General features: G+C 44.1%; 56 protein-coding genes, 5 tRNA genes and 1 riboswitch (1 of these 62 cut by a window edge). Of the genes, 12 read left to right on the top strand and 49 right to left on the bottom strand.

Features of this window, described 5'->3' with window-relative positions:
- Positions 1-295: 295 nt before the first annotated feature.
- The 4 genes from AAV90_RS06820 to msrA form a co-directional block, all read right to left on the bottom strand.
- Positions 296-1,012, bottom strand: coding sequence for an ABC transporter ATP-binding protein (locus AAV90_RS06820; protein ID WP_046496946.1), 717 nt, complete (start codon positions 1,010-1,012; stop codon positions 296-298).
- A 4-nt stretch (positions 1,013-1,016) separates the two neighbouring features.
- On the bottom strand, positions 1,017-1,769 hold the full coding sequence (locus AAV90_RS06815) for an ABC transporter permease (RefSeq protein WP_046496942.1): 753 nt from the start codon (positions 1,767-1,769) through the stop codon (positions 1,017-1,019).
- Positions 1,750-2,751: an ABC transporter substrate-binding protein gene (locus tag AAV90_RS06810; protein ID WP_046496940.1), complete on the bottom strand. Its 1,002-nt coding sequence runs from the start codon at positions 2,749-2,751 to the stop codon at positions 1,750-1,752. Before AAV90_RS06810 ends, AAV90_RS06815 begins: the two co-directional genes overlap by 20 nt.
- Positions 2,752-2,829: 78 nt before the next feature.
- Entirely contained in the window at positions 2,830-3,801 is a 972-nt protein-coding gene (gene msrA, locus AAV90_RS06805; protein WP_046496937.1) for a peptide-methionine (S)-S-oxide reductase MsrA, read from the bottom strand.
- A 241-nt stretch (positions 3,802-4,042) separates the two neighbouring features.
- Between msrA and AAV90_RS06800 the strand changes: the two genes are divergently transcribed.
- A complete protein-coding gene (locus AAV90_RS06800; protein ID WP_046496935.1) occupies positions 4,043-4,717 on the top strand; it encodes a flagellar brake protein in 675 nt (224 codons plus the stop codon).
- Positions 4,718-4,798: 81 nt separating this feature from the next.
- On the opposite strand, the gene AAV90_RS06795 is transcribed toward AAV90_RS06800, so the two are convergent.
- Positions 4,799-5,641 (bottom strand): SPFH domain-containing protein, encoded by an 843-nt coding sequence (locus AAV90_RS06795; protein WP_046496932.1) that lies wholly within the window; start codon positions 5,639-5,641, stop codon positions 4,799-4,801.
- A gap of 658 nt (positions 5,642-6,299) precedes the next feature.
- Between AAV90_RS06795 and AAV90_RS06790 the strand changes: the two genes are divergently transcribed.
- Positions 6,300-7,649: an acetyl-CoA hydrolase/transferase family protein gene (locus tag AAV90_RS06790; protein ID WP_046496930.1), complete on the top strand. Its 1,350-nt coding sequence runs from the start codon at positions 6,300-6,302 to the stop codon at positions 7,647-7,649.
- 8 nt (positions 7,650-7,657) lie between these two features.
- Here AAV90_RS06790 and AAV90_RS15260 read toward each other — a convergent pair whose 3' ends face one another.
- Positions 7,658-7,807, bottom strand: coding sequence for a hypothetical protein (locus AAV90_RS15260; RefSeq protein WP_207642050.1), 150 nt, complete (start codon positions 7,805-7,807; stop codon positions 7,658-7,660).
- Here AAV90_RS15260 and AAV90_RS06785 point away from each other — a divergent pair.
- Entirely contained in the window at positions 7,801-9,633 is a 1,833-nt protein-coding gene (locus AAV90_RS06785) for an acyl-CoA dehydrogenase family protein (RefSeq protein WP_046496928.1), read from the top strand. The genes AAV90_RS15260 and AAV90_RS06785 overlap by 7 nt on opposite strands.
- A gap of 73 nt (positions 9,634-9,706) precedes the next feature.
- On the opposite strand, the gene AAV90_RS14440 is transcribed toward AAV90_RS06785, so the two are convergent.
- The 3 genes from AAV90_RS14440 to AAV90_RS14065 are packed head-to-tail and all read right to left on the bottom strand — an operon-like array spanning position 9,707 to position 11,406.
- The gene (locus AAV90_RS14440) at positions 9,707-9,883 is read right to left on the bottom strand and encodes a 4Fe-4S binding protein (protein ID WP_076982619.1); all 177 of its coding nucleotides are present in this window, start codon (positions 9,881-9,883) and stop codon (positions 9,707-9,709) included.
- 12 nt (positions 9,884-9,895) lie between these two features.
- A complete protein-coding gene (locus AAV90_RS06780; protein ID WP_084691500.1) occupies positions 9,896-11,068 on the bottom strand; it encodes an acyl-CoA dehydrogenase family protein in 1,173 nt (390 codons plus the stop codon).
- Positions 11,041-11,406 (bottom strand): helix-turn-helix domain-containing protein, encoded by a 366-nt coding sequence (locus AAV90_RS14065; protein ID WP_052729648.1) that lies wholly within the window; start codon positions 11,404-11,406, stop codon positions 11,041-11,043. Before AAV90_RS14065 ends, AAV90_RS06780 begins: the two co-directional genes overlap by 28 nt.
- A 263-nt stretch (positions 11,407-11,669) precedes the next feature.
- On the opposite strand from AAV90_RS14065, the gene AAV90_RS06770 reads away from it, so the two are divergent.
- Together AAV90_RS06770 and AAV90_RS06765 are read left to right on the top strand one after the other, a co-directional pair.
- Complete coding sequence (locus tag AAV90_RS06770; RefSeq protein ID WP_046496922.1) at positions 11,670-12,914, top strand: acyl-CoA dehydrogenase family protein; 1,245 nt, start codon at positions 11,670-11,672, stop codon at positions 12,912-12,914.
- 23 nt (positions 12,915-12,937) lie between these two features.
- Entirely contained in the window at positions 12,938-14,308 is a 1,371-nt protein-coding gene (locus AAV90_RS06765) for an acetyl-CoA hydrolase/transferase family protein (protein ID WP_046496920.1), read from the top strand.
- A 229-nt stretch (positions 14,309-14,537) separates the two neighbouring features.
- Here the strand turns inward: AAV90_RS06765 and AAV90_RS06760 are convergent.
- The 6 genes from AAV90_RS06760 to AAV90_RS06735 form a co-directional block, all read right to left on the bottom strand.
- A tRNA-Leu gene (locus AAV90_RS06760) sits at positions 14,538-14,626 on the bottom strand.
- A gap of 190 nt (positions 14,627-14,816) precedes the next feature.
- Positions 14,817-14,892, bottom strand: a tRNA-Cys gene (locus tag AAV90_RS06755).
- A 197-nt stretch (positions 14,893-15,089) separates the two neighbouring features.
- A tRNA-Gly gene (locus AAV90_RS06750) sits at positions 15,090-15,164 on the bottom strand.
- 7 nt (positions 15,165-15,171) lie between these two features.
- Positions 15,172-15,247, bottom strand: a tRNA-Phe gene (locus AAV90_RS06745).
- Positions 15,248-15,414: 167 nt separating this feature from the next.
- A tRNA-Asp gene (locus tag AAV90_RS06740) sits at positions 15,415-15,490 on the bottom strand.
- Positions 15,491-15,790: 300 nt separating this feature from the next.
- Positions 15,791-16,165 (bottom strand): desulfoferrodoxin, encoded by a 375-nt coding sequence (locus tag AAV90_RS06735; RefSeq protein WP_046497202.1) that lies wholly within the window; start codon positions 16,163-16,165, stop codon positions 15,791-15,793.
- 193 nt (positions 16,166-16,358) lie between these two features.
- Here AAV90_RS06735 and AAV90_RS06730 point away from each other — a divergent pair, with 193 nt between their 5' ends.
- Positions 16,359-17,576 carry a cofactor-independent phosphoglycerate mutase gene (locus tag AAV90_RS06730; RefSeq protein ID WP_046496916.1) on the top strand — a complete coding sequence of 406 codons (1,218 nt, stop codon included), beginning with the start codon at positions 16,359-16,361 and terminating at the stop codon, positions 17,574-17,576.
- Positions 17,577-17,803: 227 nt separating this feature from the next.
- Here AAV90_RS06730 and thrC read toward each other — a convergent pair whose 3' ends face one another.
- Positions 17,804-19,315, bottom strand: a complete 1,512-nt coding sequence (gene thrC / locus AAV90_RS06725) for a threonine synthase (protein ID WP_341363014.1) — start codon at positions 19,313-19,315, stop codon at positions 17,804-17,806.
- A gap of 344 nt (positions 19,316-19,659) precedes the next feature.
- Between thrC and AAV90_RS06720 the strand changes: the two genes are divergently transcribed.
- A complete protein-coding gene (locus AAV90_RS06720) occupies positions 19,660-20,208 on the top strand; it encodes a DUF2726 domain-containing protein (RefSeq protein WP_046496912.1) in 549 nt (182 codons plus the stop codon).
- A 90-nt stretch (positions 20,209-20,298) separates the two neighbouring features.
- Here the strand turns inward: AAV90_RS06720 and AAV90_RS06715 are convergent, their stop codons facing one another.
- The 5 genes from AAV90_RS06715 to AAV90_RS06695 all read right to left on the bottom strand — a co-directional run bounded on the left by AAV90_RS06715 (position 20,299) and on the right by AAV90_RS06695 (position 25,383).
- Positions 20,299-20,628, bottom strand: a complete 330-nt coding sequence (locus AAV90_RS06715; RefSeq protein WP_046496909.1) for an HU family DNA-binding protein — start codon at positions 20,626-20,628, stop codon at positions 20,299-20,301.
- Positions 20,629-20,911: 283 nt separating this feature from the next.
- Positions 20,912-21,937 (bottom strand): HD-GYP domain-containing protein, encoded by a 1,026-nt coding sequence (locus AAV90_RS06710; protein ID WP_046496906.1) that lies wholly within the window; start codon positions 21,935-21,937, stop codon positions 20,912-20,914.
- A gap of 155 nt (positions 21,938-22,092) precedes the next feature.
- Positions 22,093-23,208 (bottom strand): Nif3-like dinuclear metal center hexameric protein, encoded by a 1,116-nt coding sequence (locus tag AAV90_RS06705; protein WP_046496903.1) that lies wholly within the window; start codon positions 23,206-23,208, stop codon positions 22,093-22,095.
- Positions 23,192-23,890, bottom strand: coding sequence for a tRNA (adenine(22)-N(1))-methyltransferase (locus AAV90_RS06700; RefSeq protein WP_052729647.1), 699 nt, complete (start codon positions 23,888-23,890; stop codon positions 23,192-23,194). The genes AAV90_RS06705 and AAV90_RS06700 overlap by 17 nt, the downstream gene beginning before the upstream one ends.
- Before the next feature lie 131 nt (positions 23,891-24,021).
- On the bottom strand, positions 24,022-25,383 hold the full coding sequence (locus tag AAV90_RS06695; protein WP_046496901.1) for a TrpB-like pyridoxal phosphate-dependent enzyme: 1,362 nt from the start codon (positions 25,381-25,383) through the stop codon (positions 24,022-24,024).
- Positions 25,384-25,609: 226 nt separating this feature from the next.
- A riboswitch (TPP riboswitch) is annotated at positions 25,610-25,720 on the top strand.
- 54 nt (positions 25,721-25,774) lie between these two features.
- Here AAV90_RS06695 and AAV90_RS06690 point away from each other — a divergent pair.
- The 4 genes from AAV90_RS06690 to AAV90_RS06675 are packed head-to-tail and all read left to right on the top strand — an operon-like array spanning position 25,775 to position 28,607.
- Positions 25,775-26,065, top strand: coding sequence for a thiamine-binding protein (locus AAV90_RS06690; RefSeq protein WP_046496898.1), 291 nt, complete (start codon positions 25,775-25,777; stop codon positions 26,063-26,065).
- The gene (locus tag AAV90_RS06685; RefSeq protein WP_046496896.1) at positions 26,037-26,807 is read left to right on the top strand and encodes an ABC transporter permease; all 771 of its coding nucleotides are present in this window, start codon (positions 26,037-26,039) and stop codon (positions 26,805-26,807) included. The genes AAV90_RS06690 and AAV90_RS06685 overlap by 29 nt, the downstream gene beginning before the upstream one ends.
- Before the next feature lie 39 nt (positions 26,808-26,846).
- Positions 26,847-27,833 (top strand): ABC transporter substrate-binding protein, encoded by a 987-nt coding sequence (locus AAV90_RS06680; protein ID WP_046496893.1) that lies wholly within the window; start codon positions 26,847-26,849, stop codon positions 27,831-27,833.
- Positions 27,834-27,869: 36 nt separating this feature from the next.
- Positions 27,870-28,607 (top strand): ABC transporter ATP-binding protein, encoded by a 738-nt coding sequence (locus tag AAV90_RS06675; protein WP_046496892.1) that lies wholly within the window; start codon positions 27,870-27,872, stop codon positions 28,605-28,607.
- A gap of 234 nt (positions 28,608-28,841) precedes the next feature.
- Here AAV90_RS06675 and AAV90_RS06670 read toward each other — a convergent pair whose 3' ends face one another.
- From AAV90_RS06670 to AAV90_RS06550, 25 genes are all read right to left on the bottom strand, one after another.
- Positions 28,842-29,834 (bottom strand): acyl-CoA dehydratase activase, encoded by a 993-nt coding sequence (locus AAV90_RS06670; protein WP_076982618.1) that lies wholly within the window; start codon positions 29,832-29,834, stop codon positions 28,842-28,844.
- 3 nt (positions 29,835-29,837) lie between these two features.
- Positions 29,838-30,935 (bottom strand): acyl-CoA dehydratase activase-related protein, encoded by a 1,098-nt coding sequence (locus AAV90_RS06665; RefSeq protein WP_046496889.1) that lies wholly within the window; start codon positions 30,933-30,935, stop codon positions 29,838-29,840.
- A complete protein-coding gene (locus tag AAV90_RS06660) occupies positions 30,877-31,899 on the bottom strand; it encodes an acyl-CoA dehydratase activase-related protein (protein WP_046496887.1) in 1,023 nt (340 codons plus the stop codon). Before AAV90_RS06660 ends, AAV90_RS06665 begins: the two co-directional genes overlap by 59 nt.
- A gap of 26 nt (positions 31,900-31,925) precedes the next feature.
- Positions 31,926-32,270: a stage V sporulation protein AE gene (spoVAE, locus tag AAV90_RS06655; RefSeq protein ID WP_046497194.1), complete on the bottom strand. Its 345-nt coding sequence runs from the start codon at positions 32,268-32,270 to the stop codon at positions 31,926-31,928.
- A 60-nt stretch (positions 32,271-32,330) separates the two neighbouring features.
- Positions 32,331-33,344: a stage V sporulation protein AD gene (gene spoVAD, locus AAV90_RS06650; RefSeq protein ID WP_046496885.1), complete on the bottom strand. Its 1,014-nt coding sequence runs from the start codon at positions 33,342-33,344 to the stop codon at positions 32,331-32,333.
- A gap of 15 nt (positions 33,345-33,359) precedes the next feature.
- The gene (gene spoVAC / locus AAV90_RS06645; protein ID WP_046496883.1) at positions 33,360-33,824 is read right to left on the bottom strand and encodes a stage V sporulation protein AC; all 465 of its coding nucleotides are present in this window, start codon (positions 33,822-33,824) and stop codon (positions 33,360-33,362) included.
- Between the two features lie 233 nt (positions 33,825-34,057).
- Positions 34,058-34,252: a dodecin family protein gene (locus AAV90_RS06640; protein ID WP_046496881.1), complete on the bottom strand. Its 195-nt coding sequence runs from the start codon at positions 34,250-34,252 to the stop codon at positions 34,058-34,060.
- 119 nt (positions 34,253-34,371) lie between these two features.
- Entirely contained in the window at positions 34,372-35,109 is a 738-nt protein-coding gene (locus AAV90_RS06635; protein ID WP_046496879.1) for a SigB/SigF/SigG family RNA polymerase sigma factor, read from the bottom strand.
- 18 nt (positions 35,110-35,127) lie between these two features.
- Complete coding sequence (gene spoIIAB, locus AAV90_RS06630; RefSeq protein ID WP_046496878.1) at positions 35,128-35,574, bottom strand: anti-sigma F factor; 447 nt, start codon at positions 35,572-35,574, stop codon at positions 35,128-35,130.
- A 33-nt stretch (positions 35,575-35,607) separates the two neighbouring features.
- Complete coding sequence (gene spoIIAA / locus AAV90_RS06625; protein ID WP_046496876.1) at positions 35,608-35,940, bottom strand: anti-sigma F factor antagonist; 333 nt, start codon at positions 35,938-35,940, stop codon at positions 35,608-35,610.
- Positions 35,941-36,019: 79 nt separating this feature from the next.
- On the bottom strand, positions 36,020-37,165 hold the full coding sequence (locus AAV90_RS06620; RefSeq protein ID WP_242847502.1) for a D-alanyl-D-alanine carboxypeptidase family protein: 1,146 nt from the start codon (positions 37,163-37,165) through the stop codon (positions 36,020-36,022).
- 346 nt (positions 37,166-37,511) lie between these two features.
- The gene (locus AAV90_RS06615) at positions 37,512-38,489 is read right to left on the bottom strand and encodes a hypothetical protein (protein ID WP_046496873.1); all 978 of its coding nucleotides are present in this window, start codon (positions 38,487-38,489) and stop codon (positions 37,512-37,514) included.
- A 4-nt stretch (positions 38,490-38,493) separates the two neighbouring features.
- A complete protein-coding gene (locus AAV90_RS06610; RefSeq protein ID WP_046496871.1) occupies positions 38,494-38,994 on the bottom strand; it encodes a hypothetical protein in 501 nt (166 codons plus the stop codon).
- Positions 38,995-39,252: 258 nt separating this feature from the next.
- On the bottom strand, positions 39,253-40,761 hold the full coding sequence (locus AAV90_RS06605) for a methyl-accepting chemotaxis protein (RefSeq protein ID WP_046496868.1): 1,509 nt from the start codon (positions 40,759-40,761) through the stop codon (positions 39,253-39,255).
- A gap of 235 nt (positions 40,762-40,996) precedes the next feature.
- The gene (locus AAV90_RS06600) at positions 40,997-42,085 is read right to left on the bottom strand and encodes a diguanylate cyclase domain-containing protein (protein ID WP_046496866.1); all 1,089 of its coding nucleotides are present in this window, start codon (positions 42,083-42,085) and stop codon (positions 40,997-40,999) included.
- A complete protein-coding gene (locus tag AAV90_RS06595) occupies positions 42,082-43,203 on the bottom strand; it encodes an iron-containing alcohol dehydrogenase family protein (protein WP_046496863.1) in 1,122 nt (373 codons plus the stop codon). The genes AAV90_RS06600 and AAV90_RS06595 overlap by 4 nt, the downstream gene beginning before the upstream one ends.
- 178 nt (positions 43,204-43,381) lie before the next feature.
- Positions 43,382-44,698, bottom strand: a complete 1,317-nt coding sequence (locus tag AAV90_RS06590; RefSeq protein WP_046496861.1) for a thymidine phosphorylase — start codon at positions 44,696-44,698, stop codon at positions 43,382-43,384.
- A 137-nt stretch (positions 44,699-44,835) separates the two neighbouring features.
- Positions 44,836-46,011: a phosphopentomutase gene (locus AAV90_RS06585; protein WP_046496859.1), complete on the bottom strand. Its 1,176-nt coding sequence runs from the start codon at positions 46,009-46,011 to the stop codon at positions 44,836-44,838.
- Positions 46,012-46,075: 64 nt separating this feature from the next.
- Complete coding sequence (gene xerD, locus AAV90_RS06580) at positions 46,076-47,005, bottom strand: site-specific tyrosine recombinase XerD (RefSeq protein WP_242847501.1); 930 nt, start codon at positions 47,003-47,005, stop codon at positions 46,076-46,078.
- A gap of 19 nt (positions 47,006-47,024) precedes the next feature.
- Positions 47,025-47,309 (bottom strand): hypothetical protein, encoded by a 285-nt coding sequence (locus AAV90_RS06575; RefSeq protein ID WP_046496856.1) that lies wholly within the window; start codon positions 47,307-47,309, stop codon positions 47,025-47,027.
- A 23-nt stretch (positions 47,310-47,332) separates the two neighbouring features.
- Positions 47,333-47,944: a stage II sporulation protein M gene (gene spoIIM, locus AAV90_RS06570; RefSeq protein WP_046496854.1), complete on the bottom strand. Its 612-nt coding sequence runs from the start codon at positions 47,942-47,944 to the stop codon at positions 47,333-47,335.
- Positions 47,945-48,138: 194 nt separating this feature from the next.
- Complete coding sequence (locus tag AAV90_RS06565) at positions 48,139-49,491, bottom strand: putative manganese-dependent inorganic diphosphatase (protein WP_046496852.1); 1,353 nt, start codon at positions 49,489-49,491, stop codon at positions 48,139-48,141.
- 21 nt (positions 49,492-49,512) lie between these two features.
- A complete protein-coding gene (locus tag AAV90_RS06560; RefSeq protein ID WP_046496850.1) occupies positions 49,513-50,178 on the bottom strand; it encodes a hypothetical protein in 666 nt (221 codons plus the stop codon).
- The gene (locus AAV90_RS06555) at positions 50,144-51,319 is read right to left on the bottom strand and encodes an endonuclease Q family protein (protein ID WP_052729646.1); all 1,176 of its coding nucleotides are present in this window, start codon (positions 51,317-51,319) and stop codon (positions 50,144-50,146) included. Before AAV90_RS06555 ends, AAV90_RS06560 begins: the two co-directional genes overlap by 35 nt.
- A gap of 4 nt (positions 51,320-51,323) precedes the next feature.
- Positions 51,324-51,860 carry an NUDIX domain-containing protein gene (locus AAV90_RS06550; RefSeq protein WP_046496847.1) on the bottom strand — a complete coding sequence of 179 codons (537 nt, stop codon included), beginning with the start codon at positions 51,858-51,860 and terminating at the stop codon, positions 51,324-51,326.
- Between the two features lie 63 nt (positions 51,861-51,923).
- Here AAV90_RS06550 and AAV90_RS15600 point away from each other — a divergent pair, with 63 nt between their 5' ends.
- Positions 51,924-52,058 (top strand): hypothetical protein, encoded by a 135-nt coding sequence (locus tag AAV90_RS15600; protein WP_278279300.1) that lies wholly within the window; start codon positions 51,924-51,926, stop codon positions 52,056-52,058.
- Between the two features lie 122 nt (positions 52,059-52,180).
- Here AAV90_RS15600 and AAV90_RS06545 read toward each other — a convergent pair whose 3' ends face one another.
- The 3 genes in view from AAV90_RS06545 to AAV90_RS06535 are tightly spaced (at most 15 nt apart) and all read right to left on the bottom strand, a layout consistent with a single transcriptional unit that may run on beyond the window.
- Entirely contained in the window at positions 52,181-53,278 is a 1,098-nt protein-coding gene (locus AAV90_RS06545; protein ID WP_046496844.1) for a DUF3866 family protein, read from the bottom strand.
- A gap of 15 nt (positions 53,279-53,293) precedes the next feature.
- Complete coding sequence (locus AAV90_RS06540; RefSeq protein ID WP_046496842.1) at positions 53,294-54,415, bottom strand: M20/M25/M40 family metallo-hydrolase; 1,122 nt, start codon at positions 54,413-54,415, stop codon at positions 53,294-53,296.
- A protein-coding gene (locus AAV90_RS06535) for an MraY family glycosyltransferase (RefSeq protein WP_046496840.1) crosses the window boundary here: on the bottom strand, positions 54,408-54,882 show its 3' portion. It continues 356 nt past the right edge of the window; 475 of the gene's 831 nt are visible here — the last part of the coding sequence; its start codon lies off the right edge, out of view; its stop codon occupies positions 54,408-54,410. Before AAV90_RS06535 ends, AAV90_RS06540 begins: the two co-directional genes overlap by 8 nt.

Below are 54,882 nucleotides of genomic sequence, written 5' to 3'. Positions count from 1 at the left end.
CTAAATATTTCTTATATTAATAGCTTTATCTAAAGTTTATACACTCATGTTAATTATTACAAGTGATTCGACATTTTTTGTAGATATTTTCTCAATTTTTGTCGTTTTTTTCTAGACAGTAGATTTAATGTGCAGGACAGGCATAGGGGCGGGGGGAATTTTTGAAGACATAAAGCAGGGCCGCAGGATCCGACCTTAATATTTTTCGCAAGGTAACATATGTAGTGTCCGAAGGGTGCACCACCTTGGAAAATAGCCGCGTGACTCTATTAAAAATTTATTCTTGCCGATCAGGTTATACCCTGCTGGATAAGAGCTGATGAATTTCATTTTCAATTCGCTGCAGGGCAGAATTATTTCTGGTTCTTTCATAATAAGGAATGGGATTGGGCACTTTCCCTTTTACCGTGGCGGGTCGATCTGTTAACACATATATCTCCTGCCCCATCAACAGGGCTTCCTCGATATCATGGGTTACAAAAAATACGCTGCGTTTATCTGCCTGCCAAAGTTTAATAAAAGCCTCCCGCAGGGTTCTTTTTAAATGATAATCTAATCCTTTAAATGGCTCATCCATCAGCAGGATCTCAGACGGATATGCAAATGCACGTGCCAGGGCTACCCGTTGTTTCATACCGCCACTGAGTTGGCTTGGATAATAAGCACTAAAGGCGGTAAGATCCACCATATCTAAATAGTGGGCAATGATTCGTTTACGCTCCTTTAAGCTGATTTTGTCTTTAAGAACAAAATCAATATTATCTTCCACCGTCTTCCAAGGCAGAAGCCGGTGCTCCTGAAATAAATAGCTAATGTTTTTGTCGGCAAAACCGGATATTTTACCCCGATCGGCTGGAATAACCCCCGAAATTATGTTTAAGAGGGTGGTTTTGCCGGCTCCCGAAGGCCCAAGTATACATATTATCTGATTTTCTTCCACTTGCATAAAAAGGTCTTTTATGACCTCTAATCCGGCAAAACTTTTATTAACATGATCTATAGTGAAGCTCATACGATTAACTCCAAGTATTTAATCTGGTTTCAATTAGTCTGATAAGATACTCAAAAACAAAGCTGATTACGATAGCCACTACCGTCCAAGCAAATACCTGAGCCGTAGCAAAATCAATCTTAGCAATCATCAGATTCGTTCCTATACCTAGCTGGGGCTGACTTAGTATCTCGGCAGCAATGATCACCTTCCAGGCAATCCCCATAGCCGTAGAAGCGCCTGCCAACAAAAACGGCAGGATAGAGGGCAGGTATAATTCGGTCACTATACGCCAGGTTTTCACCTTGTACATACGCGCCATTTCCAAAAGTTCTTTATTAATATTCATGATCCCGGCTACCACATTGCCATAAATAATAGGAAACAGTATCAACAGGGTAACGACTACCGGAACCAAATTGGACTCAAACCATATGATAGCCAGGATGATAACTGACATTACCGGGGTACTCCTGACTACGGTAACCCAAGGCTGCAACAGCCAGTAAGCTGCCTTGCTGAACCCTGCCACCAGACCCAATATTACCCCCAGACCCAAAGAAATGATAAATCCCAGCAGTCCCCGGCCTATGGTGGCCAAAACCACAGGCCAGAAACCGGCTGAACTTACTAAAATAATCATTTGCCGGGCCGTTTCCGCCGGCGTTGGCAATATATATTCATGTCCCAGCATCAATGCCAGCAGATGCCAGGTAATAACCATCACCAGAATAGAGGCAGCCGTAACAAGAATAGTTTTAATAGAAGAAGTTTCCATCCGGCATTTTCCCTCCTATGGTTTCAGGGGAAAATTCCATAAGTACCTGCAGGTATTTTTCCACAGCCGGACGGGCCTGGCGACTGCTCATATAACGCAGGTTGCAGCGGGGAATAGCGCTTTGAGCTACTTCAGCCGGAATACCGATGTCATTTTCCTTTATTAAATCTGCGGCTGCCGCGGGATTTTTATTTACCCAGTTAATCGAGTGGGAATACTCTTTCAGAAAAGTTTGCACGACTTCAGGATGGCGGGCCGCAAAATCCCGGTTTACCACCAGACAGGTCTGGGCGAAAGGCATATCATTGCCAAGAATCCTGATCCATTCCTGCTGCAGATCCAGTACCACCTTGGCCTGCGGATTCTTGCTTAAAACAACTGAAACCCAAGGTTCAGGAAGGCAGGCCAGAGAAGTTTTGCCAGCCATAACCAACTGGGCCAGTTCCACCGGAGCAGGACTATAGCTAAGGTTTACATCCTTGTCTGGATCAATCCCATTTTGGCTTAAAAGGTATCTGAATACTACATCCGAAGAGGCTCCTCTGGAAACCGCTCTGATCGATTGCCCCTTTAAGTCAGCCCATTTATCTACGGCCGCACCATTGCTCACCACATACATAACTCCCCAGGTATTCATGGCGGCCAGTTGGTATGGAACACCCTTGTTATACAGATTAGCAGCCATATTGGTTGGAATGGAGGCCAACTCCATTTCTCCGGAAAGCAGTTTAGAACTTAACACATCGGGGGATTGTTCGATCGCATAGCGAGCCTCCACCCCTTGGCCCAGCGATGGTTTTTCTGCAATCATCTTAATCATCCCCATAGCCGTTGCGCCTCTTAAGGCTCCCACATCGACCGTAACAGTTTCTTTCTTGGCCGCAGACGGCTCTGGTTGTTGCTGGTTTTTTGCCGAGGAGCATCCCCCTATCGACAAAAGCAACACTAAAAGCAGCGGGTATATCCAAACCCTTTTTCTCATGATTTCACTTTCCCCTTTCTCCCCACAATTTGATTAGATACAATTCTTCAAATTATTATTATTTCCTTTATTTTATGCCTATAGCTCGTTAAAAACCGGCAGATATTCCTTATAGCCTTCTTTTTCCATATCTTCAAGCGGTATAAAGCGCAGTGCGGCTGAATTAATACAATAGCGCAAGCCCAAGGGAAGCGGACCATCGTTAAAAACGTGACCCAGATGCGAATCGGCTTGCTTGCTCCTGACTTCAATTCTGCGCATACCATGGCCGGTATCCGGCCGCTCAACTAGGGCGCCTTTTTCCAGAGGCCGGGTAAAACTTGGCCAACCGCTGCCGGAATCATATTTGTCCACAGAACTGAACAACGGTTCACCCGATACTATATCTACGTAAATACCAGGTTTCTGGTTGTCCCAAAATTCATTTTGAAAGGCAGGTTCGGTGGCGTTGTTCTGCGTTACATTAAATTGTAGTTCATTTAGCTGAGCCAGCCGAACCCGGTATTTTTGATTCTGAATATAGGCTTCCCGGCCGGATCGAATTCGGTAGTTTTCGTAATGGGAAGGATTCTTTAAATAATAATCCTGATGGTAATCCTCAGCCGGATAAAAGGTTGATGCAGGCAGAATTAACGTTGCAACAGGATTAAAAAAGTGATTATTAGCTTCCAGGCTCTTTTTGGATTTTTCGGCCGCCTGGCGTTGACTTTCATTATAATAAAAAATCGCCGTTTTATACGGGCTGCCTCGATCTGCAAACTGTCCACCGGCATCGCCGGGGTCAATCTGCTGCCAGAATATGTCTAATAACTGCTGGTATGATATTAACTGCGGATCAAAGTTGATTTGTACAGCTTCATAATGGCCGGTATCTCCTTGACAGACTTCCTGGTAGGTGGGATTTTCCTTATATCCTCCGGTATATCCGGAAACAACCTGCAAAACGCCCTGCCTATCTGCAAACGGCGGCACCATGCACCAGAAGCATCCCCCAGCAAAACAAGCCGTTTCAGTCTTGGTCTCAGTTTGGTTATTTCCTGCTTGATTCATATCAAGTAAAACTCCTTTTATAATTTTATTTAGTATAACCCTGAAATCAACCAGGTAAAAGCCGGGTCGGATAGTTTAATATATTATGATATGCAAGAGGGTATTGAATAAGGGTATTAAATAATTAATTTGGGATGATTAGACTATTTTTTTCTAAATTGTACTGGAAAATAACTCTAAAATTTTAACACTATAGTACAATAAAATATATAGTAAGTTCGCTACGGAGGGGGATGCGGGTATGAAAAAGATAGCCCACAGGCTTAAGCTTTTAATATTTGGCCTGGTATCGGTACAGCCGTTATTTCTGGCTGCTCCTCTTCAGGCCGCAAATCGAAACGATGTCCTGTTTGATCTGAAAGATTCCTTCAATACCCCGGTATCAGGCAGAGGCAGTATTACTACTATTATTATTGCAATTATACTTTGTATAGCCGTGATCTGTGCGATTTATTATTATTCCGTAAAAGAAGAAGAAACCCAGCGCAAGTCGCATATGTTGCGCCAGGAAAAAATGCGTCTGCAAAGATCGCTTAGCCCCCAGAAACGCAATTGGTACCGCATAAAAACCCGGGGAGAATTTATGTGGATTCCAAGTGAACTGGCTCCCAAAATAAGAGAGAGCAAATACAAACAAGACCAGTTGATTGATATAAGCGGCGGCGGCCTGTGTTTTTCCACCGCAGAATCGGTCGCTTTGGGCAGTGAAATAAGGTTCATCCTGTCACTGGGTGAGGATAATTCTATATACCTGAACGGCAAGGTTGTCCGGGTCATGGAAAAAGACGGAATGAAACAGGTTTCCCTTGAATATATAGGCATCCGGGAAGGGCAAAGGGATAAAATAATAGCCTGGATTTCTAAAAGCCAGCGCAATGATATCCAAAAAGAAAAAGCCTCCCCAGGCCAAGAATAAAAACCTTTAAAGCTAAGGTTTATTGTCCTGCAGAGGCGGTCTGATGTTATAAATAATTAGAAAATCTTACCCTCCCGCTGCCTAGTACAGGCTACCGGCATTAATTACTGGCGCAGCCGCATGTTCAGATACAATGGCAACCATGAGGTTGTTGATCATAACCGCTTTACGTTCATCATCCAGGGCAACGATGTTTTCATTTTCCAGTTTTTCCAGTGCCATCTGAACCATTCCGACCGCCCCTTCGACAATTTTTTGGCGGGCGGCGATAATGGCCGCAGCTTGTTGCCGCTGTAGCATGGCACTGGCGATTTCGGTTGCATAAGCCAGATGGGTTAAGCGGGCTTCAATGACTTTTACTCCGGCCGCCTTGAGCCGCTCCTGAATCTCTTCGGCCAATTCATTGGCCACCTGATCGGCATTGCCCCTTAAAGAATAGCCATCTTCGTTAAAATCATCATAAGGATATTTGGTAGCCACGTGGCGCAGTGCCGTCTCGCTTTGAATTTCCACAAACTGTTCATAATCATTGACTTCAAACAAAGCCTTGGCCGTATCTACAACCCTATACACGATCACCGCCGCGATCTCAATAGGATTGCCCTGAGTATCGTTAACTTTCAGCATTTTACTGTTAAAATTGCTGACTCGTAGCGAAACTATGGGTTTAGCAGTAAAAGGAACCGTCATCCAAAAACCGCTGTCTCTAACTGTACCTATATACTTGCCGAAAAAGGTTATCGCCCGGGCTTCATTAGGCTGAACTACTACAACACTGCTGACAAAAACGGCAAATATAACCGCCAGAACCAGGCCCAACGTAATTTGGAATACAAAGAAAGCATAAATAGAACCAACCAACATGAACAATGCTAAGAAGAGAGCTAAAAAACCGTTCATTTTCCATACTTGTTTTTCAATCATGATATTCCTCCCTTTAATAATTTATTAATATGATATCATTAATAATTGTTTGCTACGAACAGTGAATATTTGGAAAAATTGGATTAATGAAAACTATAACAAACAAGAGATTGTTACCCTTTTAAATTATGCCACTAATGATAATATTTCTTGCAAAACCTTTTCTATAACCCTTAAGCTTTTGCGAAAGATCATTTCCTGGGCAGGTTTTAAAAAGATGAGGAATATTCTAATAATTGACTGTATTCTACATTTATCAACAAAATTTGCTTTATATTTTTTTTGATGATAATATTATTATTACATAAAAGTAGCGAGCAATTTGCTGGTTACTGAACAGTCGGTAAGCATTGGTTAGTTCTAGATATATCTTCATTAATTTACATTTTGTTTGTTCTTAAATAAGCGGCTTTTGGCTTCTGGTATTTAAAAACTAGTATTTTAGGATGGGGGTGAAAAGTGACTTTAGTAAGTGACTTTAGTATTTGATATAATTTAAGATTTTCGTAAATAACAATAAATATATGTGAAATTAATCACACATATTATAGCAAATAATTGCAGAAGCTAACAGCAGGCTAATTTAACTAAGTGAGATTTTTTCCAATAAGGTATACGTAAAAATCATTCCATCTTTTTATGACAGGAGATATGTTAAATGAATACGATACAAAAGGAATATGCTGAAAAACTGGTTAGTGCTGAAAAAGCTGTAGAAGTTGTAAAATCCGGCGATAACATCTTTTACGGGGAATTTACTATGTTCCCTGAGGCATTGGATGAAGCTTTGGCAGCTAGAATTATGGATTTAAAAGATATACGGGTACGCAGTATTAGCTTTACCCAGCCTCCAAAAATCGTGTTGGCTGATCCTAAAAAGGAACATGTAATCATGGAAGACTGGCATTGCGGGGTTGTATCACGTAAATTAATCGATAAAGGAATGTGCTACTATATTCCCGTAACATATCATCAAGGACCCAGGATAGTAAGAAAATACCTGGATGTAGATGTAGTCATGATATCAGTCTGCAGTATGGATGAGAATGGGTATTTTAACCTGGGCCCAAGCAATTCCGGTACCGCCGCCCATATTGACAAGGCTAAAACAGTAATTGTAGAAGTTAAAGCTAACGCGCCCACCTGTTTAGGCGGAAACTCAGAATCGGTTCATATTTCCAGGGTGGATTATATTGTCGAAGGAAATAACAAACCGATGCTGCAACTGCCGGAAGTAATACCCACTGAAAACGATTACAAGATAGCGGATTTCGTAATGAAAGAAATTGAAGACGGAAGCTGCCTGCAATTAGGTATCGGTGGATTACCTAATGTTATAGGTGCCAATATCGCCAGTAGTGATTTGAAGGATCTGGGTATACACACGGAGATGCTGGTTGATTCATGTGTAGACATGTATAATGCCGGACGTATTACCGGAAAGAAGAAAAGCATAGATGTTGGCAAGATGGTCTATACCTTTGCCATGGGTACAGATAAACTCTATAATTTCTTGCACAACAATCCGGTTTGTGCTTCTTATCCCGTTAACTACTGTAATGATCCTCGTATCGTTGCCCTAAACGATAAAGTAATTGCGATCAACAGCGCCCTGGAAGTGGATCTTTTCAGCCAGGTTTGTTCTGAAACAGCTGGTACACGTCACATTTCCGGTACCGGCGGACAGCTTGACTATATCTTTGCAGCCTTCGCATCCCATGGCGGCAAAGGTCTGATATGCCTGAATTCAACCCATACAGATAAAAAAGGCAACGTAACTTCACGGATTCGCCCCACCTTGACTCCGGGTTCAGTAGTCACTGTACCGCGCTCCATCGTTCAATATATAGTGACTGAATATGGCATCGTCCAATTGAAGGGGAAATCTACCTGGCAGCGGGCTGAGGATCTGATCTCTATTGCTCACCCAGATTTCAGGGATGATTTGATTAAAGAAGCTCAGACATTGAATATTTGGGCAAAAAGCAATAAAGATGATAATTATTGATGAAAAAATCAACAGCCGTCCTGGGTCGGGTTTTCCCGATCCAGGACAGTAATTTTCTCAAAAGCTATCAAATAATGAAACAACATCTTTAGTAAGCCGTAAAAAATATGTTTAATAGCGATTATATTTAAAGTATAAGGAGTGTTGTTCAATGTCATACAAATACGCATACAATACACGGGATACGAAGTTTATATTAAAAGAATGGCTGCCCACTGAAGAAGTATTAGCTTATGACAGGTACAAGGATTATTGGGGTATAGAGGATCTGGACGTAGTTATCGATCAGGTCAGGAAAATAGCCGAAGAAGTTATTGCTCCCACGGCTGAAGATGGCGAAACTTTCGGAGTACAATTTAAGGATGGGCAAGCCTATATCCCCCCATCCTTCCACAAAGTATATCGTTTTCTCCAGGACCAGGGATGGGGTACCAGCAACTATGGACATCAGACAGAAGGCGCATTGCCGCTAACGGTGATAAATATGTTGGTAGAAATAATGTCAGCCGCCAATCCTGCTTTTATGCCATATCTGACTACCGGCCAAGGTGTGGTCGACATAATCCAAGACTTTGGTTCCCAGGAATTACAAGATAAGTTTCTGCCTAAATTGCTGGATGGTACCTGGGGCGGAACAATGAGCATAACCGAGCCAAGTTCCGGCAGCGATGCCGGTGATATGCAGTCCCGGGCATTTCCCACCGATGATCCCCGTATTTTTAATATAGTCGGACAAAAAATATTTATTACCTGTGGCGACCGGGATGATGTGGAGAATATTATTCATATGTATTTAGCCAGAGTTGAGGGTGCAGCCCCAGGAACTAAAGGTCTGTCGCTTTTCGTTGTGCCCAAATACTGGGTTAATGAAGATGGCAGTTATTCACCTAACGATGTCCAGTGTATAGGAGTAGAACATAAAATGGGTCTTAAAGGCTCATCTACCGCGCAACTGGTCGTCGGGGAAAATAAAGGCTGCCGGGGTTGGATTGTTGGCAATCCTCCCGATGAAAATGGTGTCGGCCAGGGCATGATGCAAATGTTTAATATGATGAATGAAGCCCGTCTGGATACTGGACGTCTTTCTACGGCTGTAACTGCCAATGCTTATTGGAATGCCAAGGATTATGGCAAAGAAAGGGTTCAGGGTCGTCCTTTAACCAATCCCAAAGTTGGAAGAGTTACCATCAATCAGCATGAAGACGTTAAACGCATGTATATGGTAAACAAAGCTACCACCGAGGCCTGCCGGGCTCTGCTAGCCAAATGCTACTACTATTCCGATGTCAAGGCATATGATCCTGATCCTGACAGAAGAAAATGGGCGCGAAACAAACTGGACATGCTAACCCCGCTCTGCAAAGCCTATCCGAGTGATGAAGGCTGGGGCTTGATTGCCGAATCCTTGCAATCCTATGGCGGATACGGCTACTGTGAAGAATATCCGGCAGCTAATGCCGCCCGCGATGTGAAGATCTGGTCCATATGGGAAGGCACCAACTATATCCAATCATTAGATCTGATTGGACGCAAGTGGACTCAGGGCAAAGGGGCGCATTTTGCTTCAACTCTTAAAGAAGTAGAAGATTTCATAGCTGCCCATAAAGATAACTGGCCAGGCTGGGAGTTGGAGCTTAACCATCTGGAAAAAGCCCTAAATGCCTACAGAGAGATTCAGATGACCGTGTTAGGCTTCATGAAAACTGGGCAGGCCGGTCTAATGGGTTTGTATGCCCGGCGAATTTTAACGGCTACTGCACAGCTATATTGCGGATATTTGCTCCTGGATCAAGCAGTAATCGCTGCTAAACGGATGCAGGAACTGGGCGAAGACCACTTTGATTATAATTTCTACTTGGGTAAAACCTTGTCAGCCCGTTATTATCTAAGAAGCATTGTACCCTATGTCTGGTACACCGCCGATCTTATCAAGATTGCTGACCGCACAGCTATAGATGCCCCTGTAGAAGTGTTCGATTACTAGAACTAAAAAAACCGGCAGTAGTAAATCTACTGCCGGTTTTTTTTCATATTTTTTAAAACCGTATCATTTTATTTTAAGCGGTCTTAATAAACTGAATGGCATTGGATGGACAATCTTCCTGACAGATGCCACATGCTGAACATAATTCTTGATTAATAACATAAACGCCGACTGCGCTTATAGCACCTTTTGGACATACGTCTGCACATAAACCACAGGAGGAACATAGTTCTTTGTTTATCTTATACATTTAAATACCCCCCTACAATATAAGTGAGGCAATAATATTTTTTTGAATATTATTGGCGCCTTCAATAGTTGACAATACCCTGGCATCCCGAGAAAGTTGTTCTATAAATGAACCCCTTTCATAAGCCCGCGATGCTAATATGTCTGAAGCTTTCAAAGTTACTTCTTGGGCTATTTGACTAGCCGAAAATTTGGCCATAGCTGAAGCTACCGTATAATCATCCCCTTGGTCGATTAACCAACAAGCTTGCCAGGTCATCAGTCTCGCCATCTGTATTTTAGTTGCCATATCAACTAAATCATGGGCAACGGCTTGATGCCTTTTTAGAGGGCGACCGAATTGAAACCGTTCATTAGCATAATTTTTAGCAATTTCGTAAGCCGCCCTGGCAATGCCAACCGATGTCGCACCTACTAAAACCCTGCCAATATCGAAAGTCTGGGATAATAGCAAATAACCACTAAATAGCTCATTTTCTTTAATAATCGCATCATTGTCTAAAAAGGCTTCATTAAAAACGAGTTTAGCTAATTGGGCATAATCTAAGGTAGTCATATCATAATACTTGTCAATTTTAACTCCAAAAGTGTCTCGCGGAATAATAAAACATCTTAAGGAGGATTTCTTATTCTGTTGGTTAGTCATCGCAAACAAGGTTAGGAAATTCGCTTGCGGGGCATTTAGTACATAATCCTTACCACCGTCAATAATAAATCCGCCTTTGGTTTTTCGGGCGCAAGTTTGCATGGCATCAATATCTGATCCTCCGGTAGTTTCGGTAAATGCGAATGATGCCAACCCCGCATCTGGACCCGTTAGCAAAGGTAAGTATTTTTCTTTTTGTTCAGGGCTTCCAGCTAATAGCAAAGGCTGAACCGCATGTAAGTTAGTATCAATAACCGCTGCCAAACCGGGCCAACAGGCGGCAATTTCCTCAATAACCAAAGCAGTCGTTATGATATCAAGTCCTAATCCTCCGTATTCTTTTGGTATAGTCGGACAAACAATGTTAAGTTCACCCAAAAGTCTAAGAGGCCATAAATCGAACTCTAATTCACTTTTTTGCCTACTTGCAAAATAGGGTTGTAGTTCATTAATACACAGTTCCCGAACTTGTTCAATTAACAATCTTTGTTCATCAGTTAGAGCAAAGTTCATTAAAATCCCCCTTTTTGCTTTTTCCATTGCAGGAAATATATAAAATCTTCCACCATTTCGCGTTCATTCGGATTTAAATTATAAATAACATTAATTAATCTGATTAGATCACTATCCTGCGAAGTATTTGAAATAGGATATGCTTCCAGGGTATTCTCGCCAAACCCTTCCACAAAATATTCCAAAGGTTTTTCTAAAACTTCGGATAACTTCTCAAGTTGGGATAAATAAATGCGTCTTTTGCCCTTTTCGTAATTCGACAACGCAGATTGTGAACATCCAATCGCATCGGCCAATTGCCCTTGAGTCATTCTTTTTTCTTCCCGGGCGGTTTGTATTTTTTCCCCTAATTTTCTTAAGTTCATATGACTTCCTTCCATATGGTTCTTACGTTTATTTTATCATATTTGTAATATAAAACATATTGTTAGTTTTAGGAGTAATATATTACGTTTATTACACTCGTTTAATACGCTAAGTTAAATATTGCTGAAAAAGTACTACCTCTAGTATTATATTTGTGATATTATTATTACATAAGTAATTTTAAGGGGGTCGGTTTATTTGCATAAATAACTAAAAAAAGGTGAAGTTATAATTGTTAATATTTTTAAAGGAGGTCACATCAATGTTTGAATTTACCATGACACCTGAACAAATTGCCCTGCGTGATGAAACTAGAGAGTTTGCTAAATCTGTTTCCCGTGAGTATATCCTCGATATGGACGCCGATAAAATAAAATATCCCAAAGAATATCTGAAGGAATGTGGCAAGCAAAATTTAATCGGCCTCAGAGTCCCTAAAGAATATGGCGGCCGGGGCTTAGGCTGGGAAGAAGATATTATTGCTTTGGAAGAGCTTTGCGTAAACGGCTATATGTTTGGCTGCACATACGGAGTAACAGGTGATGTTGTTACTGAAGCCATAGTGCATTTTGGAACAGAAGAACAAAAGAAAAAGTTTTTAATTCCCATTTGTAAAGGAGAAAAGTTTGCAGCGGAATGTCTTACCGAACCACGTGGAGGCTCAGACTTCTTCGGTACGACAACCATTGCCACAAAAGATGGAGATGACTATATCTTAAATGGACAAAAGCGTTTTATAGTTGGCGGTGAAGGTGCCGATTATTTTTTGGTCTATGCCAGAACTAATACTGAAGTACCTCCTCACAAAGGTATAACTTGCTTTATGGTAGAAAGAGAAATGGGAGTAAAAACCGATTACCTTTATGGCTTGATGGGTTGCCGCGGAGGAGGAACTGCCAGAGTAGTGTTTGACAATGTTCGGGTTCCTAAAGAAAATGTAATCGGTAAAGTTGATGGTGCGACACCAATCTTCTATCAAATGATGGTTCCGGAACGGTTTGGAACTGCGGCTATGACGATTGGAGCTGTACGCCCGGCTTTGGAAATTGCTACTGATTATTCGACCAAGCGTAAAGCTTTTGGCAGAACCATCAATAAATTCCAAGGGGTTAACTTTAAAATCGCCGATGCTGTTACTAAACTGGATACATGTCGCAGCATGATGTATATTACCGCCAAAGCTGTAGATTCTGGAGCAGATCCCAATTTATGCCGCCGTTTAGTTTCGGAAGGCAAGAAGTTCGTTACCGAGCAATGCTGGGATGTGGCCAATCTTAGTATGCAAGTAATGGGTGGTATAGGCTACACGGATGTTTATCCTATTGAAAAAATATTAAGAGATATGCGTTTATCTATGATTTGGGTAGGCAGCAATGAAATAATGAATGTTATTGTCCAACATGAATGGTATGAAGAGCGCAAAAAAGAACTTGCCAATAATACCAAGAGAAATAGCGAATTAGATGCCCTTAATGCTTTCGATGAAGAAGAAAAAATATATGAATAATGTGCATACAAGGAGGCGGGAATATGTCAGATAAATGGCACGAACTATACAAAGAGAAATGCATGACCGCTGATGAAGCTGCCAAACTTATAGAAAATGGGGATCGAATTTCACTCCCCACTGCAAACGGAACCCCCCGTGTTTTATGGCAATCTATAGCTAAGAGGATCGCAAATGATGAGTTATCGGATTGTGAACTAACGGTTGGTTTAAATCTTAATGCCCCTGATTTGGCCAAACCGGAAATTATTTCAAAAGTGTACTGTCGTGATGGTTATATTAGTCCTCTGTCAAGACCTTTGGCGCAAAAAGGTATAGTTGACCCAACCCCTTTCCGTTTTATGGATATCCCCCGCACTATGGTGGAAGATCGCGATTACAATGTCGTTACTATGACTGCCTCACCTATGGATAAACACGGCTGGTTTAGTGCGGCCTTGAACTGTTCGCATAGTTATTCAATTACCCGCCGTCGTTGGGAAAAAGGATTGCCCACCAAAGTGTTTTTAGAAGTGAATGAAAACGCACCTACGGTATATGGTCATAACCATTTCCATATCACTGAGGTAACAGCTATTGTAGAAGCTAACTGGGATTTGATCGCCCTGCCGCGAGTAGAACCGAATGAAAAAGATATCGCCATAGCTAGTTATATTGCGGAACATGTTCCCGATGGGGCGTGTGTACAGCTAGGCATAGGTTCACTTCCAGATGCAGTAGGCAAACAGCTCGTTAATAAAAAGGATCTTGGCTGTCATTCAGAAATGATTGTTGATGCATACCTGGATTTATATAAAGCCGGGGCTCTTACCAATCGTAAAAAAACCTTTATGCCTGATAAATCTGTAGGCACAATAGTAATCGGCAGTAAAGAGTTATATGAATTTGCCGATCAGAATCCAGGTGTTGAAGTTCACGGTATTGATTTCTGCGCAAATCCGGATATTATTGCCCGCCACGATAATTTTATCGCTATTAATGCCATAACCGAATGTGACTTAGCTGGGCAATGTATATCGGAATCTATTGGAATAGTCCCCTATTCCGGCATTGGCGGACAAGCCGATTTTGTCCAGGGTGCCTGGAAATCTAAAGGTGGCAAAGCATTTTTGGCTATGTATTCAACCTTTGAAGATAAAAGCGGTCAAATGAATTCCAGGATTTCACCGGTAGCAAATGGCTGGATTGCAATCAGTCGTTGGGACGTCCAATATCTGGCTACAGAATATGGTTGCGTATATCTTAAAGGCAAAGGAATGCGTGAAAGGGTTAAAAATGTTGTAAGTATAGCCCATCCAGATTTCAGGGAAAAATTAGTATACGAAGCCAAGCGTCTTAACTTGATCGAATCAAAATATGATATTGATATCAAAAAGATGCGTAAAGAAATTTAGTAGGTTTTAGTTTCCTTCAAGTTCTATTTCCCCCCTCAAGACCCCCTTCATAAATGTGGAGGGGGTTTTTCTTTTGCTTTGGCACCGATAGTATTAGTAGGCTGGGAGAGGCGGCTTAAAAGTGCTTATTGACATTAGAGCAAAAACATAGTGATAAATAAAATAGATGAATTTTGAAAGCGAAACGAAATGAAAAAGCTGAGATATCATCTCAGCGAATGTTTAAATATGGTGCCCGAGGCCGGGGTCGAACCGGCACGAGGTTTGAGCCTCGCGGGATTTTAAGTCCCGTGCGTCTGCCTATTCCGCCACCCGGGCACGAGGGGTGTTTCTAAGGGGGCTGTGCGCAGTGTTTAGTTTAGCAAATTATGCTGGGCTTTGCAACACAATATAATCCTTCATATTATAAAAAATGCAGGGTTTTTATTGTTGGCAACTTAAGATAATGATTAAAAAATGCTTTTTAATATCCCTGGCAGAAATTTTTAAAAAGCACCTTGGTTTCGTATGGAGGGCGGGACCGGATTCGAACCGGTGAATGGTGATTTTGCAGACCACAGCGTTAGCCTCTTCGCCACCCGCCCCAACTATTGTTTCAGATCTTACCGCGCAAAGTTAATTATATCAACTTTACAATCGCTTTGCAATATAGCGGCTATTAGATTATCTATTCTATAATACTAGGGTCTACCTGCCTATATTTTACGTTAGCCTAGCTTATATTAGGTATTTTATCGTTGGCAGAACAAAAGCGTTACCTTGGTAACGCCTGCTTTTAAAATGGAGCGGAAGACGAGATTCGAACTCGCGACCCTCGCCTTGGCAAGGCGATGCTCTACCACTGAGCCACTTCCGCTTAATCATGGTGCCTCGGGGCGGACTCGAACCACCGACACGCGGATTTTCAGTCCGCTGCTCTACCACCTGAGCTACCGAGGCGAAATATTGGTTTGTCCCTGAACTAACCAACTTTCCGCACCGCAAGGATTATTATATAACCCGTTTATCCTTGTGTCAAGCCTCTGACATGGTTTCATTGCCCTTATACAGGCTATTTGGCGGGATTTGTTTAAGAACCAAGGGTTTTCTGACTAATTAATAAAATATGGCGAAGCCGATGGGATTTGAACCCACGATCTCCGGCGTGACAGGCCGGCATGTTAACCGCTACACCACGGCTCCGCAACGAATTTAATTATAGCATCCGCAAACATCCTAGTCAACACATAATAAATCGTAATCCTAATTTTCAACCCCATAAATTCTGTGCAAAAACGTCTATAATATTATATTTCCGGCTGATGAGCGCAAATCACGTCTCCCAAATATTATAACTCGGGCAATTTATGCTCCTTTTTTTAGTGTGCCAAGCGCAAATCCGGGATGAACTGATTTTAAAAAAAGCATATCCAGATGGCTTTCTGGATATGCTTTTTAACTATTCTATCTGTTTTACCCTAACCACGGTACTTATTGGGTTGCCTAACCTTTCCACAGACCGTGGAGATTGCAGTAGGCCCGCACTACGATATTTTCATCCTCAATCGGGAAAAAGGCTTCGGGTGCTTCATCTGGTTTCAAGTCAGCACGACAGACCTTGTTCCCCACCAGCACTTCGATCCACTCAATATAGTGTTTCTCGATCATGGGATGGACATCGCTGCCTACTTTGACCATTATACCTCCATCTACCTTTTCGATAACCGGTATATGTTTTTCATGGGATGCTTCTACGGTGTTTTCCTTATATAGATTCATGGGCTGTCCACAACAAACCAGTTCACCTTTACCCTCATGAAGTACTTCGACAATGTTGCCACAGATTTCACATTTATAAATGCCCATTTTTTTCGCCAATTTTGACACCTCCGACTTTATAATTATAATAACCAAGCTATTACCAGAATAACCATTGCTGAGGTTAAGGTCAATAGCCATCTATTCTATCTTTCCAAATTGACTGCCTGGTGTGATTTGCAGATAGGATAGCCGGTCTTATGATGCTATACTGTAAAAGACGTTTATACCACCAAACAGGAGTTGAATTATAATGAAATACCTGCTGATCCTGGCCGATGGCATGGCTGATTATAAGATTGAGGAATTGGGGGGACAAACGCCCCTGCAGTATGCCCGTACTCCCAATATGGATATTCTGGCACCTAATTCTTTCATAGGAGCAGTCCGAACGATTCCTGCCGGTTATCCCCCCGGCAGTGATGTTGCCAATCTGGCCGTTATGGGTTATGATCCGCGTCAGTTTTATACCGGGCGTTCACCTCTGGAAGCAGCCAGTATGGGTATTGAGCTTAACAGTCAGGATTTGGCTCTGCGCTGTAATCTGGTTACGTTATCCTCGGAAAGAAATTATGCGGATAAAACCATGGTTGATTACAGTGCCGGAGAAATCAGTTCAGCTGAATCCGCCTCATTGATTGACAGCATCAATCGCAAATTGGGTAACCAGACATTTGCCTTTTATCCCGGCATAAGCTATCGCCACCTTATGATCTGGAAAAGCGGAGCCGATAAATCAATTGAGTTAACTCCCCCACACGATATATCTGATCGTCCCATCGGGATACATCTTCCCCAGGGGCCGGATGGAGAAGTTCTCCTTAATTTAATGACAGCCAGCGAAGAAATTATGTCGGAGCATCCCGTCAACCAGTCCCGTGTAGAGCGGGGTTTGAATCCGGCCAGTTCTCTGTGGTTTTGGGGAGAAGGCACTAAACCTCAACTGGACAGTTTTGAGATGAAATACCGGCTTAAAGGCTCGGTTGTTTCAGCCGTGGATCTGGTTAAGGGTCTAGGGATTTGTGCCGGTCTCCGCCCGGTTAAGGTGGAGGGAGCTACCGGGGGAATTGTGACCAATTTTGCTGGCAAAATTCGGGCTGCCCTGGATGAATTGAAAGCTGGTCAGGATTTTGTCTACCTGCATATTGAATCTCCCGATGAGGCGGGTCACCAAGGCGATCTAAAGGCCAAGATCTGGGCCATCGAACAGATTGACCAGGAAGTTTTGGGACTGTTACGAGCTGAAATAGATGGTTTTGATGATCTAAGGATTCTTCTCCTGCCCGATCACCCCACCCCACTGCAACTTAAAACCCATACCGCAGAACCGGTTCCCTTTTTAATCTTTGACAAAAATCATCTGTATCCCTCAAAGCTAAAATACTTTAACGAAGAAACTGCCTCAAACGGTCACTTCATTGAAGAAGGCCATCAACTGATGGATCTATTTATAAGTAATGGACGTGGATAATAAGGGTTTACTTGGATTTGGCTGGTTGTCCCTAGTTTTGGTAATGAGTGCATCGTAAGGGGTTAGTAAGACCCTAGTAGCGCGCCGGTACTTATTTTTGAGTGCCGGAGCACTATTAGGGTCGTTGTCTTTTCTGGGTTATTCCAAGTCTGTTTTACGATGTAACCTTATTAATCAGCCTACGGGTACTACTGATATGAACTTCGTTCATAATTAAGATTTACACGTTATCCGCGTCTATTACCCAAAAGGGTTAGAACGGTATTTCCCATCTCCGCTTGGGTCGTGATTGTTTTGTGCAGGATGGGTTTTTTCTCCAGGCCCTGGATAGCTGCCGGAATGGGCTGGCCGGTATACCGGGCGAGATGACTCAGGATCTCGAATTCAGTTTTGTCTGCCAGGGTTTGCGCATCCAGCAATGATTCGGCTACACTGCCAGCAAATTTATAGGGACTGGCCGTTGATGCAATAAGGGTGGGAGTACTATCGTCGGTTTCCTGACGGTAATTTTTATATACACACCAAGCCACAGCGGTGTGCGTATCCAGTAAATAATTGTGTTGCTGCCATACCTCTTTAATGGCAGCCATCGTTTGCTGATCGTTGGCGAAATCGGCCCAGAACAGATCGGTTAGCTGTTCTGCAACCGCATCATTTACCTGATAGCTGCCGCTTAGGCTTAGTTCTTCCATCCAGCGGGATACTGCTGCGGCATCATGGTCAGTCAGTTCATATAGCAATCTTTCCAGATTGGAAGATATAAGGATATCCATCGAAGGCGATATAGTCCGTTCAAATTTTCGTTTTCGGTCATAGCTGCCGGTGCGAATAAATTCAGTGAGTACATTGTTGGTATTAGATGCGCAAATCAGTTTATTAATGGGTACCCCCATGCGGGAAGCATAATAGGCAGCCAGTATATTGCCAAAATTGCCTGTCGGTACGACAATATTTATGGCTTGCCCTTCTCTTATCCTCTCTTCAGAGCGTAAATCCACATAGCTGGAAACGTAATAGACAATCTGCGGTAAGAGGCGACCCCAATTGATGGAATTGGCTGATGACATTTTTATGCCCTGTTGGTTTAAAATCTGAATAAACTGCTCGTTGGCAAAAATATTCTTGACCCCGGTCTGGGCATCATCAAAATTACCTTCTACGGCTGCAACAAATATATTTTTGCCTTCCTGGGTAATCATCTGCTGCTTCTGTACTTCACTCACCCCATCAGCCGGGTAAAAAACGACTATTTGGGTTCCCGGCACATCCTTGAAACCTTCCAGGGCCGCTTTACCGGTGTCACCGGAAGTTGCCACCAAAATAAGGATGGTTTTGTTTTCGCCGGTTTTTTGAGCGCTGCAGGTCAGCAGATGCGGAAGAATCTGCAAAGCCATATCTTTGAAAGCACAGGTTGGCCCGTGCCAGAGTTCCTGGATAAAAAGGTCATCTGCTATTTTAACCAGGGGAACAATCCGTTCATCGTCAAAGCTGGTTTCGTTATAAGCTGATGATACACAAGATTTTATTTCCTCGGCAGAAAAATCCTCCAGATATAAACCCAGTATCAGACAGGCCCTTTCCTGATAAGTCAGGTTTTCCATCTTTTTAAGGTCGTCTGGGCTTAAGCCGGGGATCACATCCGGGACAAACAAGCCGCCGTCCGGGGCTATTCCCATCTTGATAGCTTCTGCTGCCGTTATGTGCGAGTATTTTCCTCTGGTGCTTTGGTATCTCACCATTATTCCTCCTGTTTTTTAATAGATGCGGATAATGCGGCAACCTTAACCATGAACGAAGTTCATATCAGTAGTGCCCGTAGGGTGATTTACGCCGACTCACGCGGTTTTAATTGCTTCATATTACGCAGATCAGATGGATATACAAAGATTGTTTACTTGTTGACTCTGTTTTTATATTAGAATTGAATATACTATAATCAATTCTATAATAAAAGGACAGGTAAATTAAAGGTCTTTGTTTTCCTGACAATCCTTTTATCCCTGTTTACTGGAGATACTTATTAAAGAAAAAGTGGGCAAGCCTAATCTAGGCACCTATTCTATAATATAACAAGGAGGTAAATATGGTACAGTTTATAGCCTTGGTTATTGTTTTCATTATATCTAAACTGGTGATAGACGCTATCAAAGAGCAGATTAAACCTAAAAAAAACCCCGGCAAATCAGGTGATGTTATCGACATCAGTGATGCCTGGGTGGATACCAGCAAACTGCCTTACCAATGTAGAGCGCGGGTATTGAGTGCTAAAGAGCAGGTATTTTATCAGTTGCTGGCCGACATTCTTACAGACCAGGGTTATATAATCTGTCCTCATATCCAGATGTCGGAGCTGATAACGGTTACCGCAAGCCCCAACTATCAAGAGTATACGCAGCGTCTGAAAGATCGCACCCTGGATATGGCGGTTCTTGATTCCAACAATTTTAAGCCTGTGCTGGCCATTAATATGGAAGAACCGGATGCCCATATAAAAAACCAGCTTTCGAATAATTTTACAATAAAAGCGCTTCAGGCGGCCGGGTTGCCCCTTTTAAAAGTTAACCTGGATTCGATTCCCCGCAAGGAAGATCTGGTATTCACCCTACGCAAACATGGGCTAAAAGTATTATAACGCCTTATGCTGAGGATATTTTTTTATCGGCCTATAAAAAAGAGGTACACATACGTATACCTCTTTATTTTATGCCATTAAAAATATCTGTTATTTCTTTTTGGCGGCTGGCTTTTTGGTACCCTTTTTGGAAGTAGCTTCTTTTTTGATTCCCACAGCTTCCTTAAGGGATTTGCCGGGTTTAAATGCTGGAACTCTCGTTGCTGGAACGGTAATTTCTTCGCGGGTGGCCGGACTAATAACGGTTCTCTCTTTACGGTCACGCACTTCAAAACTACCAAAACCAATGATCTGCACTTTTTCGCCATTTGCCAAGGCCTGCTGAATAGTCTCTACCACGGCATCCAATGCTTTGGCAGCATCCTTTTGAGTAATTTCAGCCTTCTCCGCCAGAGATTTTACAAGTTCCGATTTGTTCACGACATAATCCTCCCTTTAATTTTTCTACCTATTTTACATTCCTCAAAAAAGCGGTAATTCCTTCTAATAAGCTAATTTTTTTAAAAATAATTTAATATATTTGGATTTGGCAGCTTATTATCATCATTTTGCCTTTTTGAGAAAAATTTTATGCATGGGTTCAGGAAAAAACGCCTGTTTATAGGACTTCCATATAGGTTTTTCTAAAAGCGCTAAGATTTTTCCTAAATGTTGTAGTTTTCGAACAAAAAACTGGTTTATTCAGGTTCAACTCTGCGTGGTATTAATCGATTATTTCTTGAATAGTGATGGATCTTTCCTCAGCCAGGTTATAAAACTCATCCCCTGCCAAAATAATCGGCCGGGTAGGCTGGCTGGGATCAACGTATACAACAATCCCCTTCATACCGTTCGATAGAATCACCTCGTTTCCCACATAAAAATCTGTTATCTTATCATAAAACACTTTGGATATACGTGGATCAAGCTTGCCAAATGATTCCTGCCATAGTATTTCGGCAGCCGTATAAGGAGAGACTTTGCCGGAATAAACCCGACTGGAAGTCAAGGCATCATAGACGTCCGCAACCGCAACCGCAGACGCATAAAAACCTATTTTATAACCTTTTAGGCCTACCGGGTAACCGGAACCGTCCGCCCTTTCGTGATGCATAAGAACAGCATTGGCTACCTCTGCATTAACCCAGGGGTATTGATTTATAAGATTGTACCCTAATAAAGTGTGTTTCTTGATCTCCTCAAATTCTTCCGCGGTTAATTTATCGGGTTTATTTAGGATGTCATTTTCTACGAACACTTTACCTATATCATGCAGCAATCCAGCAACACCTAAATTCTTGATGGTTTCATCATCACATTTTAACCAGCGCCCAATAAGTATACATAACAAGGAGACATTTACCGAATGGGTGAAAAGGTAGTCGTCTTTATTCTTCATAAGACGCATCTGCCGGAAAAGTCCGTGTTGATCAAAAACCTGTTCGACCAAAAGATTAACCGTATCGTTAATTTCATCAAACTCCAGGGGCTTGCCTAATCGAGCTTCCATCATAAACGATTTGGCAATATCCAGGGATTGTGAATAGACTTCTTCAAAATTCTTTTCCGAGCTGATTTTAGTGCCTGTTTCCATAATGAAAACTTCGTCAAACTGCCTGCGGGCAAAGGCCTCTAAATGCTCACTCGTGATAATTGCCCCCTTGGGCAGGAGCAGGTTGCCATCATAACTATATATATCTTTGCCTAGTCTTGCACCTGGTTTCAGACTGCTGAGCTTTATTTTTAACATAAATCCTCATCTCCCCTGGTTTACATCATTCCTTTTCCACACCATGGATGAAAATTCCTTCCGGTAAATGAAAAATTCCACATTTTTTCCCATGCCCGCCAGGTAATAATAAAATCGTTGCTCTGATTTTCTTTAACCAGTCAGGATGATTAAGGTCATATCGACTTTATACAGGTGCTGACCATAACCGGAACAATATCTAACTCAAATCCGGCCCGCCTGGAGCTTTCCTGGAGGAGATCGGCCACCATGCCAGGCATTACCTGTTCCGTACCCTGATGACCGGCATCAACGATAGCCAGGCCGCAAGCTTCAGCCTCACGGGCTTCATGATATTTTAAATCTCCGGTTAGCAGCAGATCACAGTGGGCAGCCCGCGCCGCCGGTATAAAGCTGGTTCCGGCACCACTGACAACCGCTATCTTTTGCACTTTATCAGAATAATTCCCTACTACCCGCAGACTATCAAGCTGCAAGACTGTCTTGACATGCTCACAAAACTCCAGCAAACTGACGGCCGTAGCTAAATGGCCGATTCTGCCCGGGCTATAATACTCTCCCTGATTATATAAAAGATATACATCATATGCCGGTTCTTCATAAGGGTGGGCTGTCTGCATTTGTACTAAAACCTCTGTGAGCAGATTCTGGGGCACAATCGTTTCCAGGCGTATTTCCTCTACTTCCTCTAAAACCCCTTGCTTGCCTATATACGGCTGGCTGCCCGGCTGAGGCAAAAATGTGCCGATACCCTTACTGCGAAAAGTGCAGTGGGAATAACTGCCTAGGTGCCCTGCGCCTGCTGAACTGAGCGCATTACGTACCGCGGCTTCATCCTGGCCGGGAACATAAACCACCAGTTTATAGAGTGGTTCACTGTAAGTCTGGGTCAGTAGTTGAATATTTTTGAGGTTGAGTTTTTCAGCCAAGTATTGATTAAGCCCTTGGCTGGCCGAATCCAGATTCGTATGGGCCGCATAAAGGCTGATATCATGTTTGATCAATTGGGAGATTAATTTGCCTTGCGTGGTATCACAGTTAATATTTTTTATGGGATTGAAAAAAAATGGATGATGGGTAATGATTAAATCAGCCTCCTGATCAATGGCCTGATCCAATACCTCCTGATTAAGATCCAGACTGATTACTACCCTTCTGACTGGATTTAGATAGGATCCTAACTGCAGGCCGACATTGTCCCATTTTTCCGCAATATGAAGGGGGTAATGCGTTTCCAGCAGTCTACATATGTCTTTAACCTGAGCTTGCACCTAATATCATCTCCAGTTCTTTAATTCTCTCGCGGTAATCATTTATCCGGGCGCCAATATCTTCCTGCCCTGAGGCCAATAATTCATCTACTACCTTGGTATATTTATCATGATGCAGCTTAAGGAAGCTGCGCTTTAGTTCAGTATCTGCCTGCAGCGCGTTAAAGCCCAGTTCGGTTTCCAATGTCGTCAGACGATAAGGCGTATTGCCTGGCTCACTGGCCAGCACCTGAAAAAACTGATTGTTCTCCCCAACAAGCTGTTCAGCTACAACCGGCCAGCCTTGCCAAGCCAAATATTTTCTTAAAACGCCGACTTTGCTCATGGGCTGAAAAACGAACCGTTGAAAACTTCTGGCTTTTTCATCATCGTGGGACAGTATTTCTATAATCGTATCTGCACCCATACCGGCCAGAACTACGGTGGATACCTCTCCTTTTTCCAGGACGGCCAGACCGTTGCCCTGGCGTACAGTAATATCAGCCGACAGCCCGCTGGCAAAAACCGCCTGTAGAGCTCTCCGGTAAGGTCCATCACCTAGTTCGCCGATGATAACTGCCGGAACCATTTGCTGCTGAAGCAGATAAATGGATAGCTGGGCATGATCAGCTCCTATATCGGCCAAACTTTTGTTTTCAATTATCATATCGGCAACAGCCCGTAAACGCTTTAATAAAACCATCCGTTCCTCCCTCAACCGCCTTATCCATTAACAGTTTATCATTATAATGCTATTTATACTCACTCCATAGAATACAAAACCCGGATTTTCAATCCGGGTTTTTATATTTTCACTTGATTTCTCAGGCCTGCTTAAACCTGCGGCAAGGTTTTTAGGCTGATCTCCAGATCTTCGCAGGAGAACTCAATGTCTTCGGTCTCACCGGAGAGGTACCGGTCATAGGAATACAGATCTAAATGGCCGTGCCCGCTCAGATTGAATACTATCGTTTTGGTGACACCTTCTTCTTTGGCTTTAAGGGCTTCGTCAACCGCAGCGCAGATGGCGTGGGCCGATTCAGGAGCCGGAACGATACCTTCATTCTGAGCAAATAACATGGCGGCTGCAAAAGCAGCGTTTTGTTTAACGGCGGTAGCTTCGAACAATTTATCATGGTACAGTTGGCTAACCAACGGTGATTCTCCGTGATACCTTAAACCGCCGGCATGGATACCGGAAGGGGTAAAGTCATGGCCTAGAGTATACATCTTAAGCATGGGGGTATAACCCACCACATCACCATAATCATAGGCAAATACGCCTTTAGTCATGGTTGGGCAAGCGGCCGGCTCCACACCTAAAAGACGCACCTTGCTGCCGGCCAGTTTATCGGGGATAAACGGCAAGGCAATACCGGCAAAGTTGCTGCCTCCGCCGCAACACCCAATTACTATATCGGGATAATCATCCACCATTTCCATCTGCAGCTTTACTTCCTGGCCAATGATAGTTTGATGCAAACAGACGTGATTTAATACACTGCCTAGAGAATAGTTGGTGTCATCGCGGCTGATAGCATCTTCAACCGCTTCACTGATGGCAATAGCCAGGGTTCCTGGTGTATCCGGATAATTTTCCAGAACATCTCTCCCGGCCTTGGTTAAAGGGCTGGGACTGGATACACATTTGCCTCCGTATAATTCCATAATAGAACGGCGGTATGGTTTCTGGTTATAACTGACCCGCACCATATAGATCATGGCTTCAACATCAAAATGTTTGCAGGCCAGTGACAGTGCCGTACCCCATTGTCCGGCACCTGTTTCGGTCGTAATTCTTTTGATTCCCTGGATTTTATTATAAAACACCTGCGGTAAGGCTGAGTTTAGTTTATGACTTCCTACCGGGCTGACACCTTCATATTTATAGTAAATACGGCATGGTGTATCCAGGGCCTTTTCCAGACGATGCGCCCTGAATAGCGGTGCGGGACGATACTGTTTATATAATTCCCGGACTTCAGACGGTATTTCAATATATCTTTCGGTTGAAACCTCCTGCAAGATCAATTCACGCGCAAAGATGGGTTCCAGATCAGCGGGGGTCAGAGGTTGTTTGGTTTGGGGGTTTAATCCCGGTGCCAATGGATTAGGCATGTCTGCCTGCACATTGTACCAGAATTTAGGTAATTTATCCTCAGGCAGAATGATTTTGGTGAGCTCTTCTCTACTCATCTCCAGTTCGCTCCTCTCAGCTTATATTGTTGTTTGCACATAACAAGAGTTTAGCATAGTTTTTTCGACTTCACAAGCCGCATTATGTATATTTGCTGCTTATGAAGCAAACCACCTCGGTCAATACGCACACCAAGAATAGCTGACGTATCATGGTTAGTGATCCAGCTCCCCTTTTTACTGCCGACACTGTATTGACCTGCAACCATCAGCATAGTATAATGTCAGCTATACAAAGGGGAGCTGGATTAATTCAGCTGAGAGTGGATCTAAAGCGATCCTGACCCTATAACCTGATCTGGGTAATGCCAGCGTAGGGAGCATAACAATGTCTTCTTATAAACTCCTTACCCTTTTCAGGTGAGGAGTTTTTTTAAGGAGTTGATTTTATATGCCCGAAGCCAATTTAAGTTTGAAGGTACTGCCCATCGTTCCTGAAGATCAGCTATATCCTTTGGTTGACCAGGTAATTAAGATGATTCATGATTCTGGCTTAAACTATATGGTCAGCCCGAATGATACCACTATCGAAGGCGATTTGGTTACTCTTTTGGATCTGGTTAAAAAAGCTCAGGAGCTATGTATTGCGGCAGGTGCACCACGAGTAATATCCATGATTACTATTGATTACAAACCGGACGGAGTATCTATAGATGAAAAAATCTGCTCAAACCACAGCTAAGCTTTTGCCTCTATTGGCAGTACTTTTTTTTATATTATTGTGGGATGCCGGGGTGCGTTATTATAATACCCCGGCCTGGATTTTGCCGTCACCCGGTCAGGTAATTAAAAGCGTATTTACGATCCACGAGCTGTTGTTGATGCATACGGCTACTACCTTGCTGGAAGCTGGTTTGGGACTGCTATTGGCCATGCTGCTGGCGGTTTTAATCGCGGTATTGATGGACAGCATATATTGGCTTAAACAAGCCCTGTATCCCCTGGTTATAATTTCTCAGACGATCCCCCTGATCGTATTAACTGTGTTGTTTGTTATCTGGTTTGGTTTTGGTATGCTACCCAAAATACTGGTAGTCATCCTGGTTTGTTTTTTTCCTATCCTGATAAGCTTGATAAACGGCCTGGAATCAGTTGATGATGACCAAATACAACTTTTTCGTTCCATGGGGGCGGGCCGCCTGGCGATAACTAAGATGGTGAAAATACCTGCGGCTCTGCCATCATTTTTCTCAGGACTAAGGATTTCAGCTACTTACAGTATAATGGGGGCGATTATCGGGGAATGGATGGGGGCGGAAAAAGGGCTGGGTTATTTTATGACTTTGGCCCAAAAAGGATACCAGGTCGATCAGGTTCTGGCAGCGGTACTCGTCATCTGCCTGCTCAGTCTGCTGATCGTAAAAATTGTCGACCTGATGGAATACATATTTATACCCTGGAATCGCTGGCAAATGAAAGGGTGATTTATCCCTTATCTGATTTATCGAAAGGTGTCGTGCTTTATGAAAAGAATCGTTAGTATATTGTTAAGCTTTTGCCTGCTTTTTTCCTTGGCAGGCTGTTCAACCAATCAAACCAGACAGGAGCAGGAATCCCTGCAAAAAGTAACCATACTCTTGGATTGGTTTCCCAATACTAATCATACCGGCTTATATGTTGCACAGGAGAAAGGCTATTTTAAGGATGCCGGACTGGATGTAAAGATCACACAGGCTTCGGAAGGCGGAACTCCCCAACTGGTGGCGGCCGACCAGGCGGAATTTGGAATCTCATACCAGGAAGAAGTCACCGCAGCCCGGTCTGAAAATGTCCCGGTAGTTGCCATAGCTGCCATCGTTCAGCATAATAACGCCGGTTTTGCTGCCCCGGCAAGCAAAGGCATTAAAACCCCAAACGATTTTGTCGGCAAAACCTATGGGGGCTGGGGAACGCCCATGGAAAATGCCTTAATAAAATATCTTATGGAAAAAAATCAGGCTGATTATAGTACTGTTAAAACCGTAAATATAGGCTCCGCTGATTTTTTTACCAGCATGGAGAAAAATATTGATTTTGCTATGATCTATTACAGCTTGACCGGCATTGAAGCCGAACTGAGAAATATTCCCCTTGATTTTATTCCCTTTAGGGATCAAGAGACGGCCTTGGATTTCTACAGCCCGCTAATAGTCAGCAGCGAAAAGCAGATCGCCAAAAATCCGGAGTTAGTTAAAAAATTTATGCTGGCCTGCAGTCAAGGCTACCAATATGCCATCAGCCACCCGAAAGAGGCAGGTGAGATTTTTATTAAACATGTGCCGGAGAGCAACCGGGAACTGATAATGGCCAGTCAGGCCTACCTGTCCCCCCGTTATCAGGATGACGCGGTTCGCTGGGGAGAAATGAAGTCTGAGGTTTGGAAAGGCTTTGCTGATTTAATGTACGATAATAGAATTATCAAGCAGCCGATTGATCCTGACCAGGCCTTTACCAATGAGTTTTTGCCCTAAGCATAGCAGAGTGATACTTAACAGAGGTTTTTACACATGAAAATTGAAGTGAATCAAATAAGTAAATCGCTGGGCGGAATGCATACCCTGGATGAGGTCTCATTAAATCTTAATCAGGGCGAATTTGTAGTCCTAATCGGGCCCAGCGGCTGCGGAAAAAGCACCCTTTTTAATATAATAGCGGGACTTATTGAGCCCGACCAAGGCTCAATAAGTATAGATGGACAGGATTGGACCGGTAAAACGGGCAGGATCAGTTATATGCAACAAAAAGACCTTTTACTTCCTTCCCGCAATATCCTGGATAACGTCTCCATCCCTCTTGTTCTGAAGGGAATGTCTAAAAAGGCGGCTCGCGAGCAAGCAGTAGCCTTTTTGAAGGATTTTGGCCTGGAGGGGTTTGGTAACTACTATCCGCGCCAACTCTCCGGCGGCATGCGTCAACGGGCAGCCCTATTGCGCACTTATCTGCAGGCCAGTGACATCCTGCTGTTAGATGAGCCCTTTGCTGCCTTGGATGCCATCAGCCGCCGCAGTATGCAAATCTGGCTGAAAGAACTGTCGGCCCGTTACACTGCCTCGGTGTTATTTATTACCCATGATATTGAGGAATCTTTGTTGCTGGCTGATCGGATATACCTTTTTACAGCGCGGCCGGCCCGTGTAAAAATGGAAATTGACTTGCAAAATAAAGATTACGATCAGATGGAGCGCCTGCAACTTAAAGAAGAAATACTTGTTATCCTGGAAGAGGAAAACCGCACTCAGGATTAAAAAACGTATTTATATCAGCAGTAAACCCAGAGCCGTTTTTTTAAAACCCTGGTTGCGTATGAGCACCACTATTTACTGTTTTTTTTAAAACCCTCTATCCGTGTCCCAAACAGCTTGAAAGATGGTTGGGACACGAATAAGGGAAGTGAAGTTCTCGCCGATTCGATGATGCTGCAGGGTGGCTTATTGAAACAAAAATCATTGCTGATAGCGTCTAAAATCCTCACCATTTGTTTAAACTACCTGCAGGTTGGCTTTTTCTGTCTGGCTTAGACTGCCCTCCCATTTTTTGCACCGATCCCCCCAGTAGGCCAAAATATCCTGATCTCTTTTTATTGCTACCACCTCGCAGAGATTGGGACATCCCTTGCATTCATGGCTGCTGCTTAAGAACTGACCGTCCATAATGTAGTCACACCCTTTGTAACGGCTGTTCTGCCTGCTTCCTTGAGACTTTTCCAAGGCCAGTATGGCGGCACCGATAGCCCCCATCACGTTATAATACGGGGGAATATGAAGATTTTGCCCTAGAACTTTTTCAAAGGCTGCCCTAAGACCCTCATTAGCAGCTACGCCTCCTTGAAATACCACCAGGTCTTCTATTTTTTTGCCTTTGGCGACATTGTTTAAATAGTTTCTCACCAAGGCTTCACATAGCCCCATCATGATATCTTCTACCGGAAATCCCATCTGTTGTTTGTGAATCATGTCTGATTCGGCAAATACTCCACATCGACCGGCAATTCTTACCGATTGCCTGGATTTAACGGCTTGTCCCCCAAAATCTTCAATCGCCATATTCAGCCGGGATGCCTGCTGATCCAGAAATGAACCGGTTCCGGCAGCGCATACGGTATTCATGGCAAAATCATGCACAATACCATCGCGCATAATAATGATCTTGGAATCCTGTCCCCCAATTTCAATGATGGTGCGGACTTCAGGATAGAACTGAGCGGCGGCGACCGCATGGGCAGTTATTTCGTTTTTTACTACATCCGCCCCCAGCAGGGTGGCCGCTAGATGACGACCGCTGCCGGTGGTACCGACCCCTTTAACGGTTACCTCCTCGCATCCGTCCATCAAATCGGTAAAGCCGGTTTGAATTGCCTTTACCGGGTTACCTAGGGTGCGCCGGTAGATGTTTTTGATTATTTCCTTTTGGTTGTTCATCATTATGAAATTACTGCTGACCGAACCGATATCAATTCCCAGATAAACGTTCAATCCTTAAGCCTCCTTAAGATTAGATGCACGATATTTACGACGATAAATCATATCGGTAAATGCTTCCAAGCGGGTTTGTATACCAGCGGTTCCTGACAACTCATCAAACCACAGTGTCATACAGGGGATATCTTCTTTGACACTGACTGTAGGCAAAATAGCCTGGGCAACAATCTCCGGCATACAGGTCAAGGGGGCGATTTGAATGACCCCATCACACTTCTGACGGGCAAATCCCACGGTACTGCCGATGGTTTCCTGACCATGTCCGCCTACCCAGTAGTTTAGATAAGGCTGAGCAGAAGCAATGATGCTTTTATGGTCAGTTTTCTTTATGTAACCCCCGAAAAGATGCGCACTGATCCAATCGGTTAAATAGATAGATCTTTCTACCTCTACCCCCATATACCCTAAAAGCTTGATTATCTCAAAATTGGCGGCCGGCTCCAAGATAGTATAGATCTCCCCCACCAGGCCAATCTTTAAAGGTTCTTGATTTTCCGTGGGCAGTTCCTGCATCGCCTTGGCTGCCTCAAATGCAGCTTTATAGCATTGATTTTTGCCATCGGCCCGATCAATTGATTCAATAGCCTCCTGATATAATTTGTCCGCCCTGGCCTTTTCAATAACCCGGGGTAAAAAATATTCTAAATTTTTTTCCACAATCTCAATGGCATCCAATTTGTTCCAAGCCAGTTTTAAGGTTTTTAACGCCTGTAAGAGGCTTACATTTTGACCTAAAGATTTTAACTGTTTGAACAGTTCGCTGATTTTTGAATCAGGTGCTTCCAATATCACCATGTTAAAATCAAAGCCCAGATCTTTAAGAATGTCCTTTTCCACCTGCGCATAAAGCCCAAAACGGCAAGGCCCCCAACCCCCGCCCATAACAATCGTGTCCGCTCCTAATTCCAAGGCCTCGATGAAATTGCCCACATTAATTTTCATGGGCATACAAGCAAACTCCGGGGAATATTTTACACCCAATTCCAAGGTACGTTTAGTTATGGGCGGAGGGGGCACGCTTTCAATTTTGAGTCCCTTAAAGACTGTTTTCAGAGCCACATGCATATTGCCCATATGGGGGAAGGTTACTTTCAAAATCGATTTTCCTCCTCCTGCGTAACATATCACAAAATGCTTCCAGCCGAGTCAGCAAACCGGCTTCACCGGTATGTTCATCAATGGTTATGCCCAAAAAGGGTTTGCCGTTACTGCGGCGTTCAATAAATTCCTTAATCATAGAATCCGGACCGCAGCCAAAGCAAGCCAAGTAAACCAGACCGTCTATTTCGTCATCAGAAGCCATATGTAAGGCTGCTCCAACGTTTTTTCTGCCCAGCGTCCAGAACACCCTTTTAGGCAAACTCGCCGCCGCCTTTTCTATTTCATCCTGGCTGCAGGTCTCAACCAATTTGACCCGGCAGCCCATTTCTCTTAAGTGCCCGATCAGGTTCATGCTGATACAGCGATCATATAAGGAATAACCATGTCCCAGTACCCCCAGTTGCAGATCAGCTGAGGTTGTTAATAAACGCTCTTGGCCTTCCCATATTTCTATGGCCTCACTGCTGCTAAATCCGGTTTGCATTAACTGTCTGTACTTACAAAGCTCCTCCCGGCCATGCCGGAAAGCCTGCGATATAGCTTTTTCATTAGTTGTGAAGATGTTTCCCACCCGTTTGATTTCCTGCTCCAAGCCTTTGGAATTAATACTCATATCTACTACCATGTCGATTATAGGCGGAAGATCCGGCAGGGATGCTTTAATCATATCGGGGAGCCCCATAAATTTTGGGCAGATATAACTTCTGGCTTCAACACTAACCAGGCGGGGCAAAAATAAATAGTCCGGCCCCAATTCGTTTAACTCCTGAATATGCCCGAAATAGACTTTGATGGGGAAACAGGCTTCATCCAAAGCCACTGCGATACCTTTTTCCACTGTTTGCCGGTTGGTAAGGGACGAGCTGATGACCTCGGCCCCCAAATCTACAAAAAAGGTCTTCCACAGAGGATAATAATAATGGTAAAAAAGGCCTGCCGGTATGCCTACCCTGGTCATTTTAATTACCTCCCTTTAAACAAATCTTATCCTCTCGGGTTAAAGAAAACTGCAGCCAAATAGCCAAATACGATAGCCGCCGTTATTCCTGCAGCAGTTGCCTCCACACCTCCGCTAAAAACCCCCAAAAGCCCTTTTTGAGCTGCTCCATCAATGGCTCCCTGGGCCAAACCGTGACCGAATCCGCTAAGAGGAATGGTGGCTCCGGCTCCTCCTAAATCAACCAAAGGTTGATATAAACCCAAGGCACTAAGAAAAGCGCCTATGGTAATGTACCCCACCAGAACATGCCCGGGGGTGATACTGTGCTTAGTTAGATCCATAGCCAGTTGCCCTATTACACACAGAATGCCTCCGATTAAAAAAGCCATTAATAATGACACCGTCTTACCTCCATGTAATAGATTTTAAGATTTTTCACCAGCTAGATTTTATGCATTTTCAATCGCTACCGCATGTGCGATTCCCGGAATAGTTTCCCCCTGAAAGGAGGCTGTGGGGCTCATCAGTGCTCCGGTAGCCACGAAGAGCAGCCGGTTTAACTCCCCGTTAATCATTTTTTTAAGCAAAGGCCCACACAACATACTGGCAGAACATCCACACCCACTCCCGCCTGCATTGACTCCCTGCAAACCGTCATAAAGTAAAACGCCGCAATCACTATAGTTCGGTGCCGGCACTAGGCCTTCCTGAACGAACAGTTCTTTGGCCAAATTCATGCCTACTGCCCCCAGGTCACCGGTAACTATCAAATCATAATAATCACTATTCAGACCCTTGTCAGCAAAATGGGCCTTAATCGTACTAACCGCAGCCGGAGCCATAGCAGCCCCCATATTGTTAGTATCATCTACCCCCATATCAATGACCCGTCCTATGGTAGCACAGGTGACCCGAGGCCCCTGGCCCTTAACCTGGAGCACGATTGCCCCAGCAGCCGTGGCTGTCCATTGCGCTGAGGCGGCTAGCTGCACTCCCTGTTCGACTGGAAATCGAAATTGCCTTTCGGCGCTGTAATGATGGCTGCAAGTAGCAGAAACCACCCGATTAAAGAAACCTCCATCTATCATCATGGCTCCAATTAATAATGATTCCGCCATTGTAGAACAGGCTCCATACAGACCCAGGTAGGGAATATTTAATTCCCGGGCAGCGTAATTAGAGGAAATAGTCTGGTTGAGAAGATCCCCGGCCAGCAGCAGTTCGGCTTCCATTGTCTGCAGATCCTGTTTGGTCAGAGCGAGTTTAACGGTCTCCCGCAACAGTTTGTTTTCAGCCTTTTCCCAACTGTCTTCATCGAAAAGATAATCTGCCAGTATACGGTCAAAATCTTTTGCCCAAGGTCCTTCACCTTCTTTCGGACCGACCAGACAAGCCCAGGAAGTAATAACCGGGGGATTATCAAAGTTTATAGTTTGCATACCGGTTTTTTTAAACGTTGTCATATCATTATTCCTCTTTTATTTAATAATAAGCGCAACCAAACCAATCAACACCGAGGCGACAAACCCAAACAGCAAGGTTGGTCCTGCAATACTGAATATTCGGGCTCCCACCCCGAATATGTAGCCTTCTTTTTTAAACTCCATAGCTGAAGCAACGATAACATTAGCAAATCCGGTAATCGGGACAATGGAACCGGCCCCGGCTTTTTCGCCGATTTTATCGTATACACCCAATCCGGTAAGCAACGCACCGATAAAGATCATAATTACTGCTGTGGCTGACCCGGCATCAGCCTTGTTCATACCGATATTAAGCAGATAGTTGAGAAATAACTGACCGATCAGACAGATTAATCCACCGACCCCAAAAGCCCATAAGCAATTAACCAGCAGAGGGGGCTTGGGTTTAACCCGATTGACTAAATCTTTATACTCCTGTTTTTCAGCCGCTTTGAGAGCCTCATTCTTTTCCTCATACATAATAACTCCCCCTTATTTTAGTTATTATGGGCTTTAAAAATAAGCATTATTCATTTTTTCAAGATCAATAATTCAGGAATTCCGCCTTAATAAAGAACCACATTAAGAATCTTCACAAAAAAGCTGGGGAAATACTAGATATTTCCCCAGCTGAATCTTTTTATTAACCTGCCTACCGAATAAACCCGAACAGAATAGGGATTTAAAACCCTACTCCTCACACCATGCTTTTCTTAATTGGTATACGCAATCTTTACGGTGGCCTTGTATTCGATGATCTGATCGTTCTGGCAATCGGCCGTCCAGTTGTAAACCTCTACGCCGGTAATGTTGCCAAGATCCCGGGAAGCTTCCCGTACTGCAATTCTAACTGCATCGTCCCAATCCTTTTTTGATTCGCCAACGATTTCTGCTACTTTAATCTGCATTTTATTACTCCTTTCTGCAAAACTTAAGGGAAACATATGAACGGGTTAATATTTTTAGGTTAAAATCCTACACTCGATCGTCTCCCTTTTCTTTTTAGTTTTGCTCCCGGAATCATTTTTTATGCAAGCATACCTTTAAGCTTGGCCAAAGCAGCTTTCTCGATCCGTGATATCTGTACCTGGGATACCCCTAAATCCTGAGCAATTAAATGTTGGGTTTCATCCTTGAAAAATCGGCGCAGCACCACTTCTCGTTCCCGCGCCTCTAATTTGCCAAGTGCTTCACGCAAAGCCATCTGTTCTAACATTAGAATATTCCCTTCGTCATTAGCCAGCTTGTCAATCAAAGACAGTTGTTCTTTTTCCTCACCGGTTCCCGGCATTACATCGTACATATATGCCGGAGACTGACAGGCTTCAATTGCCTGCAGTATTTCTTCTTTTTCTATTTCCAAAAGACCGGCAATTTCAGATATAGCCGGATCTCTGCCCAGGCTGCCCCGTAATTTATCCTGGGCCCAGCGAACTTTACTATAAGTTTCTTTCAGGCCGCGCTGAACTTTGACGATACCATCGTCACGCAGAAATTTTTTAATCTCACCTATAATCATCGGTACAGCGTAGGTTGAAAAACGCACATTATAACTAAAATCGAACTTGTCGATAGCCTTTAAAAGGCCAATGGAACCAACCTGAAACAGATCCTCGTATTCATATGAACTGCCTTTAAACCTCTCCAAAACCATATAAACCAAACCGATATTAACCTCATAGACCTTGGAACGAGCATCCAAATCACCGTTTTGAGCCGCGCGCAAAAGGGTTTCATTTTCCTCATAAAGCTTGTCAGGGGACATATTTTATCTCCCCCTTTTTTAAGCATACGCTTCTTTTTCGTGGGACATAAAGGTACGCCGCATTTTGACTATAGTTCCTTCTCCGGGCGAGCTGATAACCTCCATGTCATCCATAAATGATTTCATAAAGGTGAACCCCAATCCCATTCGGGTTTCATCACTGGAATAAGTTGGCTCCATAGCCTGTTTGACATCTGCTATGCCTTTGCCCCTGTCCTCCACCATGATCTCCAGACAACGATCATCGGCTATCGTTACCATTACGAAAATTTTTTCATTGGTGCGGTTATCATAACCGTGGATGATACTGTTTGATACAGCTTCAGATACCACCAGTTTTATCTCTTCTATTTCCTCCAGGGTACAATCAATTTGAGATGCAAAGGAACCCACGCAAGACCTTGCAAATGATACGTTCTCAGGCAAACTCTGAAATTCCAAACGCACATAGTTTTTTATACTCATAGCCTGTCCAGCCCGGAGCTGGTACCCACCTCCTTATATATTAATAATATCCTGTTCACTGCCGTAAATCGGAACCAGTTTATTGATACCACAGAAAACCAGTATTTTTTCCACTGAGGGATTAGCACCTACGATATACATTTTGCCTTTGCGGGACGATACTTTTTTATATCTCCCGATAATTACCCCCAAACCAGAACTGTCTATAAACGTTACTTTTCCCAGATTAATGATCAGGTTTTCTATTTTTTCGTTCTCAAGTTTTTTATCCAGCTCCTTACGTAGTTTATCGGCTACTTGCATGTCCAACTCACCTTTTAGTTTCACAATCAGTGTATTCCTGACCTGCTTCATTTCTATGTCCATGCCAAAATCCCCTCCTTGCAGAACTGCCACCCTAGGATAGTTCTACAAGGAGGGGGTGATTCCTTCCACAAAATTCCATTTATAAAAGATAGGTTTCAACAAACATCTTCTTAATCTGATTGGTAATTCCGCCGCGTTTAATATCGGTATTCGCAATCAGGTCAACCGTTTTATGCTGTTTACCGTTTTTATAAATTCGCACCTCGCCCAGTTTTTGCCCTTTTTTAACCGGGGCATCGACATATTTTAGCAGTATCTTTTGGTTAGTTATTTGGGCCTTTTCCCCTTTTTCGAAAATGGACCCGGCATCCTGGGCAGCTACCGCCTCAACTTTGTCCTGGTTTCCTTTGCCTACGGTCACCATTCCCGCCACACTATCCTGGGGAACAAAAATCTTATAAGCATATTTGGCAAATCCATAATTAAATATTTGCATTGAATCGCGGAAGTGTCCGCGTGTTTCCGGGGAAGCCATGACAACCGAGATCAGGCGCAGACCATCTTGTTTTGCGGTTGAGGTCAAACAGTTTTTGGCCTCTTCAGTGCGTCCGGTTTTAAATCCATCCGCTCCTTTATACCACCACAAAAGCTTGTTGGTGTTATAGAGAATGAATTTGCCATCCCTTAAGGGGTATTCCTTGATGGATGTATATTCTAATATGCGGGGGTAGTTTAGGGCATTGCGGGCTAATATCGCCATATCAGCCGCAGAGGTATAATGATCTTCGGCATGCAGGCCATTGGCGTTTACAAAATGGGTGTTTTTCATCCCCAACTGTTTGGCTTTGGCATTCATTTTGGCTACAAAAGCTTTATTGCTGCCTGCCAGCTTTTCCCCGACCGCTACCGAAGCATCATTAGCCGAACCTACCGCAATCGCTATCAACATATCTTCAAAAGTCATTTCCTCGCCGGGGGCCAGATAAATCTGTGATCCACCCATATTGGCAGCATATTCGCTAGTTGCGACCTTTTCCTTGAGGCTGACTCTGCCCTCTTCCAGGGCCTCCACGGCTAATAGCATGGTCATTAATTTGGTCATACTGGCAGGGGGCAGCCGTTTATGCTCATTTTGAGCCAAAAGCACCTGGCCCGAATCCGCATCCGTCAATATGTAGGCCTCTGCTTTAACGTTCTCCAAATCATTACTGGCCAGCGCCGGACCGGTCAGGGATATGATAAATATCAGGCAAAGTAAGCAGGGCAGCCATTTTTTCACAATCATCCACTTAATACCTCCCCATTAAACTGTGGGGACCCTTTGCATAATGATTTCCATCTTTTTTTGTGGGAAAGATCAGAAAATGTACGTCCCCTTTTCTTTTAATATATATTGGGTTAGACAGTAGATTATGCCAGAATCAGGTTGTTTTTGCCCGGACTTGATTAGGGGAGGATATCGTTATATCTATATATCCAGAAAGTCAGGATAATATGGGCTCCAAAAAATGATTTCACGATAACAGTGGTTAAATAATAAAAAACCGCGGAAGTCCGCGTAAATCCGCGCCATCCGCGTCTATTAAATAAATTGTTTTCATTTTACGGTAACTACCTTGGCGAAACTAGCTTTATACCTTGAAAACAAGTCCTTTACTAAAATCAAAGCTACGTCCGGAATTATCTGTTTGCACTAAAGCCAACAAATAATTGCAGAAGTCTTCCATATGCTTAAGCCTCGTAACGATTGTCTGGTAATTGTCCATCTCTTCCAGGTTTGATTTTCTGCTGCTACTCTCAAAACGAGCCGTCCATTCATCCAGGATACTGATTTTATTTTCGGCCGCTTGTAAGCGTTCGTTTATATTGTTGTATTCTTTTTTTCTATCTGCGCTTTGCTGGTCAAGTCGGGAGCCCATTTCATGCTGGACTGTTTTTATATCATCCATCTGCTGCTCAATATTCAAAGATACCTCTTCCCGTAGTTTATCCTCCCGGGCATTAAAGCCCTCCTCACCTTTGCGCAGCCTGACTTCCACCTGCGAAATCATATTTGATAGCAGTATTAATTCCTGTTCAAAAAGTTGCCACCGGTTATTTATTTCCTGGTTATTTGCTAACTTTAATTCCAAATTTTCCAGCCGCTGGATCAGTTGTTGCTCCTGTTGGGCAAGTCGGTTTTCAGTATTTAGAAGGCGTGAGGCAATATCTTCCCACTTTGCTGTTTTTTCTTCCCATGCCTGAAGACGGGCTTGGGTTTTAGCTTCCAGGCTTTGCTGAATATGTCTCATCTGCCTGATAAGTCTCCAGTCGCTGGGTTGGCCAAACTCCCCAGCACCCTTGCTCAAATTTATGGCATCTTCAGTATTGGTGTCACCAGCCGCCCCACCACAGATTTGCAGGTCATCGCAATGGTGTACTGGTTTTTTAGCAGCCGAATTATTAGGAACCTGCTGTTCCAAGGGTTCAGCTTCTGTGCGGTTTAGGGAAATGTCTGCAGACTTCTTCCCTGAACCGTATTGGGGGGTATAGGATTTTTTATTTACTGGAGCTGCGGCGTAATTCCAATTATTCTTGCTGGCATTCCCAAGAGTATATTTTTCCTTCATATACCTAGCATCCACACGGTGTTTCGCTGCACGGCAAAGAACCTAAAGGATTAGTCAGGACATAATTGCTGACCACTTTAACATTAATAGCGTTGGGGTTTTCACATAGATTACCCGGTAAGGTGAAACAGAACTCTTTGCTGACACTTTTGCATGAAGATGACGAAGATCCGGTGTAAAAAACATGGCCTTTATGACTGATTATTATATCGGTACCGGCTTTTGCCAGCACCACACTAATCGCCAGCAGCCTATTTCTGCATACATTGTTTATATTAACCACAACCCTTAGTAAACGTGTCTGGCAATTTAGCATATTGGGCGATATGCAAACTTCCTTATAGTCCTCACATCGATCAAAATCAACCCTTTGGCATGCTTCGCAACAACAGTCACTAGACGAAGTACTACTGGCATTGCCAAGCAGTTCATCTAACATCTTGACCATTTCAGTTTCCTCGTTAATGTTTTCATTAATTAATTCACTGTGTAAAACATCAGACATTTCAAACCCTCCTTTTGTCGTTTGCTATATAATATTCACCGCAACTAAAATGGTTCCAGGAAGCAGGAGGACGTTCTTTCTGGTTCTACTGCTTACCCTAGAATTTTTATCGGAGACTTCTCTGTCAAGATGCCTGTTTATAAAATACTTCCTAACCCAAAAGGCTCAACCATCATTTTCAAGATGATAGTTGAGCCTTTAGATAAATCCCTTGGGACCCTGTCCTAAAGCATATCCTTACGGAGGCAGCAAAAAGTTTTAAACCCTTAGACCGGAGGCCATTTTTTCTAATTGTTCGGTAGCTTGTTCTAATTGTTTAACCATTTCTACTACACTGCTAATTGATCTATTTTGCTGATCGACCAGATCTGTTATTTGCTGAGCAGTAACTGAAGTATGGCGAGATGAACCCAGCATTTTTTCAACTTCTTCAATGACCTGTTCGGTGGAGGCCAGCATTTCCTCAACGATCGCCGAGACTTCTTGAATAGCTTCATCAATACTAAAAGCACCTGATTCAACTTGTTTAAACATTTGGCTGGTTTGATTAACGGCTTCTGTTTCTTCGTTATTCATCACAGCCGTCATGTTGATTTGTTTAACCGTGCTGTCGATGCCTTGTTGTACTTCTACGATCATACGGGCAATATCCGTTGCTGCCTGACCAGATTGTTCTGCTAATTTTCGAACTTCCTCGGCTACTACGGCGAAACCACGTCCGGCTTCGCCAGCCCGAGCAGCTTCAATGGCCGCATTCAGTGCCAACAGGTTGGTCTGGCTGGCTATACCGGTAATCAATTCTACAATGTTGGCTATGGCGATGGATTTTTCAGTAAGGCTACTTACTGCCGTACTAGCCAAATCCTGAGCTGTTTTGCTGCGTTCCATGATTGTTTGCTGCTGGTTCATGGTTTTCAGACCTGCGTTAACTATGTTCTTAAATTGTGCAGACTGGTTGGTCACAGTCTGAATTCGGTCGCCGGCAACCTTTAGGGCCATAGTCATTTCTCTAATAATTTCTGTCGTTCTTTCAACCCGTTCAGCTTCTTCCTTGGCGGAACCTGCTAAGCCCTCTATCCCTGCCTGTACTTGTTCAGCCGAATCGCCGGTACGAATGGCGGCGGTTAGCAGGGTGGCGGAAGCGCCAGCTAAAAACTCGGATTCGCCTGCCAGATTTTCAGCTACATTCTTAATACTACTTGTCATTTCATGTGCTTCATGAGCCTTGGCAATGGCGGTTTGCATAAAACCTCTGGAAATAACGGCTATTACTGCAGCTCCTATACCTGCCCAAATAAAATTTAGATAGCGAACCAACATTTCCTCAGTGGGGATTACATATCCGGCAGTTTTAACGAAAATCATATGAAAAACAGCTACCAGGAGGGTAGAAAATATGGTAACACCAAGATCTGAATATAACAAACTCAGTATAATAATCAGATAAAAGTCGGCGAATACTTCTCGCGAACCACTTAACTGGCAATCAAATAATAAGATTATGGCTCCTACCATAAGAATCGTAATATATTGGTTAAAAACCGTTTCCGGTCCTTTTCTCAGCCAAATAACTGCGGCCAATATGATTGCTATATTGATGGCCATTTCTATTAATATGCTATTTAAATTTAAACCGGCCGAGCCTTTTCCGCTAAAATAAATAAACAATACAGCCATATTAGACAGCAGTATGATGATGGTGATAGCCAATAAAATACGCCGATGGCTTTCCTGGCGATTGCTGATAATTTGTTGTTCTGTACTCAAAAGATCCCCACTCCCATTTACTACATTTTTTCCGGCACACATATTCGTATGTCAAACTTTACACAATTGTACATTAGGTTAATGGTATTTAATATGGTACTTAAGTACACTTTTCCAAGGAAGGTAGTTTTTCTATATAGAAACTTAAATCTTTTTCCTATTAATGAAGTTTTTGAATATAGGCAACAAAAATCCCCGGCAATTTACTAATAATCCACCGGGGTCTTTTGGTAACCTATACTATTTTAGTGTAGGCATAAAACTCTTGATGATAATTAGCCAACAGCTCTGCTCGAGATTGTACCCCGCTCTTATAATAAATACTGGAAATGTGTTTTTTTACGGTAGAAAGGCTGATAAAAAGCTTTTGTGCTATTTCCTGGTTGCCCAACCCTTCCAGCATTAATCTTAATACTTCTTCTTCCCGCGGAGAAAAGGAATAATTACTAATAAATTGATCCCGCCATGGTTGGGCTAAGTCACCGTTTAAGGTTTGCTTTGCCATTAGATTTTGCTGCGACTGGTTGAGCAGGTCTTGCACAGGAATACTCTGACTGATGGTATGAAAACCAAAGCTGGCTACCACTTTAATCTCGTATCCCTGCAGGTAAAAATTAGATTTCCTTAGTGCTTTTTTTAACTGCCAGCATTTCTGGTTGGTCTGGGCTTCACCGGTATGGGGCAAAACCAGTATAAAATCAGCCGATCCGCATCTGGCTAACCATACTTTTCCAGGCCGACAGTAGCGTTTCAGAATTCGGGCAAATTCCTTTATGACGCCGTCTGCCACAGTCTTTCCGTATGTTTTTTCTATCTCCTTGAAGTTATCCAGCCGAGCTGTCAGGAGGGAAAGCTCGGTGTCCTCATCTGCAGTTATGTGAATGTCATAAGGCAATCGTTCATAAATGTAGTTTTTACTATAAGTGTTGCTACCAGTATCCCAAACCAATGCCTTATTGCCCCGGTCAATAATTCTATGCAGCTTCCCTAATTCCGCCGGTCTAATATCCACCACGGTATTTTCTGTAATATCCTTGAGCATTTCCAGTACGGTTGCATTTCCATCCTCCACCATAGGCATAGCCGTTACCATAAATATTCTCTCACTATTGTATTCCAGTTTGGTTATTACCTGCCTTTCGTTTAAAGCGCGGGCAGAGATACAGTTTTCGCACATGCTGCCTGTTTCCCAAAAACCAAAACAATGTGAAGCAACATCCGCGCAGTTTTCAGTTTGATGGGTAATGATGACTTTTTTTTGAACCGGATCAACCATTCTGACAAAATCGTATAGTTGATTAATTATCTGCATATCGCCATTCATTCCAAGACCTCCTGGTTCAGAGTGTGGGTAAGTATCTGTTCCAAATCCTCCCGGTCGGGTGTGACAATATTGTTGACCAGGTTTTTGGCCTGCATGGTTTGGGTTATGAACTGAGCTTGTTCTACAGAAGTCAATGCCGGGGGATTTCCACAGAGTGTAACCATCAAATCCTTGAAATGCGCTGTGCTTTTAAAACCTGATATAATAAGAGCATCGGTAATCTTAGGGTGGTTGCTTTTTCTTAGGTTAAAATCCATGTACGCGGGCATAATCATACCGTTAGCCCGTCCGTGGGGTACGTCCTTAAAATAAGTAAAAGGATAACCCATGGCGTGCGGAATCGATGTGCCGGTTGAACTGATAGCCAAACCTGCCAACAGCGACCCGTAGAGCAAGGCTTCCCTTTGGTTTAAATCTATTTCCCTGTTTTCGGCCAGTTTTCTAAGCTCAGAACCTAGTATCTGCAAGGCTTCTCGGGCATGCAGCTCACTAAGCGGATTGGCCTTCACTGCCAAAAAGCTTTCCAGGGCGTGGGAATACGCATCTACTGCCGTATCTGCCGTTATCCTCCAGGGCAGATCGTTCATATAACGTGGGTCTAAAACTGCCAGCCGGGGGATGATTTTCGGACTGGGAATACTCTTTTTAGTTTGCAGGGCCGGAAATGTCAAGATGGAGTAGGGGGTAACCTCTGATCCGGTACCTGCAGTGGTAGGTATGGCAACAACTGGCAACACCTCACCAAACTGCAGGTCTAAAAGCTGGGTGTCGCTTATTTCATTAACCGCCAAAACAGCTATGGCTTTGGCAGCATCAAGAGGTGAGCCGCCGCCGATTCCGACTATAAAGTCGGCTTTAAAGTTTTTGGCAACCGCGGCTCCTTGCCTCACAGTCGCAATAGTGGGATTGGCCTCCACCTGATCAAATATCTGTGCAGTAATGGCAAGCTCCTTTAAAACCCGGCTAAGATCATCCAGGGCGCCAGTTCTGCGGGCAGATCCTCCCTGTCCGACAACTATTAAGGCACGTTTGCCCAGTCCAGAAAAAGCCGGACAGTTATCCCTTAAAGCATAGTTGCCAAAAAGGATTTGGGTAGAAAAATATGACCTCCAGATCATAGCTTTTAACACTCCTATCATAGATTCTCATAGCTTGGTCAAGAGTTTATTGTTATTTATGTTCGGCATACAGTCGGCCCTTAAGGACGGAAGAGATAATTATGATTTTGGCAAAAGTCCTTTTCTTTACTGTCAGCAGCACATAAGCAATCCGGGTCTAAAAACCAACCATTATATTTCATGTGTTTTGACTCAGTACAGTTTTATATACTAGGGGTATGGTCACGGGCTGGGCCGGGCCTACTGTAAACGCCTCCTGTAGTTGTTGGCGGGCTAACGCCAGGCGGTTAATGTCATTGACATGCATAACAGCCAAAACATCACCCTTCTTCACAAAATCGCCATATTTTTTGACGAGCTGCACACCTACAGACGGGTCAATATGGTCATCTAACTGCTCGCGTCCCGCCCCCAAAAGCATGGCTGCATGACCGACCTTGAGGGCGTCCAGATCTACTACGTATCCTTCTTCTCGGGCTATAAGTTCTTCTTTATGACTGGCTTGTGGTAAATCGTAGAACGGCAGGCTAAAATCGAGGCGACCACCCTGGGCAGCCACTATTTCGGTAAACTTTTGAAAAGCTTGCCCGGTGGCAAGCAGCTGCTGCAGTTCTTCCCGGGCTGCCTGGAAATCAGTATGTTTTCCGGCCAAAACTAACATATGAGCCGTTAGTATCAATGATACTTCCTTAAGATCTTCAGCTCCCTGCCCTCGCAGCAGATCCAGGGCTTCGGCTACCTCCAGCGCATTACCGACATTATAGCCTAAAGGCTGGTTCATATCGGTTAATACAGCCACTACCTCACGGCCCGCTCCCTTACCTATCTCCACCATGGTGCGGGCCAATTGAGTGGCCGTATCCAAATCCTTCATAAAGGCACCTCGTCCTACCTTGACATCCAAAACGATACCTTGCGCCCCGGCTGCAATTTTTTTGCTGATTATACTCGAAGCAATCAAGGGAATACTTTCCACGGTAGCCGTAACATCGCGGATGGCATATAGTCTTTTATCGGCCGGCACCAGATTACCACTTTGGGAAATAAGAGCCGCTTTGATCGTATTCACCTGCTCAATAAACTCTCTGCGGGACAATTCCACCCTAAATCCGGGTATGGATTCAAATTTATCTACGGTACCACCGGTATGACCCAATCCGCGCCCAGACATCTTGGCAACCGGAATCCCGGCTGCAGCCGCGAGGGCAATGGCTATAAGGGTAGTTTTGTCACCAACTCCCCCGGTGCTGTGTTTATCAACCTTAAACCCCTGAATCGGTGCCAGATCCATAACCTCGCCTGAATAGGCCATTGCCAGGGTCAAATCCCTGGTCTCTTCAATATCCATGCCTTGAAAATAAACCGCCATAGCCCAGGCTGCAATCTGATAATCAGGAATTGTGCCCTCGCTGATTCCTTTGACCATATAATCGATCTCACTGCGGGTCATGGTTAGTCCATTCCGTTTCTTGGTGATTATGTCAACTACATTCATAGTTTCACTCCTTAAGCTGCTGGGGATTATTTCCGAATAAGAATAATTCAAAAGCAATTCAGAATAACACCCGGTTAAAGATTATCCGCTTCGTTCAGAATAACAAGATATGTCATCCCATAGCTTAGCGAAGGGGCTTATAACTTGATAATTTCCTGGAGAAAACTGTTTCCGTAAAGTTTATCGGCTTTGATTTTCAGGTATTCAGCTATGGTTTGACCCAGGTCGGCAAAGGATTCGCGGATTCCAATGGGAGTGCCGCCTTTTATTTTGGCACCATATACCAGCAATGGCACCCGTTCCCGGGAATGATCAGTGCTGGGCGTAGTAGGATCACAGCCATGGTCGGCCGTAATAAAGAGCAGATCATTTGGGCCCAGGGCAGCCATAATTTCCGGCAACCGGCTGTCAAACTCCTCCAAGGCCTGGGCGTATCCGCGGGGATCATTGCGGTGTCCATACTGCTGGTCAAAATCTATCAGGTTCACAAAAAGCAGTCCGGTAAAGCTTGATTCCTGTATAATTTTGAGCGTTTTTTCCACACCATCCTGGTTGTTTTTAATAGGATAGGATTCATCTATTCCCCGACCGGCAAATATGTCCTTGATTTTGCCTACCCCCACAACTTTATGCCCGGCATTTTTGATTAAATCAATCAAATTCTCCGATGGCTGCAAAGAATAATCATGACGGTTGGAGGTACGGATAAAGTTGCCTGCTTGTCCGACAAAAGGGCGAGCAATAACCCGTCCCACTCCATTCTCATGCTGCAGCATTGCGCGGGCGATTCGGCACATCTCATATAGTTCTTCCAGAGGTATGATTTCTTCGTGGGCCGCAATCTGAAAAACACTGTCGGCGGAAGTATAGATAATGGGGTAACCTGTTTCTAAATGCTGTTGCCCCAGTTCCTTGATGATCTCGGTTCCTGAAGCTACCAGATTGCCGAGGGTTCTGCGGCCGATTCGCCGTTCAAATTCCTCAACCAGAGCCAGAGGAAAACCTTGCGGATATGTAGGAAAGGGCTTGTCCAATTTAATGCCCATCATCTCCCAGTGGCCGGTGGTTGTATCCTTGCCCGCCGACTTTTCCTTCATTATTCCATAGGCACCCTGGGAATTGGCTATAGGATCTACTCCCATAATATCATCCAGATTGCCCAATCCTAGGGCCTGCATATGGGGCAGATGAAGTCCGCCTACAGCCCGGGCAGTATTTACCAAGGTATTGCTTCCCTCATCACCATAAAGATGACTGTCCTCTAATTCACCGATACCAACACTGTCCAAAACTATAACAATCGCTCTACTCATTATTAGCCTCCTATTGCATATTAATGGCCATGCCCGTAGTACACGATCACCCATGAACGCCCTTCTAGGCCCGGGGATGGCATTGCTGGTATACTTCGCGCAAGCGGGTTTTGGTTAAATGGGTATATATCTGGGTCGTGGAAATATCAGCATGACCCAGCATTTCTTGCACAGCCCTTAAGTCGGCACCGTTTTCCAGCAGATGGGTGGCAAACGAGTGCCGTAGAGTATGCGGGGTAATTTCCTTTTTTATACCGGATTTTTCTCCATAGCGATCCAACAGCTTAAAAAAACCCTGTCTGCTCATAGGCCGTCCATGGGCATTCAGAAACAAGGTTCGCTCATATTGGCTTTTGACCAATTGGCTTCTGGCTCTGGCCAAATAGCGCTCCACCCAGATAATCGAAGTATTGTTAACCGGTATTATTCTTTCTTTTCTTCCCTTGCCCAGACAGCGAAGAAAACCGGCTGTGAAATTGATGTCATCTATTTGCAGGGCCAGAAGTTCAGAAACACGCAAACCGGTGCCATACATCAATTCCAACATGGCTCGATCCCTTAACCCTAAAGGTAGCAGAACATTGCACTGCTCCATTAGTTTGTCCACTTCCTCAATTGATAAAACCTGGGGCAATTTGCGCTTGATTTTAGGGGTTTCCAAATCAAGGGTAGGGTTAATCTGCACATAGTCTTCCATGACCATGAATTTATAGAAACTTTTTATACTCGATAGACTGCGGGCAACCGTAGTATAGGCTGCCCCCTCATCCATCTCCCACGCCAAAAAGCCTATAATATCGTTTTTGTTTACATCTTCCCATCTTCCCACATCCGGATTTTTTTGGGCCAGGTAGGCATAGAATTTACGCAGATCCCTTTTATAAGCCGCCTGAGTATTGCCGGTCAGACCCTTTTCGAAATTTAAGTAATCTATAAAAGCTAATATGTATTTATCCACAGCTATCTCCTGCATTTTCTTTAGATTCTTTGACATTAAAGGGCCTTATTCCTGCCTATTCTTTTTCTTCGTAATAAAAGTTCTGTACTTTCACCACAAATCGATCCATTTTTTCGTTAAATTTGTTCTCAGGCAGGTCACTTCCCCCCGGATTATTCTTGTCAACCCGCATGGGGTTGCCGCTGGGGTGTTCATCATCAAACCAACCGCTAAACACCGGAACTTTTTTATAGAGTATTCCCGACACCATTGGTATGGCCGCTGCAAATACCACAGCTAAGACGACTACCGCCACCATTTTGGCAACTTTTTCTTTCCATTTTCCAACCACAATAATCACTTTAAATGACCTCCCCCATTTTTTTATACAAATTGACGCAATAACCAAGGTGAAAAAATTCCTTCAATAAAGGCACCTATTGCTACTAAGGCCAGAAGCATAAGCAACAAAAAGCTGTAGGACAATAGCGCCCGCCCCAGGGAAATACCGCTCACCTGTCTGCCAACCGCTATATAAATAGAAAACTTGATCCCCACTACCGACCAAACAATTAACAAAGGTATATATATGAGATTCTGCGGCAATATCGTCAGGAGACTTATAAGTACTCCGACCCCGGCTTTCTCCTGTACCAAAAACCCAACCGTAAAACCCAGGGCCATTCCCTTTAAAAGAACGATTGCCAATATTAACGGCATCCCAATTACAGTTAATCCCAAAAACCAAATCAGCATAAAGGTTTTAGCCTGATTTAGAAAGGCCAGAAATAACAATTTGCTTCCATTTATATCAACCTGGTTGTTGCCCAGCAAATAACCGTTTATCAGATCCAGCAGATGATTTCTCACTCCTCCTTCCAGAGCCGGCACCTTGTAGTTTCCAACTATTATGCCAATCGTAAATAATAAGGTTATGATAAGATATTGCCATTGGTTGGCACTTATGTGCTTTTTAATCCTGCTTTTGACAATCATAGTCCAACCCTTTCAAGCAAAATTGTGCCAAGTCTCCCTTATCATTCATATTTATTCTTTGGCCGGTTTATGCCCAAAAGAAATGTATAGAAAAAGGGGACACACCGCAGGCGGGTATGTCCCCTAGTAACATATTCGCTCCTTTTTATTAATAATTATGCGCACCTTATAATATGGAATTGGTTAAGACGATTTTACATAATCATATGCCGACGCAGCATTTCATAAATCACCGGTACTACCTGTTTTTTGCGGGACAGAACCCCTTTTAAAAAAATGCCTCCATACATATGATCATGCTGAAATTCTTCCTCAACCAGCGTGCTCTTTTCACCGGCTACGATTAGCTCGGTGCCTCCTTCTAATATGTCGGTTACCATTAAACACATCAGGGCATAACCCTTTCTGGCACAGAGTTCCTCCATAGTCGTTAAGATATCCTGACGGCGTTCTGCAAACCTGGCCAGGTCAATGGTTTCCACCTGAGATATGGCAAACATCGTGTCACCGCTAACATATTCCTTAAGATCCTCCGATATCAGTTCCAGATTGCTTTGTTTGTCCATCCGGCTGCTTTCCGCGTAAAGTTTTTTGCCCCATTCCACCGAATCTAACCCGGAAATACGTTCTAATTCCCGGGCAATCATTTTATCTTTAGCGGTGGTAGTTGGCGAGTTATAAATCATGGTATCGGACATGATACCGGACAGTAAAAGGGTAGCGATATTAGTAGCCATAAAAATACGGTTTTGCATAAAACGTTCGGCAATCAAGGTAGAAGTGGAGCCAACGGGTTCATTGTGGAAAAAGATAGGCCAGGTGGTTTGCAGATCCCCTACCCGATGATGATCGATTATCTCAAGTATTTCAGCTTCCTCCACCCCATCCACAGCCTGCTTTTTCTCATTGTGATCGACTAAAATAATCTGTTTTCTTTTCATCTGCAACAAATTATAACGCGAAATAAGTCCCAGATAACGGTTGTCTTCATCGACTACCGGATAGTTTCTATAGCGAGTGGAAATCATCTGTTTACGGGCTTCTTCCACCTTCTCATCCTTTTCAAACAAGACCAGATCCCGCGACTTCATAATCGAAGATACCTTGCGATCCAATACCGTTCTTAATACCTGGGGGGCTTTTTCTATATCCTGCCCCGTTCCTAAGGCATCCAAATAGATCATAGCCACGTCACCGATGGTGATCAGACCCAGAAATTTCTGTTTTTCATCCAGAACCGGCACCGTCTTTAGCTTGTTGTTTTTCATAATATTCCCGAGCTCCACCAGGCTCGTATCTGCACTTAAATATATAAACTCCTCATCGTCCAGCAGGTCTTCCACGGTTGTACCGACATTGGAGACTACCACCGGATAATCAAACTCCAGGTGATCGAGCAGTCTCTTGATTTCATCGTTTATTTCACTGGCCGCAGCCGCAATATATACACCTTTTTCGGTAGTTTGTTTGTATACTTTATAGCTGATGGCGGCAGCAATGGAATCAATATCCGGATTTTTATGACCGATAACGTAAATAGGTTTCAAATAATCCCCTCCAAAAACAACCTAGTTTTCATCCTTTAATAAAAGATTGGCAATATATTGGGCTGCCAGGACATCCTCCAGGGAATTGCGGCTGGCAGCAATAATGGCTACGCCTGGGTCGGTTTCATTTATATTATCCATAATACGGCGCACCGCAGTAAGAGCGGGCTGCATTCCCCGCTGTTTCAAGGTACGGGCGATCGTGCCGGTTAAAACCCGCCGGTTTTCCATAAAGGCGGCATTGTAAGCCACCCCGCCGGTATCGGAAACGGCTACCACTACCCTTCCGTTCATATTCACCAACTTAGGGACTTCAGCACCGATATTGGGTAATACAGCTTCAATGAAGCCCCCTGCTTTTTCAATCCCCTGGATAACCTTTTGACAACGGGCAAGCCGTTCCTCATCAGTGCCTACCCGCGGCTCACCAATCAGGATAATCCCTTGCCCGGTTTCCCTTGCCAAACCGGCCGCCTGTTTTCCAATCACTTCCGGCAGCACTTTAACCGGTGCCCGGGTAAAATCAGGACTTGCGCCCAGGACGGCATAAGCCCCTGCATCCAAGGCACTTTCCAATGAAGTTGACATATCTATGACATCAACAATCATAACCACCAGGCCGGCTTTCGCGGCTTCCTGCGCCCCACTGGCATCAGTGCCGACGATGATTTTTTTTAACTTTTCCATATTTTCCACCCCCTCCGGCATCGATATCCAGTCTGCCCATCCTCATAGCCAAAATAGTGTCGGCGATATCCTGCCCTGCCAGTAAAGCAATTTCCCCGCCCGGCATTTTCTCCAGAATCTCAATTTCACTGCTTCCGGTACTCAGTAGCTTCTGATAAGTCTTGATGCCAACACCCGGTATTTGGCTTAATGGCACTCGATAATGATAATGGGGGCGAACCTCGGGGGGGCAGGGTTGATCATCTTTTATTTCCATTATTCTATCATATACACCCATAACGATGTTGCTGCTCCCGCATATACAGCAGGCTCTGACCGGAGCAGTAGCGTCAGTGATATGATCACAATCCGGACAATAGCTGCGGTGGTATTTGCCCATGCGGGGATCAAGCCCATAATTGGCAATGATTCTGCTTTCACCATTACCCTTAAGACAATTCTTTAAATCGGCAAAGCTTTTTTCCGGAACTTGTAGAAGATTAAATTCCCTGCCGATATTAGGCAAGGAATGCGCGTCCGAATTTGACAATAGACTAAAATGCGCTGTTTCTTTCAGCAGGTCAGCCATATAGGTATCCGCACTTAAACCCAGTTCGATTACCCTGACTAGTTCAAAGGCCTGACTCAGGCGCGGCCGCAATCTATCAGTCCAGGCTCCATACGTTCCTTTGTGCGGAGTAAAGACGTGGGCCGGACAGAAGATGCCGTCCAGATCCCTGCATAAATAGAGTATATCTATAAAACCCATATCGACTCGCTGGGTTGACAACGTCAGGTTAGTAACCCTGCTTTGCAGGTGTTTCTGCCAGTCTTTTAGGCTGATCAAATCAGGCAGATAACTGATTAAATGTACCCCTTCCCGGCATTCGCACTCGCTGGCCAGAATAAGCACGACCCCATTATCGGCTAATAAACCGCCCTGGGGTATTTCTCTTAATTTCCCGCCTTCAAGCAGGATCTCGATTTCCTGTGACACAGCCAGACTGCCGGCATCCACTACCGCCACCATATGCAAGCCTTTTAAAGGTGCGGTTTTAAATATTATATTTTCTAAGGTTAATTGGGGAGAAGCCGTAATCTTTACCGGCCGCTCCCCCGCCCGGCCGATATGAATGTGCAAATCAGCATATATTTCCTGCAATTCCTTACTCCCCGGCTTTCTGCATCGCATACTGAATACCAATGATGCTCTTGCCGTCCTTGATCTGTCCCTTAAATATCAGGTCATACGCTTTTTCCAGGGGCATACTGACGATTTCAACAAATTCATCCTCGTCAGGCTCAACCTCCCCTGGGCTTAACCCGGTGGCTAAGTAGAGATGCAAACACTCGTTAGTAAATCCGGGGGTACTGTAATAGGACAGAATTTTTTCCCAATGGCTGGCGGTTAAACCGGTTTCCTCCCTTAATTCCCGTTGAGCAGAAATCAAAGGCTCCTCGCCAGCATCCATAAGTCCAGCCGGTATTTCCAATAAAACTTCTTCAACCGGCTTTCTGAATTGCCGTACCAAAACTATATCGCCCTTTTCATCCAGTGCCACTATAGCCACCGCCGGCACGTGTTCAATCACTTCCCGGGTGCTTTGTCTCTGATCCGGCAACAAAACCGTATCGACCCTAAGATTCACTATTCTGCCGCGAAATATTTCCTGACTTTTAAGGGTTTTTTCCCGCAATTCCATCCCGCTTAGACCTCCTGGTATATTTTTCTATCGTCCGCATAAAATGTTGACGAGGTGATGATAATGGAAATGATAGTAAATAGACAATCGGTTTACTTTTACGGCCAGGTCAAAGACCTGCCTGCCTTTCTGTCCAGCTTCCCTTTGGAGACAACCCTGCTGGATTTTATTAATTATCAGCTCGCAGGGGGCAACTAAATGGTGATTAACCCAGATCCAGCATAATTTCTTTTTTACCTGGATCTACCCAACAAACAATGCCCAGCATAAATAAACTAACCTAAGCCGTATTAATCTGCTTTTAATCCCTGCGCTGCCAATTACGTTATTTTGATAAAGCGGGGTTTTTGCCCGTTGAGCAACCGAATGGCGGTTTGGGCTGAGGCCGCCAAGGTTAGATAAAATTCTCGATCATCGTTTATACCCCGACCCATGGTGGTCATTTTAAGCTCACTTTTTTCCAGCACCGCCAGGCCGGGTAGCGATTCTTCCATACAGATTTGGTGACGATTAAAAAGACCTTCCTCATATAGCTGATCCAGAATATACTGATTTTGCTCCTCGGTTAAAAACGGCAGCGGCACCAAAACCGAAACCTTGCAAACCCGGCTTAAAACAGTTATGGTATGATGACTTATCCCTTGATGCCGGGGACGGGCATCAGCAAAACTGATGCGAGGAACCGCGATGGGAGCTCCCAGCAAAGTATCGACCGCATTTAACACTTCACCCTGTTCAATACCGGTAAATCCCCATTTAGTCCCCGTACCAACAATGCCAGGCCCCATGCTTACAATGATTACATCAGCCTTTAATACATGGCGTGCCGCCAGCAGACCTGAATAGATATTAACTGCCTCCAAATCACCGCCGAAGGCATGCCCCACCGTAACAGTTCCGCACAAGTATTCCTGCCGTTTAAGCCAATCCACGGTCTGGCTGAAATTTATTGGCAGGGCGGCTCCATCGGTCATTACATAAGCTGTCTTTACACCTTGTTCGGCCAGCAAAATGCTGATAGGTGCCAGCATCGAGTGCAGCGTAGCTACCAAAACCGGTATCCCCTCCAGACTGTCAGCCCTGCTCATTTCTTCATGGTAAGGGCTATCCTCCTCTTCAACACTTAAAACCTTAAGCTGCCCAGGCGTATATCGGAGTTTCATTATGTGCCCGCCGGGCTTTAAATCCGTTTCGTCCGGTCTGGTTTTGGAAATCACAAAATGGTAGCCGCCGCTGCCTAGCCCTAAAGCCATGGCGGTCGTATTGAGTAAAACTTCATCGCCGGGCACAATGTCTCCCAGCAAGGAAGTATAGACGATACACCTTTCTTCACGCCCATCGACGTCTACCGTAAACCCTTTAATACCGGAACGGGAGAATAACTCTTTTATTATCTTGCCCTTTCTGGTCTGAATCATTTTAATCCCCCCGTTTCAGTCCGTAATGGACTTTTGAATGATGGCCAGTACAAGCTCGGCATCTTTAATCAGATCATTGGTGCGGATATATTCCTCGGTAGTATGTACACTACTCATGCCGATGCCCAGGTTGGCACAGGGAATATTATTGCCGTTAATTATGGAGGCATCACTCCCTCCACCGGTACTTATAAGTTTAACATTCAGCCCGATACCCCGGGCGGCTTCTGCGGCCAGATTGATTACCTTGTCCTGGGCATTAAGCGAAATCTCCGGATAAAGAAATGTAACCTTGACCTCAGGCTGGCCACCGTGCTTTGTCACTTCATCTATAAAAGTATCCTGCAGTTCGCGGGTTAGGCGATCTAGTTCAAAACGTTCCAGGCTGCGGGCTTCCCCCTTGACCATGCAGCTTGCGGCAACAATATTGCGGGCTTGGCCGCCTTCAATTACACCGAAGTTACAGGTGGTCGAAGCATCGATGCGCCCGCAGGGCATAGCCGCCAGGGCTTTGCTCATAATCTGGATGGCATTTAAACCATCCTCGGGATTAATGCCTGCATGAGCCGCCCGCCCGGTCACATGGTACTCGATTTCATTCTGGCAAGGAGATTGGATTACGATCGTTCCCGGGACTCCACCGCCATCCAGCACATAAGCTATCCGGGATTTAAGACGGTTATAATTAAAATTTCTGGCCCCCAGCAAGCCTTGTTCCTCGCTCACCGTAAACAAAAATTCCAGGGGAGGATAATCCAGACCCCTTTCCAATAGGACTTCATACGCTTCCAAGATAGCTGCTACTCCCGCTTTATCGTCCGATCCTAGTATCGTATTACCCTGACTACGGATTATGCCATCGTCACCTAATACGGGTTTTATATCATTACCTGGTACTACCGTATCCATATGAGCTGAAAACAAAATCGGTTCTGCCGCCACCGTACCTTTTATCCTAAAGAGCAGGTTTCCCGAATCCCCGCCTGTGTAGTCAGCCGTATTGTCTTCTTCCCCCTTAAGCCCCCGAGCCGCAAAATAGTTTATAAGATAGTCGCGAAATGCACCCTCCCGACCGGAAACTGAAGATATCTGAACCATCTCCATAAAAAGTCCGATCAGCCGTTGATGATTAACCATTGTTCTTACCCCTCCCGAGCTGGTCTATACTCCTTAATACAACGCTATTTTCTATCGTTGTCGTTAAAGAATATTTCTCCGTATAAATATGAATAGCAATCAAGAAAATCAGGCAACCCAGGCGGGCGTTCCAAGATAACGATGTGGCCGCCAAAAATCCCAGGGCCAACCCCAATACATTGGAACCGGCATCTCCCATCATAGCCTGGGCCTTTAAGTCGGTCGGGAAATAGAAGAGTACCGCTCCCAACAAGGGGGCCAGTTTAAAATAGTCAATTCTACCCCAAGCGATAACCGAAATCGCCACCAGGAAAATCAAAAACCCCTTAACGGCCCGACCTGGTCTTAGATCCAGCAGGTTCATCATGTTGGTAGAAAAGGCCATGATTAGCGTGTTTATAACGATATTTAGCCATCCACCGCCGATAAAAACAGCCAAAAAAAGGCTGATTGTTCCCCCTCCGATG

Origin of the sequence: Syntrophomonas zehnderi OL-4 (assembly GCF_000983115.1) — a bacterium.
Taxonomy (GTDB): domain Bacteria; phylum Bacillota; class Syntrophomonadia; order Syntrophomonadales; family Syntrophomonadaceae; genus Syntrophomonas_B; species Syntrophomonas_B zehnderi.
This window is presented reverse-complemented; position numbering and strand designations above follow the sequence as displayed.

Coding starts and splice junctions, on each gene's coding strand:
- spoIIM (WP_046496854.1), bottom strand. CDS start 47,944: ATGATTGTCAAAAGCAGGATTAAAAAGCACATAAGTGCCAACCAATGG.
- AAV90_RS06640 (WP_046496881.1), bottom strand. CDS start 34,252: ATGCAGATTAAAGTAGCAGAAATCGTTGGCGAATCAAAAAAGGATTGG.
- AAV90_RS06720 (WP_046496912.1), top strand. CDS start 19,660: ATGGTACAGTTTATAGCCTTGGTTATTGTTTTCATTATATCTAAACTG.
- AAV90_RS06780 (WP_084691500.1), bottom strand. CDS start 11,068: ATGGAAAAAGCAAAAAGGGGGATTTTAATGAACTTTGCTCTAACTGAT.
- AAV90_RS06635 (WP_046496879.1), bottom strand. CDS start 35,109: ATGTCCCCTGACAAGCTTTATGAGGAAAATGAAACCCTTTTGCGCGCG.
- thrC (WP_341363014.1), bottom strand. CDS start 19,315: ATGGTGAGATACCAAAGCACCAGAGGAAAATACTCGCACATAACGGCA.
- AAV90_RS06700 (WP_052729647.1), bottom strand. CDS start 23,890: ATGGTTTTATTAAAGCGTTTACGGGCTGTTGCCGATATGATAATTGAA.
- AAV90_RS06660 (WP_046496887.1), bottom strand. CDS start 31,899: ATGACCAGGGTAGGCATACCGGCAGGCCTTTTTTACCATTATTATTAT.
- AAV90_RS06730 (WP_046496916.1), top strand. CDS start 16,359: ATGAAATACCTGCTGATCCTGGCCGATGGCATGGCTGATTATAAGATT.
- AAV90_RS06680 (WP_046496893.1), top strand. CDS start 26,847: ATGAAAAGAATCGTTAGTATATTGTTAAGCTTTTGCCTGCTTTTTTCC.
- AAV90_RS06595 (WP_046496863.1), bottom strand. CDS start 43,203: ATGATCTGGAGGTCATATTTTTCTACCCAAATCCTTTTTGGCAACTAT.
- AAV90_RS06585 (WP_046496859.1), bottom strand. CDS start 46,011: ATGAGTAGAGCGATTGTTATAGTTTTGGACAGTGTTGGTATCGGTGAA.
- AAV90_RS14440 (WP_076982619.1), bottom strand. CDS start 9,883: ATGTATAAGATAAACAAAGAACTATGTTCCTCCTGTGGTTTATGTGCA.
- AAV90_RS06690 (WP_046496898.1), top strand. CDS start 25,775: ATGCCCGAAGCCAATTTAAGTTTGAAGGTACTGCCCATCGTTCCTGAA.
- AAV90_RS15600 (WP_278279300.1), top strand. CDS start 51,924: ATGGAAATGATAGTAAATAGACAATCGGTTTACTTTTACGGCCAGGTC.
- AAV90_RS06560 (WP_046496850.1), bottom strand. CDS start 50,178: ATGGAAAAGTTAAAAAAAATCATCGTCGGCACTGATGCCAGTGGGGCG.
- AAV90_RS06590 (WP_046496861.1), bottom strand. CDS start 44,698: ATGAATGTAGTTGACATAATCACCAAGAAACGGAATGGACTAACCATG.
- AAV90_RS06790 (WP_046496930.1), top strand. CDS start 6,300: ATGAATACGATACAAAAGGAATATGCTGAAAAACTGGTTAGTGCTGAA.
- AAV90_RS06600 (WP_046496866.1), bottom strand. CDS start 42,085: ATGAATGGCGATATGCAGATAATTAATCAACTATACGATTTTGTCAGA.
- msrA (WP_046496937.1), bottom strand. CDS start 3,801: ATGAATCAAGCAGGAAATAACCAAACTGAGACCAAGACTGAAACGGCT.
- AAV90_RS06695 (WP_046496901.1), bottom strand. CDS start 25,383: ATGAGTAGAGAAGAGCTCACCAAAATCATTCTGCCTGAGGATAAATTA.
- spoVAD (WP_046496885.1), bottom strand. CDS start 33,344: ATGACAACGTTTAAAAAAACCGGTATGCAAACTATAAACTTTGATAAT.
- spoVAE (WP_046497194.1), bottom strand. CDS start 32,270: ATGGCTTTTTTAATCGGAGGCATTCTGTGTGTAATAGGGCAACTGGCT.
- AAV90_RS14065 (WP_052729648.1), bottom strand. CDS start 11,406: ATGAACTTAAGAAAATTAGGGGAAAAAATACAAACCGCCCGGGAAGAA.
- AAV90_RS06795 (WP_046496932.1), bottom strand. CDS start 5,641: ATGATTGAAAAACAAGTATGGAAAATGAACGGTTTTTTAGCTCTCTTC.
- spoIIAA (WP_046496876.1), bottom strand. CDS start 35,940: ATGGACATAGAAATGAAGCAGGTCAGGAATACACTGATTGTGAAACTA.
- AAV90_RS06710 (WP_046496906.1), bottom strand. CDS start 21,937: ATGTTAAAAATAAAGCTCAGCAGTCTGAAACCAGGTGCAAGACTAGGC.
- xerD (WP_242847501.1), bottom strand. CDS start 47,005: ATGTCAAAGAATCTAAAGAAAATGCAGGAGATAGCTGTGGATAAATAC.
- spoVAC (WP_046496883.1), bottom strand. CDS start 33,824: ATGTATGAGGAAAAGAATGAGGCTCTCAAAGCGGCTGAAAAACAGGAG.
- AAV90_RS06615 (WP_046496873.1), bottom strand. CDS start 38,489: ATGAAGGAAAAATATACTCTTGGGAATGCCAGCAAGAATAATTGGAAT.
- AAV90_RS06785 (WP_046496928.1), top strand. CDS start 7,801: ATGTCATACAAATACGCATACAATACACGGGATACGAAGTTTATATTA.
- AAV90_RS06820 (WP_046496946.1), bottom strand. CDS start 1,012: ATGAGCTTCACTATAGATCATGTTAATAAAAGTTTTGCCGGATTAGAG.
- AAV90_RS06550 (WP_046496847.1), bottom strand. CDS start 51,860: ATGGAATTGCGGGAAAAAACCCTTAAAAGTCAGGAAATATTTCGCGGC.
- AAV90_RS06765 (WP_046496920.1), top strand. CDS start 12,938: ATGTCAGATAAATGGCACGAACTATACAAAGAGAAATGCATGACCGCT.
- spoIIAB (WP_046496878.1), bottom strand. CDS start 35,574: ATGAGTATAAAAAACTATGTGCGTTTGGAATTTCAGAGTTTGCCTGAG.
- AAV90_RS15260 (WP_207642050.1), bottom strand. CDS start 7,807: ATGACATTGAACAACACTCCTTATACTTTAAATATAATCGCTATTAAA.
- AAV90_RS06540 (WP_046496842.1), bottom strand. CDS start 54,415: ATGGTTAATCATCAACGGCTGATCGGACTTTTTATGGAGATGGTTCAG.
- AAV90_RS06620 (WP_242847502.1), bottom strand. CDS start 37,165: ATGATTGTGAAAAAATGGCTGCCCTGCTTACTTTGCCTGATATTTATC.
- AAV90_RS06545 (WP_046496844.1), bottom strand. CDS start 53,278: ATGATTCAGACCAGAAAGGGCAAGATAATAAAAGAGTTATTCTCCCGT.
- AAV90_RS06800 (WP_046496935.1), top strand. CDS start 4,043: ATGAAAAAGATAGCCCACAGGCTTAAGCTTTTAATATTTGGCCTGGTA.
- AAV90_RS06685 (WP_046496896.1), top strand. CDS start 26,037: ATGAAAAAATCTGCTCAAACCACAGCTAAGCTTTTGCCTCTATTGGCA.
- AAV90_RS06610 (WP_046496871.1), bottom strand. CDS start 38,994: ATGTCTGATGTTTTACACAGTGAATTAATTAATGAAAACATTAACGAG.
- AAV90_RS06675 (WP_046496892.1), top strand. CDS start 27,870: ATGAAAATTGAAGTGAATCAAATAAGTAAATCGCTGGGCGGAATGCAT.
- AAV90_RS06810 (WP_046496940.1), bottom strand. CDS start 2,751: ATGAGAAAAAGGGTTTGGATATACCCGCTGCTTTTAGTGTTGCTTTTG.
- AAV90_RS06770 (WP_046496922.1), top strand. CDS start 11,670: ATGTTTGAATTTACCATGACACCTGAACAAATTGCCCTGCGTGATGAA.
- AAV90_RS06815 (WP_046496942.1), bottom strand. CDS start 1,769: ATGGAAACTTCTTCTATTAAAACTATTCTTGTTACGGCTGCCTCTATT.